This is a genomic window from Streptomyces spinoverrucosus, assembly GCF_006539505.1.
Lineage (GTDB): Bacteria > Actinomycetota > Actinomycetes > Streptomycetales > Streptomycetaceae > Streptomyces > Streptomyces spinoverrucosus.
In genome coordinates, this window is record NZ_BJND01000074.1 from 1 (window position 1) to 43,889 (window position 43,889).

Here is a 43,889-nt window from a genome sequence, read left to right on the forward strand (position 1 = left end):
AGCGCCGCGAGGCCCGTGCGGAGGAGGAGAAGGAGCGGCCCCGCGAGGAGGAGCGCCGCGAGGCCCGTGCGGAGGAGGAGAAGGAGCGGCCCCGTGAGGAGGAGGCCGAGGACGAGTACGACGAGTACGAGGACGAGCAGCCGGAGGACCGGTACGACGAGAGGGAGGAGGACGAAGCCGAAGCCACATCACCGTCCGCGTCCAAATCCCCGTCCGCATCCAAATCCGCGTCCGAGGACGAAGACGAGTACGACGACGAGGACGAATACGACGACTACGGCGAGGAGGACGAAGAGCCCGAGGACCGCGACGAAGAGGAACCCACGGCCGAGAGCCGTCGGCGCCGCAGGTAGCCGACGGCGCCGAGCCGCTCCCAGGAACGAGGTCGAGGACGCCGTGACCGAGCCCCTATCCGCCGGCCCCTCCCCGGCGCGGACGCTTCAGCCGTACGGCCAGGGAACCAGTGCGAACCTCGCCGACATACTTGAGCGCGTGCTCGACAAGGGCATCGTCATCGTCGGCGACATCAAGATCGACCTGCTGGACATCGAACTGCTCACCATCCGGCTCCGCCTGCTGGTCGCCTCGGTGGACAAGGCCAAGGAGATCGGCATCGACTGGTGGGAGCGCGACCCGGCCCTGTCCTCCCGCGCCGACGGCACCCGCGAGCTGGAGGAACAGAACGCCCGGCTGCGCGAAGAGGTCAGGAAACTGCGCAAGCAGATCGAGCGCGAGCCCGGCGCGGAGCCGAGGCGCAGGAAGCACAGGACCGCCGAGGACGACGACCACGGCCGGAGTTGAGACGCCATGGACGACCAGCTCAGCTATGTGTACGGCGTGGTGCGCACCGTCGCCGCCCTGGAGCAGGACGTACTTACCGGCGTCCGCGGGGTCGCGGACGCGCCCGTCACGCTGGTGCACCACGGCGACATGGCGGCGGCCGTCAGCCCGGTCCCCCGCTCGGACTTCTCCGAGGCGGCCCTCAAGGCGCACCTGGAGGACCTGGACTGGCTGGAGACCGTGGCCCGGGCCCACCACCACGTCGTCGAGACATTGGGCGCGCACACCACGGTGCTTCCCCTGCGACTGGCGACGGTGTACCTCGACGACACCCGGGTCCGCGACATGCTCGGCGAACGCGAGAAGACCCTCACCGCGCTGCTGGACCGGCTCGCCGACCATGTCGAGTGGGGCGTGAAGGTCTACGCCGACACGTCCGCCCCGCCCGATCGGCCGCCCCCGCCCGACACCGCGGACGAACCCGACCCCGGCCGCGCCTACCTGCGGCAACGCCGGAGTCAGCGGCACGCGCGCGAGGACGCCTGGTCGTCCGCCGCAGAGGCGGTCCGCCGTATCGAGGGACAGGTCGGAGACCTCGCCGTGGCACGCGCCCGGCACCGGCCGCAGCAGGGCCGGCTGGCCGGCGGTGCCGGGGAGAACATCGCGAACGACGCCTATCTCGTCCCGCTCCGCCACGCCGAGGAGTTCCGCGCACGGGTCCTGCGGGCCGCCGAGGGACTGACGGGCGTACGAGTCGAGGTCACCGGCCCCTGGGTGCCGTACTCCTTCGCCCAGGCACCGGAGACCCAGGCACCAGAGCCCCACGCACCGGAGCCCCAGGCCGCCCCGGAGGGAGCGCGTCAACCGTGACCGCGTACGAGGACCCCCCGCTCGCCCAGCGCCAAGTGGCCCTGATCGACCTGCTCGACCGGCTGCTGAGCGGCGGCGCGGTGCTCACCGGCGACATCGTCCTGTCGATCGCGGACATCGACCTGGTCAGGATCTCGCTGCGCGCGGTGATCGTCGCCGTTCATGAACAGCAATGGGAGCTGACCCTTGACGAACCCCGCTGACCGCCCGCGCTCCGACCGCCTGGAGGAGGTGGCCGACGCCGCCGCACGTGCGTTCGCCCTCCTCCCCGCCCGGCCGGACGAGATGCCGCCGCCCCTGGGCGACGAGGACGGCCGCTCGACGGTCGCCCGCCGCCTGCGTACCAACCCGGAGACGGTGGAGCGCGACCTGGTCAAGCTCGTGCTGACGATCGTCGAACTGCTCCGCCAGCTCATGGAACGCCAGGCCCTGCACCGCGTCGACCAGGGCAACCTCACCGAGGAGCAGGAGGAGCGGCTGGGCCTGACGCTGATGATCCTCCATGACCGGATGACGGAACTGTGCCGCCGCTACGACCTCACCATGGAGGACCTCAACCTCGACCTGGGCCCCCTCGGCCCCCTACTGCCACCGCCCTGACATCAGCGACCGCCGCCCGCCCCGTTCACCACGCTCAGCGGCAGCAGCTTCTTGCCCGTCGGGCCGACCTGGATGTGGGTATCCATCTGCGGCCATAACAAGACAGCTCAACATCTAGCCCGTACGCTCCGCGGCCATGAAGACGTACGACATCGAGAGCGAGTGGACCGCCTCGGACCTGGCTCTCCTGGAGGACCTGAAGCGGGCGGAGGCTCTGCTCCCCGAGGACGCTCCGCGCGCACTCCTCTCCGTCCGCCTGTCCGTACTTACGGAAGACACGACATCGCCGGTACGGCAGGAACTCGACCTGCGTCTCCTGGCCAGAGAGAAGGGGTACCGCGTCGTCGGCGTCGCGTCCGATCTCAACGTGTCGGCGACGAAGGTTCCGCCGTGGAAGCGGAAGGAGCTCGGCGAGTGGCTCAACAACCGGGCCCCCGAGTTCGATGCTCTGCTCTTCTGGAAGCTCGACCGCTTCATCCGTCGCATGACGGACCTGTCCACGATGATCGAGTGGTGCGAGCGGTACGGGAAGAACCTCGTGTCGAAGAACGACGCGATCGACCTCAGCACGACCGTGGGCCGGATCATGGTCACGCTCATCGGCGGCATCGCGGAGATCGAGGCGGCGAACACGTCGACCCGCGTGACGTCGTTGTGGGACTACGCACGCACTCAGGACTCATGGCTCGTCGGCAAGCCGACCTACGGCTACGTCACGACGAAGGTGGACGGCAAGCCGGCGCTCACCATCGAGCCGAGCGCCCACAAGGCACTGCACTGGGCCCGGCGCATGGCACTCCGGGGCGTCTCCGCCCGGCGTATGGCCCTCTGTCTCGTCCGCTCCGGGCTCATGTCGTCGGGACTCACCACGTCGACTCTCCTTCGCCGCCTTCGTAACCCCGCGCTCATGGGCTACCGGGTCGAGGAGAACAAGCAGGGCGGCAAGCGACGGAGCAGGCTCGTCCTCGGCAACGACGGGAAGCCGATACGGGTCGGCCCCCCGATCTTCACCGAGGAGGAGTTCGAGACCCTGCAAGCGGCACTCGATCGCCGGGGCAAGAACCAGCCCACCCGGCAGGCGGGCGGAGCGACGCAGTTCCTCGGCGTACTGATCTGCGTCGACTGCTCGACCAACATGACCGTGCAGAAGAACATGAGCAACGGCCGGAGCTACACCTACCTGCGCTGCGGCAAGTGCAAGGGCGGCGGACTCGGCGCACCCAACCCGCAGGACGTGTACGACATCCTCGTGGGCGACGTGCTGCGCGTCCTCGGCAACTTTCCCGTCCAGGTCCGGGAGTACGCGAAGGGAGCCGAGGCGCGCGCCGAAGTGAAGCGGCTCGAAGATGCCATCTCCTATTACATGGCGGAACTCGAACCAGAGGGCCGCTTCTCGAAGACGCGCTTCACTCGCGAGCGAGCGGAGAAGACGCTCGACCAGCTCACGGAAGAGTTGAACGCCATCGATCCCGAGACCACGCAAGACCGTTGGGTCCTCGTGCACAACGGCAAGACTTTCCGGGAGATGTGGGAAGCGGGCGGCATGGAGGCCATGGCTGAGGACCTGCGCCGCGTGGGCGTCACATGCGAGGTGACCCGTACGAAGGTGCAGGGAGTGCGAGCCCCGTCCGTACACCTGCGACTCAAGATCCCGCGCGACGTACGCGAACGCCTGGTGATCAAGGGCGACGACTTCGCCGCAAGGCTCTAACGAGGGACCAGGAACAGACATCTCCGGGCGGCTCAGCCAGCCAGGCCCGGAGGTGTTCGGGCTTGACGGCCGGCCCGGGCTCCGGATAGGAAGACTCTCCCGCTCCTTCTGGGAGCGGACACCGTAGCTCCCGCCGTTCAGCGGCGGTAGAGCTGGCCACTCCGTGAGGGGCCGCGATCCCGAGGGGCTCGCAGGGACGTCGAGGACATCCCGAAGCGCAGGACGGTACTGCGCGACTTCCACCCAACGCCGAGGCGCGGCTCCGTGCTGCCCTCGGCCACCGCCAGGAGTCGCCAGCCCTTGAACATCACGATCGAAGTCGTCTGGACCTGTGAGGTCTGCGCGTCGCCTCTTGTCGACAACGAAGCGCACGAGTGCAGCCGCTCCCCGCAGGGAGGGGGTAGCCGGTGACGATCAGCTTCGGCCACAACCGTCCGTGGGGTGGTGTCTCCCAGCACGAGTACCGGCGCATGGCGCAGCACCCCGGGCACCCTCTCGCCTACCGCGTCCACTTCGCCGCCATCGGTTGGGCAGACCGGCAAGGACACGCGGCCTTCGGGCCCGGCCGGCTGGCCACCCTGCTGGGCAAGAACGGCAAGCCACTGTCCGACCAGAGCACCCGCAACGCGGTGGCCCGCGCCAAGGAACTGACCTTGTGTCGCCCCGTTCCGGGGCCGCCTGCCTCGTCCTTCCTCCCCACCTGTTCCAGAAGGGCAAGGGTGCACCGGTCCCCTGCCGACTCCATCAGGACCGGTGAGCACACGCGGTACGTGTAGTCAGAGCACGTCTGGCGTATACCGGCACGGCACCCGACCTGCGGAAACGTTCGCGTGCTCTCTAATCTATTTGGCTCCAGTGCAGCGCGGCACCTGTCGGGGCCAACTGAGGAAGGCCACGAGGACCAACGGCAAGGAAAGCAGGGGGCGCGGCAGCGCCCCACAGGAGCAGGGCAACGGCGAAGAGAGAAGCGGCAGGGGCGGCCTACCGGCCGCCACGGTCTCAGCGCTCAACAACAGTGCGGCCCCGGAAGGGGCCGACAGGAGCAGGCCAGCAAGACCCGTGGGGCGCTACCGCACCCCACTGTCTCAGCCGTAAGGCCCTGTTCCTTGCAGGCTTCCGCCGTCGTGCGCGAGTCAGAGCAAGGCTGTGACCAGGTCATACGCCCCGCCGGGGCAGTCGGCGGGCAGGACAGACGGACCCTGAAACCGTGGCGGAATCTTGGCTGCTAAGACATGGCGGTCCGCCTCATTGTGCTCAGGGGGTCATCCCCCACCCCTTCGCCATCGACGTGCTCAGCCGTCTCGGTCAGCGGTCCTCGCCGTTGCCGTGGAGGACGGTTTCGGCGATCTCACGGACGCGGTCGAGACTGATGCCTGTGCGCTGCTCGACCGCAAGGGGATGATCGGTGGGTTCGAGCTCGATGAAAGGGCGCTGGCCGACCGGGCGGGTGTGAGCGTTCGTCTTCAGGTTGGTGGTGCCGGGCGAGTAGATCGGCAGCTCGGTAGTCAGCCAGCCGAAGTACGGCTTCTCGTCTTCGCGGCCGGGCGTGTTCCACATGTCGGCGGCCCGGGAGAAGTTGTCTCGACTGAGGGAAACCCAGACTCCCCACGAGAACACCTCGTCACTGCCGATGACGGGTATCTCGATCAAGCCCTTGATGAAGTAGTGCTGGGCCTTGATGACGCACTGGTCCGAGGAGAGCAGACTGTCGGGTCGGCCTTCGAAGCTTGCGTCCCAGACGTCTGGGGCCGTGGCGCTGTAGCCCATCGGAAGTTCCGCGTGGTACTCGCCGCAGCATGAACAGGTGTAACCGAGATCGTTGGGCATGCGCGGGAGCGTAGCTTCGCTGCGAAGCGTAACGACGAGACAGGTCTCAAAAACCAAGGTTTGTGAGACGACTGGCAGCGCGCCCCTCACGGGGCGCAACCCTGTTCAAAACCCGTCTCGAAACGCCCGCCTCGGACTTGATTTTTTGAGACGAGTTCTGAGACAGTCCGCGCCATGGCGACGAACACGATCACTGGCCAGCTCATCGGTTACGCACGCGTCTCCACCGACGACCAGGAAGCGCAGTTGCAGCGCGACGCGCTGAGGGCCGCAGGGTGTGCCCGCATCTTCGAGGACAAGGCCAGTGGGAAGAACACCGACCGGCCGGAACTGACGGCCGTACTGGACTACGCCCGACCGGGCGACGTCCTGTGCGTGTGGAAGCTTGACCGGCTTGGCCGGTCGCTCATCGACCTCGTGTCCATCGTCGACGGCCTGCGCGAGCGCGGCATAGGTTTCCGCGTGCTCGACGGTGCGCTCTCCTCTGTCGACACCACGTCGGCCGACGGACGCCTGTTCTTCCAGATCATCGCCGCCATGGCGGAGTTCGAGCGGTCGCTCATCAAGGACCGCACGCGGGCCGGACTGGAAGCGGCCAAGGCGCAGGGCCGTACCGGCGGCCGGCCGTCTGTGGTGGACGAGGACGTACTGACCGTGGCCCGCGCCAGGAAGGCCAAGGGCGAGAGCGTCAGCGCCATCGCCAAGGCCCTCGGCGTCTCCCGAGCCACGCTGTACCGGCACCTGGGAGAGAGCGCCTGAGACAGGCGCACAGCCGTTCAGACAGGCCCCCGGCTCTACGCCGGGAGCCGTTGTCGTGCGTGGACGTACAACACTGTCCGACGGCTGCAACGATGCTGGCCCCTGCGCGACACCCATGGGGGCAGTCGACGGGGGCCAGCACAGGGGCGCATGTCGCTCACGCCGTGCCCCTTCCAGCACACCTCTGGTCTGTGTTGCTTGCCGTCCCTCAGTGCGCCGGGGGTCTGTCTTGTTCGGCCCGCACCACCATGGCAAACGACGTACAGATCCGCCGGAAGCCGCGGTGGTTGCTCAGGCCGGTGTGACTCATGCACTCGACGTCGACCGCCGCACTGTCCGTCGACGGCTCCGCCTTACACTTGCAGTGCAGGCACTCCGCCTCAAAGGTCACGTCCGTGTCCGGATGCTGCGTGATCCGATGAGCCACGAACCGAAGGGTGGCACGCGCCATCAGCGTCCCCCGTGCTTGCTCCGCAGGTGGGCACGGAGGGCCACGTTCGCATCCAAAGCCTTCGAGTAGTCGCCCACAGAGGTGGCGTTCGCTCTGCCGACCGCGAAGCCGAGGCACTCACGACAACCCGCCACGGGATCCGGAGGTGGAGACGGAAGAGACAGGTGTACCGGTCCCGACATGGTGGTCTGCTCGCTGCTCATCTCGTACGCCTCCCGTGCGTTCTCCGATGGCACGGCATCCTTGCCCACTGACCGGGAGCGATTCGAGGTTCAGTCGCGTACTGGACTAAAGATCAGGAACGGAACGCCGTCGCCCACTCGGCCAGCCGTTCCCGCGCGGCTTCGCCGAAGAGGGCGCGCTCGTCGTAACCGGCGAATTCATCGAGGTACATCCGGACGTCTCTCGGGTCGCGGAACACCATCACACCGGCTGTCGTCTCCACCGTGGCCAACCGCTCGTCGTACACGGTGAACGTGTTCAGCGGACACCCCGGCAGGCGCGTCTCGATCGGGAGCACGCCAAGGCGCACGTTCGGCAGGTGGGTCAGCGAAGCCAGCCGGTCGAGCTGGACAGCCATGGCATCCGGGGAGACGAACGGAGAGCGCGCCGCCTGCTCGGTGACGATGAAGGTGAACTTCTTCCGGCGGTCGTACAGGACCTCCTGCCGCTCCAGCTTCCTTGCCACGGCCCTGCTGTGGTCTCCGGGGATGTGAGCGAGGCTGGCCCTGATGTACTCCGGGGTGGAGAGCAAGGCCGTGAGCATCGAGAGCAGGAAGAAGCGGAACTCCGTCGAAGACGCTTCGAGTCCGGCCAGCTCAAGCTGTTTCTTGTCCAGGCCCTTCCGCCGCATCGACCGTGCGCCCTGCCACTCCGTAGCGGCGATGCGGGCCAGCGCGGACACCTCGGCGGCCAGGGCCGGCGGGGCGTCCAAGGCCCTGAGGATGCGCTCTATGTCCACCAGGGACGGGCGGACCTTCCCGCTCTCGATCCGGCTCACCTTCGACTGCGACATGTTGCAGCGCGCGGCAAGCCGGTCCCCGGAGAGACCGGCCTGCTTCCGCAGCTTGCGCAGTGTCACGGCGAGTTCCTGGGAGGACTGGCCGAGCTGCTCGGGCTCGAACGTCACTCGGTCACGTACTCCAGGAACGGGACCGATTCCGCGACGGCGATGCGCTGGTATTCGAGGAACGGGGCGGGGTCGCCCTCGTACAGCTCCCGCTCGATCTGCGTACCGTCGGCCTCGTACTTCATGAGGACGACCGTCGAGCGGTCGAACATCCAGAAGTCCTGGACGTCGGGGAGCGGGTTCGGCCGGTCGGTGATGTCGAGGATGCGGATGTCTTCCCCCGCCGGGGCCTGGTGCTGGTAGTACCGCTCGAACTCGAACCGCAGGTAGTCCGTGAGGGGCCGGGTGACGATGTGGACGCGGCCCACGTTGCGGGTGCGGACCATGGCCGTCCACGCGTCCTCATACGGTCCGGGGAAGCGGGCCCCCGCCTTGAAGGCGGCGAACTCTTCCGCTTCCTGCGGTACGAGGTACTGCGGCAGGGTCTCCAGCCGCCAGGCTTCGGTCTGGAACGTCTTGAACCTGTCCGCCCAGGCTTCACCATCCAAGAGCACGGACGGCCTCCCTCAGGACTTCCTCGGGGATCTCCACGAGCCCTTCCCCGGCAGACGGGGTGAAGGCGGTGGACACGTCACCCTGGACAACGAACGAGCCGGAGGCGGTGCGGTAGACGTTCGGGCAGTCACCCTGTCCACAGTTGCCTCCGTTGGTGTTGCCGGTGAGCCGTGTGAGTTCTTCGCGCGCCATGCTGAACCCCCCTCTTGCGAGCCCTCTGCGGGCCGGTCGCCACGACCGTACGAGCGAGGCCGATGTGCCGTCTATGCGGAAACGCGACTATGCGCGTTGTCGCATAAACCGGGCCTCTGGAACGCCGAGAGGCGCCCGGACAGGATCGTCCGAACGCCTCTCTACGCCCTACACCCACTCGACCGCCGAGACGATGCCCGAGTCCTGCCGAGGGGCGGGAAGCGGCGTGCGCCGCTCAGGGCGGGGAGCCTGCTCGCGCTCCTTCGCGCCGAGCCCTCGCAGGGCTTCGATGCGGTCCGCCTCGGGTACGTCGGCAAGCGCTTCAGCCATCCGCTGGATGGCATCGCCGCTGGTCACGGCTACTTCTTGACCGTGAGCGGGAGCAGCTTCTTGCCGGTGGGGCCAATTTGTATAGCCGTATCCATCTGAGGACACACACCGCAGTCGAAGCACGGCGTCCAGCGGCAGTCCTCGACCTCGGTCTCGTCGAGGGCGTCCTGCCAGTCCTCCCAGAGCCAGTCCTTGTCGAGCCCGGAGTCGAGGTGGTCCCAAGGCAGGACCTCCTCGTAGGTCCGCTCGCGGGTGGTGTACCAGTCGACGTCGACGCCGAACTGGGCCAGCTCCTTCTCCGCGCAGCTCATCCAGCGGTCGTAGGAGAAGTGCTCGCGCCAGCCGTCGAAGCGGCCGCCGTCCTCGTACACCGCGCGGATGACCGCGCCGATCCGGCGGTCACCGCGGGAGAGCAGGCCCTCGACGATGCCGGGCTTGCCGTCGTGGTAGCGGAAGCCGATGGAGCGGCCGTACTTCTTGTCGCCGCGGATCTTGTCCCGGAGCTTGGCGAGGCGCGCGTCCGTCTCCTCGGCGGAGAGCTGCGGGGCCCACTGGAACGGAGTGTGGGGCTTCGGGACGAAGCCGCCGATCGACACCGTGCAGCGGATGTCGTTGGAGCCGGAGACCTCGCGGCCCTTCTGGATGACACGCGTCGCCATGTCGGCGATCTGGAGCACGTCGTCGTCGGTCTCGGTCGGCAGACCGCACATGAAGTACAGCTTCACCTGCCGCCAGCCGTTGCCGTACGCCGTCGCGACCGTCCGGATCAGGTCCTCTTCCGACACCATCTTGTTGATGACCTTGCGGATGCGCTCCGAGCCGCCCTCGGGGGCGAAGGTCAGGCCGGAGCGGCGGCCGTTGCGCGTCAGCTCGTTCGCCAGGTCGATGTTGAAGGCGTCGACGCGGGTGGAGGGGAGGGAGAGGCCGATCTTGTCGTCCTCGTAGCGGTCCGCCAGGCCCTTGGCGATGTCGCCGATCTCGCTGTGGTCGGCGCTCGACAGCGACAGCAGGCCGACCTCCTCGAAGCCCGTCGCCTTCAGGCCCTTCTCGACCATGTCGCCGATGCCGGTGATCGACCGCTCGCGCACCGGGCGGGTGATCATGCCCGCCTGGCAGAAGCGGCAGCCGCGTGTGCAGCCGCGGAAGATCTCGACCGACATGCGCTCGTGGACCGTCTCGGCCAGGGGGACCAGCGGCTGCTTGGGGTAAGGCCACTCGTCCAGGTCCATGACCGTGTGCTTCGACACCCGCCACGGCACACCCGACTTGTTGGGTACGACACGGCCGATCCGGCCGTCCGGCAGGTACTCCACGTCGTAGAAGCCGGGGACGTACACCCCGCCGGTCTTGGCCAGGCGGAACAGCAGCTCCTCGCGGCCGCCCGGGCGGCCCTCGGCCTTCCAGGCGCGGATGATGTCGGTGATCTCAAGGACGGCCTGCTCGCCGTCGCCGATCACCGCGCAGTCGATGAAGTCGGCGATCGGCTCGGGGTTGAAGGCCGCGTGGCCGCCGGCCAGGACGATCGGGTCGTCGACGGTGCGGTCCTTGGCCTGAAGCGGGATGTCCGACAGGTCCAGCGCGGTCAGCAGGTTCGTGTAGCCCAGCTCCGTGGAGAAGCTGACGCCGAGCACGTCGAACGCCTTCACCGGGCGGTGGCTGTCCACGGTGAACTGCGGGACGCCGTGCTCCCGCATCAGCGCCTCCAGGTCCGGCCACACGCTGTAGGTCCGCTCGGCGAGGACGCCCGCGCGCTCGTTGAGGACCTCGTAGAGGATCATGACGCCCTGGTTGGGCAGCCCCACCTCGTAGGCGTCCGGGTACATGAGCGCCCAGCGGACATCACAGGCGTCCCAGTCCTTGACGGTGGAGTTGAGTTCTCCACCGACGTACTGGATCGGCTTCTGCACATGCGGGAGCAGGGCTTCGAGATGCGGAAACACCGACTCAGCAGACTCGACAGACATCGCGGGACTTTCGTGAGCTGACAGGGGTGACCATCAAGCGTAACGCGGCCGGGACCCCTGTCCGTACGCTCAGCTCCCGGCCGAGATCTTCATCGCTTGCCACACTCCCGGCAACGCCGCCTCCACCGCGGCCGCCCGCTGCTCCTCCCTGCCGTACAGCAGGCCGTAGGTGAATGCGTTCTCCCCGGCAGCATGCGCCTGCTCGGCCAGTTCCTGCAGCGCCTCCCGGCTCATCACGCTGTCCTGGTGCTCTCCGAGCAGGGTCTGGAGGTCCTTCAGCGACGCCACCAGCTGCGACGCCGGCTTGCCGAGCGCGGGGGTCGCGGCCTCCGCCGCGTACCGTGCCCGCTTGGCCTTCTTGCGCGCCTCGTGGATCGCCACGTCACGGTCGCGCCCGGGCGGGGTGTCGAGGGCGTGCTCGACCAGCCCGGCCAGCACGCCGTAGGCCTCGTCGACGGCCATGGAGAGCGACTTCGCCGGTTTCCCGGCCGCCGCCCGGCGCAGCGGCGGGTCGGCGAGCAGGGCGTCGAGCGAGGTCAGCAGCGCGAGATAGCGCTCACCGTCGAGTACGCCGATGATCTGCCGTCGTGAGTCGCCGCCCCGCGCCTTCGACCAGGTGCGCAGCCGGTCGTGGACCGGCCCGGTGACCAGGCCGGGCGGCAGTTCCTCGACGACGGCGCTGATCCGCTCGGCCAGCACCTCCTGGTCACGGCCCGCGCCCAGCTCGCCCGCCAGCCACTTCAGCTCGGCGCCGATCGGGTCGGTGACGGCCCGGTCGAGGATCTTGCGGTACGTCTTGAAGGTGCCGCGCATCCGACGGGTGGCGACCCGCATACGGTGCACGGAGTCCTCCACGTCCCGGCGCACGGCCGGATCGAGCTCGACGATCGCGTCCCGCTGGGCCCGCACATACGCCAGCACATGGTCACCGGCGGTGACCGGCTCGGCCCGGTCCGCCTTCCGGGGCTGCTGCCTCTTCCCGCGGGTCTCGGCCAGCGCCCGGGCCAGCTTCGAGGGCGACTCGGCGGGCCGTACCCCGGCCTTGCGCAGCCGCTTGTCGACCTTGTCGAGGAACGCCGGATCGCCGCCGTCGGCGAGTTCCACCTCGATCTCGGTCCACTCGGCCTTCGGCCCCCCGCCGCTGAGCCGCTCGGCCCGCACGGCGTCCACGCTGACCTCGGCGAGCAGGTGCCCGTCGACGTCCACCAGATGGCGGATGTCGCGCGTCGACCGCAGCCGCACCACGGGCGCCAGCTCCTCGTCGCGCACCCGGGAGCGGACGAGCGCGCCCAGGTCGGACGGCAGCTTGTCGGACAGCGGGGCGCTGATCTCGTCCCGCACTCCGGTCGCCACCGGGAACTTCAGATGCCATCCGGCGTCCGTGCCGCCGGTGCGGCGGCGCAGGGTGATCGAGGAGGCTGCCAGGCGCTCGTCGACGGTGTCGTAGTAGGTGGCGTCCAGTTCGGCGACGCCCTGGTCGAGGACGGCCGCCACTCCGGCGACGCCGGTCAGGTCGGGCAGCCCGCTGTCGTCGGACTCGTACTTGCGCTCGATCTCACGCTTCGTATCCGCCATGAACCGAATCTAGTGGGAGTCGGGATGCGGCGGCAGGGTGACCAAGAGGTTAATACGCGACAAACCTCACGCCGACATGGGTCTCTGCACCCGGATCGACTGCAACAGCCCGACCGCCACCCAGACCGCGAACATCGACGACCCGCCGTAGGACACGAACGGCAGCGGCAGACCGGTGACCGGCATGATCCCCAGGGTCATCCCGATGTTCTCGAAGGACTGGAAGGCGAACCAGGCCACGATCCCGGCCGCGACGATCGTGCCGTACAGCTCGGTCGTCTCCAGCGCGATCCGGCAGGCCCGCCACAGCACCACGCCCAGCAGCAGGATGATCAGCCCGCCGCCGATGAAGCCGAGTTCCTCGCCCGCGACGGTGAACACGAAGTCCGTCTGCTGCTCCGGCACGAACTGGCCGGTGGTCTGCGAGCCCTGGAACAGGCCCGACCCGGTCAGCCCGCCCGAACCGATGGCGATGCGCGCCTGGTTGGTGTTGTAGCCGACGCCCGCCGGGTCGAGGTCCGGGTTGGCGAACGCGGCGAAGCGGTTGATCTGGTACTCGTCGAGGATGTGCAGCTGCCACACGGCGATGGCTCCTATGGCGCCCGCGCTCAGCAGCCCGAACACCCAGCGGTTCGACGCGCCGGACGCGAGCAGTACGCCCAGCACGATCACCACCATCACCATGACCGATCCGAGGTCGGGCATGAGCATCACGATCAGCATCGGGACCGTGGCCAGGCCGAGCGCCTGCATGACCGTGCGATGGTCGGGGTACTGCTTGTCGCCCGCGTCCACCCGGGCCGCCAGCAGCATCGCCATGCCGAGGATGATCGTGACCTTCACGAACTCCGACGGCTGCAGCGAGAACCCGCCGCCCACCGCGATCCACGAGTGGGCGCCGTTGACCGTGGTGCCGAGCGGGGTCAGCACCAGCAGCACCAGGAAGACCGACGCCCCGTACAGGATCGGGACCGCGCCGCGCAGGGTGCGGTGGCCGAGCCAGACCGTGCCGATCATCAGCGCGAAGCCGATGCCGGTGTTCAGCAGGTGCCGCACCAGGAAGTAGTACGGGTCGCCCTGGTTGATCTCGGTGCGGTTGCGGGTCGCCGAGTACACCAGCACCGCGCCCATCAGGGACAGCGCCAGGGCCGACAGCAGTATCGGCCAGTCGAGCCGCCGGGCCATCGAGTCACGGGCGAACAGCCGGGTCCAGCCCGCGCGTTCGGGGCCGTATCCGGAGACCTGGAAGCTGTTCGCGCCCGTCATGTGAGCATCCTTCGGCTGAGCGTCCCCCGGCGGCCCCCGCGACCCCCACGGCCCCGGCGACGCTGCCGCCGGCGCGTGTCCCGATTGCCGCCGGTCGGCGTCTGCGCGGTCGCCGCCGTCTGCACCTGCCCGCTCTCGTCCTCCGGGGCCTTCTGGCTGGCCTGCTGCTCCTTCGCCGGGTCCTTGGAGATCTTCGGCGCGGTGATCGAGCCGTCGGCCTGGATCTTCGGCAGGCTCTTCTGCGGGGTGGGCAGCAGGGCGTTCTTCTTATTGATGGTGCCGTCGTCGGAGACGCCGTACAGCGCGTCGTAGATGTTGCGCACGGCCGGACCCGAGGCCCCCGAACCCGTACCACCCTGCGAGATCGTCATCACGATCGCGTAGTCGTCGGTGTAGGTCGCGAACCACGAGGTCGTCTGCTTGCCGTAGACCTCCGCCGTACCGGTCTTGGCGTGCATCGGGATCTTGTCCTGCGGCCAGCCGACGTCCGCGAACCGCCAGGCCGCCGTACCCCGGGTGGCGACACCCTCCAGCGCCTCGTCCATCTGGGCCAGCGTCTGCTGCGTGACCGGCAGCCTGCCGTGCGACTCGGGCTTGATCTCGGTGACCTTCTTGCCGTCGGGGCTGATGATCGCCTTGCCGACCGTCGGGTCGTAGAGCGTGCCGCCGTTGGAGATGGCCGCGTAGATCGTCGCCATCTGAATCGGCGTCACCAGCGTGTCACCCTGGCCGATGGAGTAGTTGATCTCGTCACCGGCGCGCATCTTGTTGCCTTCGAGGCAGTTCTCGTAGGCGATCCGCTGGACGTAGTCCCCGTCCTTCTTGCCGGTCTTGCACCAGGCGTCCTTGTTGGCCTCCCAGTACTGCTGCTTCCACTCGCGGTCGGGGACACGGCCGGTGACCTCGTTGGGCAGGTCGATGCCGGTCTCCTTGCCGAGGCCGAACTGGTGGGCGGTCTTGTAGAAGTAGTCCTTCGGCTTGCCCTTGGGGTTGATGCCGCCGTCCTTCTTCCACTCGCTGTGCGCGAGCGCGTAGAAGACCGTGTCGCAGGAGACCTCGAGGGCGCGGCCGAGGCTGATCGGGCCGTGGTTCTGGGACTCGAAGTTCTTGAAGACCTGGCCGCCGACCGAGTAGGCGCTGGAGCAGTTGTACCGGCCGTCGAATGCGTAGCCCGCCTGGACGGCGGCCGCGGTGGAGACCACCTTGAAGATCGAGCCGGGGGCCGCCTGACCCTGTATGGCCCGGTTGAGCAGCGGGTAGTTGGACTTCTTGCCGGTGAGCTGGGCGTAGTCCTTGGCGGAGATGCCGCCGACCCAGGCGTTGGGGTCGTAGGTCGGGTTGGACGCCATGGCGACGATCCGGCCGGTCTTGGCCTCCATCACCACCACCGCGCCGGAGTCGGCCTTGTACCGCTCGTTGGTGTTGCGGTCCCACTCCTTGCGGGCGGCTTTCATCGCCTCGTTCAGCTCGAACTCGGCGACCCGCTGCACGCGCGCGTCGATGCTGGTGACGAGGTTGGAGCCGGGCTCGGCGGCGTCCGACTCGGCCTGGCCCATGACCCGGCCGAGGTTGTCCACCTCGTAGCGGGTGACGCCGGCCTTGCCGCGCAGTTCCTTGTCGTACTCGCGCTCCAGGCCGCTGCGGCCGACCATGTCGGAGCGCAGATAGGGCGAGTTGGAGTCCTGGGCCTGCTGGATCTCCTGGTCGGTGACCGGGGAAAGATAGCCCAGCACCTGGGCGGTGTTGGCCGCGCCCGGGCTCGGGTAGCGGCGGACGGCCTGGGGCTCGGCGGTGATGCCGGGGAAGTCCTCGGCGCGCTCGCGGATCTGCAGGGCCTGGCGCGGGGTGGCCTCGTCGGTGATGGGGATCGGCTGGTAGGGCGAGCCGTTCCAGCACGGCTGCGGCGTCTCGGCGTCGCACAGCCGCACCTTCTCCATGACCTCCTTGGGCGTCATGCCCAGCACACCCGCGAGCTTGGTCAGGACGCCCTTGCCGTCGTCCTTCATCTTCAGCAGGTCGGTCCGGGAGGCGGAGACCACCAGGCGTGTCTCGTTGTCGGCGAGCGCCACTCCGCGCGCGTCCAGGATCGAGCCGCGTACGGCGGGCTGGACGACCTGCTGGACATGGTTGCCGGAAGCTTCACTGGCGTAGGCGTCGCCCTCGCGGATCTGGAGGTACCACAGGCGGCCGCCGAGGGTGGCCAGGAGGGAGAGGACGAGTACCTGGATGACGACGAGCCTGGTCTGGACCCGTGGGGTCCGTCCGGTCTCGGGAATGTTGGTCACTGCGGCTGCCTCCCCCTCTCAGAGCGCGTACGAATGTGCCGGTACGAGTGATGAACGGCCGGCCGACGAGGCCGGGTTCCGCCTGAGCTCCCCCGTTCGGGTGAACTGCCCTGCGTTCACAGCCGCTTGACCCCCTTGATGCGCCCGGCCCGCGTCACCCGCGCTCTGGCCGCCTTCACCTTCAGCCCGCCGAGCCCGCCCCGCTGGCCGCCGATGCGCAGTCCGGTACCGGAGGAGAGCCAGCCGGAGGAGATGTCGGTCGCCTTGGCCGAGGAGCTGGCCTCCAGCGGGTTGTTGTCCGCGCGCCGGGCGAGCGCCATCAGGCCGGGGACGACGAACGGGGCGAGCAGCAGGTCGTACAGGGCAGCCGTGAACAGCAGGCCGGACAGGCCGACATGGCGGGCGGCGGTGTCGCCGACGAGGGCGCCGACCCCGGCGTACAGCAGGGTGCTGCCGATCGCGGCGGCGACCACCACGGCCATCGGTCCGGTGGCCGACTTCAGCTGGCCGTTCTCCGGCTTGAACAGGCCCGCGAGATAGCCGATGACGCACAGCACCAGCGCGTAGCGGCCGGCGGCGTGGTCGGCGGGCGGGGCGAGGTCGGCGAGGAGTCCGGCGCCGAAGCCGATCAGGGCGCCGCCGACATGGCCGTAGACGAGGGCGAAGGCCAGCACGGTGAGCAGCACCAGGTCGGGGACGGCACCCGGGAGGTGCAGCCGGGCCAGGACGCTCACCTGGAGCACCAGGGCGACCACGACCAGGGTGGAGGAGAGCAGGATCCGGTTGAAGCGCATGGGTACAGCTCCCCCTACTGGTCTTCCTCTTGCTGGGACTCGCCGTCGGTGGGCGCCCCGGAGTTCTCCGCGCTTTCCGCGCTTTCCGTGCTCTCCGCGTTCTCCGCGCCCGGCGTCACGGTCACCGTCACGGTGGGCGTCGGAGTCGGCTTGGGCTTGGCCGGCAGCACCGTGTCACGCGGGTCCTTCTCGGGCGTCTGGACGACCACACCGACGATGTCGAGCTTGCTGAAGCTGACGAACGGCGTGACGTACAGCGTCCGGGTCAGGTCGCCGCCGGAGGGGTCGACGCGGGAGACCACGCCGACCGGGACGCCGGGCACGAACGGCTTGTCGGCCTGCGAGCCGAAGGTGACCAGACGGTCGCCCTTCTTGATCTGGGCCTTGCCGTTGAGGAGTTCGACGCGCAGCGGGCGGTCGCCCTGGCCGGAGGCGAAGCCGAGTTCGTCGCTGCCTTCCATCCGGGTCCCGACGGTGAAGTCGGGGTCGCTGGCCAGCAGCACGGTCGCGGTGTTCGGGCCGACGGTGGTGACGCGGCCGACCAGGCCGTCGCCGTTGAGGACGGTCATGTCGCGCTGGACACCGTCGTTGGCGCCGATGTCGATGGTGATGGTCCAGGAGAAGCCCTGGGCCGCTCCTATCGCGATGACCTCGGCGCCCTTGATGCCGTACTGGCCCTCGCCGGCGATCTTCAGCATCTTGTTGAGCTGATTCAGCCGGCTGCGGTTGCGGTCGTCGCTGCCGAGCTTCGCCTTCAGCGCCGCGTTCTGCCGCTCCAACTCGGCCATCCGGTCGTGCCGCTCGCCGGAGTCACGGATCGCGGCGATCGCGTTGCCCACCGGGTCGACCGCCGACGACACACCGTTCTCGACCGGGCCGAAGACCGCGGCCGCGGCCCCGCGGGCACCGTCGACCGGTGAGTCCTCCCCGCCGCGGATGTCCACCGTGATCAACGCGAACGCGATGGCGACCAGCAGCACAAGAAGCAGCCGGCTCTCTCGTGTGTCCCTCACGTGCGGCGGCCGTGCCCTTCCTCATAGGAATCCGGGAAATCGGGTCGGCCCGAAGGAAACCGGACGGCGGAATCCCACGGGCTGTTTGTGGCAGCTTATGCCTCGATATCAACGATCCGCCGTACGAGAGGGGATGGGCTCGTACGGCGGAATCGAAGCGTTACGTCATCTGCGCGGCTGGGCGTCCAGCACCTGCTGGAGCGCCTCGAACTCCTCGACGCACTTGCCGGACCCGAGCGCCACGCTGTCCAGCGGGTCCTCGGCGATGTGGATCGGCATACCGGTCTCGCGGCGCAGCCGCTCGTCCAGACCGCGCAGCAGCGCACCGCCGCCGGTCAGAACGATTCCGCGGTCCATGATGTCGCCGGACAGCTCCGGCGGGCACTTGTCGAGCGTCGTCTTGACCGCGTCCACGATCGCGTTGACGGGCTCCTCGATCGCCTTGCGCACTTCGGCGGCCGAGATGACGACGGTCTTGGGCAGCCCGGAGACCAGGTCCCGGCCGCGGATTTCGGTGTGCTCGTCGGTGTCGAGGTCGTACGCCGAACCGATCGTGATCTTGATCTGCTCGGCCGTGCGCTCACCCAGCAGGAGCGAGTACTCCTTCTTGATGTGCTGGATGATCGCGTTGTCCAGCTCGTCGCCCGCGACGCGGATGGACTGGGCGGTGACGATGCCGCCGAGGGAGATGACCGCGACCTCCGTGGTGCCGCCGCCGATGTCCACCACCATGTTGCCCGTGGCCTCGTGGACCGGCAGGCCGGAGCCGATGGCGGCCGCCATGGGCTCCTCGATGATGTGCACCTGACGGGCGCCGGCCTGGGACGACGCCTCGATGACGGCACGGCGCTCGACGCCCGTGATGCCCGAGGGCACACAGACGACGACGCGCGGACGAGCCAGATACCGCCGCTTGTGGATCTTCAGGATGAAGTAGCGGAGCATCCGCTCGGTGATCTCGAAGTCGGCGATCACGCCGTCCTTCAGCGGACGTACGGCAACGATGTTGCCGGGCGTGCGCCCGATCATCTTCTTCGCTTCGGCACCGACCGCGAGGATGCCACCGGTGTTGGTGTTGATCGCGACGACGGACGGCTCGTTGAGTACGATCCCGCGACCCCTGACGTACACCAGCGTGTTGGCGGTCCCGAGGTCGACAGCCATGTCACGGCCGATGAACGACATTGAGTTCCCCATCAGGATTCGTCTGGCCTTCCCACGGAGCTTTTGAGGGCTTTTCAGGTCGGCGAAGGTGGGTGCTGTGACGTGAAGGCTTCCATCGTAGACGCGCCTTCCCGAACACTGCGCGAGGGTCTTCGCCATTGTCATCAGATGGCGCACCGCCTCGCTTGCAGAGACGGGCCATCGGGGGCACTCGTTCCCCCGATCGGCACGTATATGCCGGGGGACGGCCGGAAATGGTCGGCCGTCCCAGGTCAGGCGCTTGCAAAAGGTGACGAGCCCTCAGAAGGACGCGCGGTGAACTCGTTCCGCTTCTTCGGCGACGCGTCAGGCGCGGCCGGGGAAGAAGATCTTCACCTCGCGTTCGGCCGACTCCTCGGAGTCGGAGGCGTGGATCAGGTTCTCGCGCACGATCACGCCGTAGTCACCGCGGATGGAACCGGGTGCGGCGGCGATCGGGTCGGTCGGGCCGGCCAGCGCGCGCAGTCCCTCGATGACCCGCTCGCCCTCGACGATCATCGCCACGACCGGGCCGGAGGCCATGAACTCCACCAGCGGCTCGTAGAAGGGCTTGCCCTTGTGCTCGCCGTAGTGCTGCTCCAGGGTGTCCTGGTCCAGGGTGCGCAGCTCCAGCGCGGTGATCTGCCAGCCGGCCTTGCGCTCGATGCGGCTGATGATCTCGCCGGTCAGGCCGCGACGGACGGCGTCGGGCTTGAGGAGGACGAGGGTGCGCTGGGTCACGACGGGGCTCCTTCTTGGATCACGCGGGTCACGCGGTGTGCGGGGTGATGAGGCTACAGGGCCCTTCCGGGCCTTAGGGCCTGTCCGGCGGATCATGCCGGCGTCGCGGGGCCTGGCACGCCCATCTGCGGCGTTGTCGTCGGTTGCCGACGCTCCGCGTCGCCGCCCTCCTCCGCCTTGCAGCTGGACGCACCAGGCCCCGCTCAGCTGCGCTGACAAGATGCCGTTCCTTGCAGCCGGCCTGATCCGCCGGACAGGCCCTAGTCACGCAGTGTCAGCCTGCGCGGCGAATCTGGCCTTGGCCTCGTCGATCTTCCTGCCGTAGTGGACGGAAGCCCACCACAGCGCGGCGAACATCGCCCCCAGGAAGAACATCGTGGGGACGACGAAACCGGAAGCAATGAGTCCGATCTGCAGCGCCCAGCCCAGGGCCACCCCGCCCGGCCGGGTCACCAGGCCGCACAGCACCAGGCACAGGAACATCGCGATGCCGCTGACCGTCCAGACCGTCGACGTCGACAGGTCCGGGTCCTTCATCGCGACCAGTCCGGCGAAGCCGATGACGAAGAACTCGCCGATCAGGGTGGAAGCACAGAGCGTACGCATGGTGGGATTCAGCCCCTCCCCAGGAGCAGTCGGGCCTCGCCGACGGTGATGACGGATCCGGTGACGAGCACACCGCCGCCCGCGAACTCGCCCTCCTCCTCGGCCAGCGTGATCGCCGCCTCCAGCGCGTCCGGCAGCCGCGGCTCCACCTGGACCCGCTCCTCGCCGAACACCTCGACGGCGATGCCCGCCAGTTCGTCGGCGTCCATCGCGCGATGGCTGGCGTTCTGCGTGACGACGACCTCCGCGAACACCGGCTCGAAAGCCTCCAGCAGCCCGCGTACGTTCTTGTCGCCGCTGGCGCCGACGACCCCGATGAGCCTGCTGAACTGGAAGGCCTCACCGACCGCCTCGGCTGCGGCCCGGGCGCCCGCCGGGTTGTGCGCGGCGTCCAGGACGACGGTGGGCGAGCGCCGTACGACCTCCAGCCGGCCCGGCGAGGCGACGGCGGCGAACGCCTTGCGCACGGTGTCGATGTTCAGCGGCTCGGGCCGCTGCGCGCCGACGCCGAAGAACGCCTCCACGGCGGCGAGCGCGACGGCGGCGTTGTGCGCCTGGTGGGCGCCGTGCAGCGGGAGATACACCTCGGTGTACTCACCGCCGAGCCCGCGCAGCGTCAGCAACTGCCCGCCGACGGCGACCTGCCGCGCCACGACCCCGAACTCCAGCCCCTCCCGGGCCACGGTCGCGTCGACGTCCACGGCCTTCTTCAGCAGCACCTGAGCGGCGTCCACGGGCTGCTGGGCCATGATCACGGTGGCGCCGGCCTTGATGATCCCGGCCTTCTCACCGGCGATCTCGCCGGGGGTCCCGCCGAGCCGGTCGGTGTGATCGAGGTCGATGGGCGTCACGACGGCGACATCACCGTCGATGACGTTGGTGGCGTCCCAGCTCCCGCCCATGCCCACCTCGACGACGGCGACGTCGACCGGCGCGTCGGCGAAGGCGGCGTACGCCATGCCGGTCAGCACCTCGAAGAACGACAGCCGGTACTCCTGCTGAGCGTCGACCATCTCGACGTACGGCTTGATGTCCTGGTACGTCTCGATGAACCGCTCGGGCTGGATCGGCGCCCCGTCGAGGCTGATCCGCTCGGTGATGGACTGCACGTGGGGCGAGGTGTACCGCCCGGTCCGCAGGTCGAAGGCGCCCAGCAGGGCCTCGATCATGCGGGCGGTGGAGGTCTTGCCGTTCGTCCCCGTGATGTGGATCGAGGGGTACGACCGCTGCGGCTCGCCCAGTACGTCCATCAGCGCGGCGATGCGTGTGACGGACGGCTCCAGCTTGGTCTCGCCCCAGCGGGTCGCGAGCTCGGCCTCGACCTCTCGCAGCGCCTTGTCGACCTCGGGGTCCTCGGGGCGCGCAGGAGCCTCGGCCTGCGGCGGGCCGCCCTGGGTGCGCAGGGTGCGGCTGCCGGCCTCGATCACCGCGAGGTCGGGGTCGCGGTCGGTCTCGGCGGCGATGATTTCGTCGAACGACTCGCCGGGGTCGGAGGGGTCGTTGGTGTCACGCGGGGGGAGCTCACTCACGGGGCCAGTCTACGGAGGGGCGGCGCGCAGCGTGGTTTCGGGCAGTCTTGCGTGTGCGGGTTATACGTGGCTGGTCGCGCAGTTCCCCGCGCCCCTGACGGCGTGGAGGCCCCCGGCACCTACAGGGCACCGGGGGCCTCCACCGACGTACGGACGCCTACGCCTGCGGCAAACGCTCCAGCTGGGACTGGATCCGGGCGATGTCCTCCTCCGCCTTGGCCAGCCGCCCGCGGATCTTCTCGACCACCGGTTCCGGCGCCTTGGCGAGGAACGCCTCGTTGCCGAGCTTGGCCGTGGCCTGGGACTTTTCCTTCTCCGCGGCGGCGAGGTCCTTGGCGAGGCGCTTGCGCTCCGCCGCGACGTCGATCACGCCGGAGAGGTCCAGCGCGACCTCAACGCCCGCCACCGGCAGCGTCGCCGTCGCCGCGAAGTTCTCGCCCTCGGGCTGGAGGCGCAGCAGCTGGCGGATGGCGGGCTCGTGCGACGCGAGGGCCGTGCCGTCCAGGGTCAGCCGGGCGGGGACCCGCTGGCCGGGCTGGAGGCCCTGGTCGGCGCGGAAGCGGCGGACCTCGGTGATGACGGACTGGAGCGTCTCGATCTCCCGCTCGGCGTCCGCGTCACGGAAGCCGCTGTCCTTCGGCCACTCGGCGATGACGACGGACTCACCGCCGGTCAGCGTGGTCCAGAGCGTCTCCGTGACGAAGGGGACCACCGGGTGCAGCAGGCGCAGGGTGACGTCCAGGACCTCGCCCAGGACCCGCTGGCTGACCTCGGCCGCCTCGCCGCCCGCCTGGAAGGTGGTCTTTGACAGCTCGACGTACCAGTCGAACACCTCGTCCCACGCGAAGTGGAACAGCGCGTCGGACAGCTTCGCGAACTGGTAGTCCTCGTAGTACGCGTCGACCTCGGCGACCACCGAGTTCAGGCGGGAGAGGATCCAGCGGTCCGTCGAGGACATCTTCGACGGGTCCGGCAGCGGGCCGTCCACCGTCGCGCCGTTCATCAGCGCGAACCGCGTGGCGTTCCAGATCTTGTTGGCGAAGTTGCGGGAGCCCTGGACCCAGTCCTCGCCGATCGGGACGTCGACACCGGGGTTGGCGCCGCGCGCGAGGGTGAAGCGGAGGGCGTCGGAGCCGTACTTGTCCATCCAGTCCAGCGGGTTGACGACGTTCCCGAAGGACTTGGACATCTTCTTGCCGTTCTGGTCACGGACCATGCCGTGCAGCGCGATGGTGTGGAACGGCGGGGTGCCGTCCATCGCGTACAGCCCGAACATCATCATCCGGGCGACCCAGAAGAAGAGGATGTCGTAGCCGGTGACCAGGACGGAGTTCGGGTAGAACTTCGCGAGCGACTCGGTCTGCTCGGGCCAGCCGAGGGTGGAGAAGGGCCACAGGCCGGAGGAGAACCAGGTGTCGAGGACGTCGGAGTCCTGGCGCCAGCCTTCACCGCTCGGCGGCTCCTCGTCGGGGCCGACGCAGACGACCTCGCCGTCCGGGCCGTACCAGACCGGGATCCGGTGGCCCCACCACAACTGCCGTGAGATGCACCAGTCGTGGAGGTTGTCGACCCAGTCGAAGTACCGCTTCTCCATCTCCTGCGGGTGGATGGTGACCTTGCCCTCGCGGACCGCGTCACCGGCGGCCTTGGCGAGCGGGCCGACCTTGACCCACCACTGCATCGACAGGCGCGGCTCGATGGTGGTCTTGCAGCGCGAGCAGTGGCCGACGGAGTGGACGTACGGCCGCTTCTCGGCGACGATCCGGCCATCGGCGCGCAGTGCGGCGACGATGGCGGAGCGGGCCTCCAGCCGGTCCAGGCCCTGGAAGGGGCCGTGGGCGGTGATGACGGCGTGCTCGTCCATGACCGTGATGGCGGGCAGGTCGTGCCGCTGGCCGATCTCGAAGTCGTTCGGGTCGTGCGCCGGGGTGACCTTGACGGCGCCGGTGCCGAACTCGGGGTCGACGTGCTCGTCCGCGACGACCGGGATGGAACGGTCGGTCAGCGGCAGCTTGATGAGCTTGCCGACCAGGTGCCGGTACCGCTCGTCCTCGGGGTGAACGGCGACGGCGGTGTCACCGAGCATGGTCTCGGCGCGGGTGGTGGCGACGACGATGGTGTCGTCCCCGTCGCCGTACTTCATGGAGACGAGCTCACCGTCGTCGTCCTGGTACTCGACCTCGATGTCCGAGATGGCGGTCAGGCACCGGGGGCACCAGTTGATGATGCGCTCGGCGCGGTAGATCAGCTCGTCGTCGTAGAGCCGCTTGAAGATGGTCTGGACGGCCCTGGACAGCCCCTCGTCCATGGTGAAGCGCTGGCGCGACCACGCGACGCCGTCACCGAGCCGCCGCATCTGGCCGGAGATCTGCCCGCCGGACTCGGCCTTCCACTGCCAGACGCGCTCGACGAAGGCCTCGCGGCCCAGGTCGTGCCGGGACTTGCCCTCCTTCGCGAGCTCCCGCTCGACGACGTTCTGGGTGGCGATACCGGCGTGGTCCATGCCGGGCTGCCACAGCGTCTCGTAGCCCTGCATCCGCTTGCGGCGGGTGAGGACGTCGATGAGCGTGTGCTCGAAGGCATGTCCGAGGTGGAGCGAGCCCGTGACGTTCGGCGGCGGGATGACGATGGTGTACGGCGCCTTGTCGCTCTTGGCGTCCGCCTCGAAGTAACCCCGCTCTACCCAGCGCTCGTACAGCGGCCCCTCTACGTCGGCCGGCGCGTACTGGGTCGGCAGTTCGGTGTTGGGCGCTGGTGGCTGCTGCTGAGCGTTCTCGGTCACGGGCTCAGTTTAGGGGTGTCACCGGGTGGTCCCGAAACGCGATTCTTCTGTAACGGTGGTGACCCCGATGCAGTGCGTTGCCGGTGCCTGCGCCAGGATGTCGGGAACACGTAAACATCTGGAGGGGAACCCAGTAATGAGCTACAACCAGCCGGGCCCGTACGGCGGGCAGCCCCAGCAGCCCGGACCGTACGGCCAGCCGGGTCCGTACGGCCAGCAGCCGCAGGCACCCCAGCCCGGCTACGGCTACCCCCAGCAGCCCGCCCAGCCGCAGCCGGGGTACGGCTACCCGCAGCAGGCTCCGCAGGGCGTGCCGCCGCAGACGCCGCCGTACGGCCAGCAGCCCCCGTACGGCCAGCAGCCGCCCCACGGCCAGGCCCCGTACGGCGCCCCGATGCCGCCGGCTCCGGGCGGCGGCAAGAAGAAGACCGGTCTCATCATCGGCGCGGTGGCCGTCGTGGCGGCGATCGCGGTGGGCGCGTACTTCGTACTCGGCGGGAGCGGCGGCTCGGACGTCGCGGACGACGGCCCGCACAAGCTGACGACGCCGGCGACGGTGCTCACCGAGTACAAGAAGGGCAGCGGCGACAGCTCGGACGCCGCCATGTCCGAGTCGGACCTGAAGGAAGCCGAGAAGTGGGGCGTCAAGAACCCCAAGGACGTCAGCGCGAATTACGAGGCGGGGCAGGACGGCGACAATCCGCTGGCCGGGAAGCTCATCTCGTTCGGCGGCGTCTACGGCGAGATCGAGGACCCCGAGAAGGTGGTCGACGCGCTCTTCGCCTACATGAAGAAGGACGCCGAGGGCGATGACGTCACGTTCGAGGGCGAGCCGAAGGCGTACACGCCGGAGGGCCTCGACGGCGCCATCCTGAAGTGCCAGCTGGCCAAGATGACGAACTCCGAGGCCTCGTCGGGTGAACCGTCCGAGGTGAACATGACGTACTGCGTCTGGGGCGACTACAGCACCATCGGGTTCGTGCTGCCGATGGAGTACGCCGACATCGCGGCGGGCAAGGAAGGCGACCCGGAGAAGGCGGCCGAGCTGACCGCGAAGTTCCGCAAGGAGGTCCGCGTCCCCGCCTGACGGCCGCTCAGTCACGAAGGGGCCCCGGTCACTTGCCGACCGGGGCCCCTTTTGGCTGTCGTACGGGCCGTTACGCCGTCTTCTGCTCGCCCGTGCCCCGCCCACGCGCATCCCGCGGGATGAGGGTCGGGTTGACGTTGGAGTGGACGACGTCCGCGGTGATGACGACCCTCGCCACGTCCTTGCGGGACGGGACCTCGTACATCACGGACATCAGGACCTCTTCCATGATGGCGCGCAGGCCCCGCGCGCCCGTCTGGCGGAGGATGGCCTGGTCGGCGATGGCTTCCAGCGCTTCGCGTTCGAAGTCCAGTTCCACGCCGTCGAGTTCGAAGAGGCGCTGGTACTGCTTGACGAGCGCGTTGCGCGGCTCCACCAGGATCTGGAGCAGGGCCTCGCGGTCCAGGTTGTGGACCGAGGTGATCACGGGGAGCCGGCCGATGAACTCCGGGATCATGCCGAACTTGACCAGGTCCTCCGGCATGACGTCCTCGAACTGGTCCTTGGCCTCCAGCTCACGCTTGGAGCGGATCGTCGCGCCGAAGCCGATGCCCTTCGCGCCCGCCCGGGACTCGATGATCTTCTCCAGCCCGGCGAAGGCGCCGCCCACGATGAACAGCACGTTCGTCGTGTCGATCTGGATGAACTCCTGGTGCGGGTGCTTACGGCCGCCCTGCGGCGGTACCGAGGCCGTGGTGCCTTCGAGGATCTTGAGCAGGGCCTGCTGGACGCCCTCGCCGCTCACGTCCCGTGTGATGGACGGGTTTTCACTCTTCCGCGCGACCTTGTCGATCTCGTCGATGTAGATGATCCCGGTCTCGGCCTTCTTGACGTCGTAGTCGGCCGCCTGGATCAGCTTCAGCAGGATGTTCTCGACGTCCTCGCCGACGTAGCCCGCCTCCGTCAGCGCCGTCGCGTCGGCGATGGCGAACGGGACGTTCAGCATGCGCGCCAGGGTCTGCGCCAGGAGGGTCTTTCCGGAGCCCGTGGGGCCCAGCAGCAGGATGTTGGACTTCGCCAACTCGATGGCGTCGTCGCGACCTTGGGCGCCGCCGTTCTCCCCGGCCTGGACGCGTTTGTAGTGGTTGTAGACGGCGACGGAGAGGGCCTTCTTCGCCGCCTCCTGGCCGACCACGTACCCCTCGAGGAACTCGTAGATCTCGCGCGGCTTGGGCAGCTCCTCCCAGCGCACCTCGCTGGTCTCCGCGAGCTCTTCCTCGATGATCTCGTTGCAGAGATCGATGCACTCGTCGCAGATGTACACACCGGGGCCTGCGATGAGCTTCTTGACCTGCTTCTGGCTCTTGCCGCAGAACGAGCACTTGAGCAGATCGCCGCCGTCACCGATGCGTGCCACGGTGTGCTTCCCCTTCGCCTGGGAGACGACTGGACACCTGTGTCCAGCGGCTCCTGGTGCTGCCTTATGTCCGACGGTACCTTGCCGAGCCCCCCGTTCGGGCCCCCCTTGGCACGGTTCACTTTGACGTGCACCTTGCGACGCACGGCGTCACACCGTGCCAAGGAGCGGCGTACATTACCCGATCCGCGTCAGCGGACCGACGTGTTGTTCATCTTGCGCGTCGAGATGATCTGGTCGATCAGGCCGTACTCCAGCGCGTCCTCGGCGGTGAGGATCTTGTCGCGCTCGATGTCCTCGCGGATCTTCTCGATCGACTGGGTGGAGTGCTTGGCCAGCATCTCCTCCAGCTGCGAGCGCATCCGCAGGATCTCGTTCGCGGCGATCTCCAGGTCGGAGACCTGGCCGCGGCCGGTCTCGCTGTACGGCTGGTGGATCAGGATGCGCGCGTTCGGCAGCGCCATGCGCTTGCCGGGCGAGCCGGCGGCCAGCAGCACGGCCGCGGCGGAGGCCGCCTGGCCCATGCAGACCGTCTGGATGTCGGGCTTGACGAACTGCATCGTGTCGTAGATCGCCGTCAGCGCGGTGAAGGAGCCGCCGGGGCTGTTGATGTAGACCGAGATGTCCCGGTCCGGGTCCATCGACTCCAGGCACAGCAGCTGCGCCATGACGTCGTTGGCGGAGGCGTCGTCGATCTGGACGCCCAGGAAGATCACGCGCTCCTCGAAGAGCTTCGCGTACGGGTCGTACTCGCGGATGCCCTGGGAGGTGCGCTCGACGAAGCGCGGGATGACGTAGCGGGACTCGGCCTGCGGGCCGGTGTACTCGGCGCGCGTACGGTCGTAGAGGCCGCTGCCGGGGAAGTCGTTCACGGTGTCTCCTGAAAGGGGCTGGGGCGGTGGCTGGGGGCTGGAGCGGGGCGTACGGGCCCGCAGGGGGCCGGTACGGCCGTCAGGCTCCCGTGCCGCCGCCGCCCGGCATGCCGGCGGCCGTGGCGATCACGTCGTCGATGAGGCCGTAGTCCTTGGCCTCCGTGGCGTCGAACCAGCGGTCGCGGTCCGAGTCGCGGGTGATCTGCTCGACCGACTGGCCGGTGTGCAGGGCCGTGAGCTCGGCCATGCGCTTCTTGGTGTGCAACAGCCGCTCGGCGTGGATCTTGATGTCCGAGGCCGAGCCGGCCAGGCCGGCGGACGGCTGGTGGATCAGGATCTCGGCGTTCGGCAGGGCGAAGCGCTTGCCGGGGGTGCCCGCGCTCAGCAGGAACTGGCCCATGGACGCCGCCAGGCCCATGGCGATCGTCACCACGTCGTTCTTGATGTACTGCATGGTGTCGTAGATCGCCATGCCGGCCGTGATCGAGCCGCCGGGGCTGTTGATGTACAGGTAAATGTCTTTTTCCGGGTCCGCGGCAAGGAGCAGCAGCTGCGCGGTGATCCGGTTTGCGATGTCGTCGTCGACCGGCTGGCCGAGGAAGATGATCCGCTCGTTGAGCAGCCGGCTGTAGACCTGGTCACCGAGGCCACCACCGATGGAAGGCTCGCCGGCGGCGGAGGGCATCAGATTCGTCACGTATCCACCTGCTCGTCTTGCGACGGCGCCGGGCCGTCTTACGTTCTGCCGTATTCATGGACCCTAACGCGCGGGTCCCTTCGGGGAATCCCGGAGGCGGGAGTGTTCGCCGGGGGCGTAGCGCGGTGGCGGGTGTTCGGTTCGTGGGCAGCTGCGGGTTTGCGGTGCCGGGACGGCAAAAGGGCCCCGGGCGCGATCGTCCCGGGGCCCTTTCTTACGGCTGTTTACGCCTGGTCGTCCTTCTTGTCACCCTCGGTGACCTCGGCGGACTGCTCGGCGTCGGCCTCGGCCTCGGTCTCGTCCTCGTCGTCCAGGTCGACGATCTCGCCGTTGGTGTCCTTGACCGTGGCGGCCTCGACGACGACCGCGAGGGCCTTGCCGCGGGCGACCTCGCCGACCAGGAGCGGGACCTGGCCCTGCTCGACGACGGCCTGGGCGAACTGGTCGGGGGACATGCCGGAGGACGCGGCGCGGCGCATCAGGTGCTCGGTCAGCTCGTCCTGGTTGACGTTGAGCTTCTCCTGCTTGACCAGCTCGTCGAGGACGAACTGGGTCTTGATGCCCTTGATCGCCGCCTCGCGGGTCTCGGTCTCGAACTCCTCGGCGGTCTTGCCCTGGATCTCCAGGTACTTGTCGAGGGTCAGGCCCATCTGGCCGAGCTGGTGGTGCTCCAGGTTGTGCTTGCGGGTGTTGATCTCGTCCTCGAGGAGCTTCTCGGGGACGGGCACCTCGACAAGCTCCAGCAGCTTCTCCAGGACGCGCTCCTGGGCCTGCGTGGCCTGGTCGAACTGCTTCATGTTCGCCAGGCGCTTGCGGCTGTCGGCCTTCAGCTCGTCCAGCGTGTCGAACTCGGAGGCGAGCTGCGCGAAGTCGTCGTCCAGCTCGGGCAGTTCGCGCGCGGCGACCTGGGTGACCTTGACGGTGACCTCGGCCTCACGGCCGGCCGCGGAGCCGCCCTTGAGCTCGGAGGTGAAGGTGGCCTCCTCGCCGGCCGACAGACCCTTCACGGCGTCGTCGATGCCGTCCAGCAGCTCACCGGAGCCGATGGTGTACGAGACGCCGTTCGCGATGCCGTCCTCCAGGACCTCGCCGTCGACCTTGGCCTCCAGGTCGATCGTGACGACGTCGCCGTCCTCGGCGGCGCGCTCGACCGGCGTGGTGGAGGCGAAGCGCTCGCGCAGCTGCTCGACCGACTTCTCGATGTCCTCGTCGGTGACCTCGACGGCGTCGACCTCGACCTCGATGCCGGAGTAGTCCGGGATCTCGATGGCCGGGCGGATGTCGACCTCGGCGGTGAAGTTCAGCGTCTCGCCGTCCTTCAGCTCGGTGATGTCGACCTCGGGCTGGCCCAGGACGCTGAGCTCGGCCTCGTTGACCGCCTCCGTGTAGAACTTCGGAAGCGCGTCGTTGACGGCCTCCTCCAGCACGGCACCACGGCCGAACCGCTGGTCGATGACCCGGGCGGGGATCTTGCCCTTGCGGAAGCCCTTCACCGTGACCTGCTGGTTGATCTTCTTGTACGCCGCGTCGAGGCTGTCCTTGAGCTCCTCGAAGGGCACCTCGACAGTGAGCCGAACCCGGGTCGGGTTCAGGTTCTCCACGGCGCTCTTCACGGTTCGGTCTCCTTGTGGCTGACTTCTCGGGTTCTGCCGGGGCCCGACGGGTCCGGCGGATGTGGCCGCCCGGAGGACTTCAGTGATGAGACACACGGGCGTGCAGCTTGCATAGTAACGGCAGCAGCTACACGGCCCAAAAGGCGATCACGCGTGGTGATCGGGTGAGTGGTCGGGGTGGCGGGATTTGAACCCACGGCCTTCCGCTCCCAAAGCGGACGCGCTACCAAGCTGCGCCACACCCCGTCTGGTGCGACACGTAGGGTACATGCCCGCAGGCTGCGCGGCTGCCGCATTTCCCGAGGCCGGTGCGATCTCGTGCGCTGACGGCGTCCGGGCGGATCGGGGTGTGCGGTGAGGGGGGCCGACCCGGTACGATGCGTGCAGTGCCGCGGGCGACTGGTCTGCGGCGCGTTCTGTGCGGGCGTAGCTCAATGGTAGAGCCCCAGTCTTCCAAACTGGCTACGCGGGTTCGATTCCCGTCGCCCGCTCTGTCGGCTCAGGGCCCGGCAGGAGGTTCGTCCTCCTGGTCGGGCCCTGAGGCGTTCCCGGACCGTGCCGGGGCCGGCAGAGGCTGTCAGAAGCTGATCGAGTTGATCGTGTCCGCTATCGAGTCGAGAAAGCGGTTGATCGACGGGGCCATGCCGGTCGAGGCGAGGAAGAAGCCGAAGAGGATCGCCACGATGGCGGGACCCGCCTTGATCGAGCCCCCTCGCATCATCACCACCAGGATGATCGCCAACAGCAGCACCACTGACAGTGAAATGGCCACAACTGATCACACCCTCGGTCGGTCCGCTCTCCCGGCCGGGGGATACGAGACCGCGCACCCCCGCCAGAACCATCGTGCCACCAACAGGCCCGCCGTATGCGGCGCGTGACGTAACGCCGACCACACCCGCGCCGCACCCCGGCGTGTTCGGCCACGCCCCGCACGCCCACCGCGCGCGCCCCGCAAGACAATTGACGACCGGTCGTCGCGGGAATGCAACCCAATCGTTGCCGCATCCACACAACGACCCACGCAACTTGCCTGCGGTTATTTACAATTGCCCGTTTTGGCGGGGCCGGTGATGGTGCTCGTGCTCAGGACGTGCTCGTGCTCAGGACGTCAGGAAGCGCCCTTCAGGTGTCGCATGAGGCGTTCGAAGTCCTGCCAGCCCGACAGGTCCGACGGGTCGCCGGGCAGCGGGTAGTACAGCGCCGGGCGGGTGCGCGGGCCGAGTTCGCGCGGAGGCTCGGACAGTGGGGTGCGCCGGGCCCGGTCGCCGGGCATCGTGCGGACCTCCTCGGCGCCCAGGACGAAGGCGTACGGCACGCCCGGGCCCTCGAAGCGGGGCGGTACGGACAGGTCGCGGCGCGCCCGGCGGATCTGCACCAGCATGGACTGCAGGTCGTGCTTGGTGGCGAGGACCTCCGCAGCGGCGGGCACGGCGTCGGACGGCAGCTCCTCCCCCGGGCCGTAGCCGAACGCCATGGTGACGTCCTCCTCCACGCCGCCCTTGGTCCGGGTGATGCGCACCGTCGCGAGCCCGGGGCGCTCGGGCGTGCCGACGACCACCAGCCAGGTCGGCTCGGGCGACCGCTCGTGGGCCACGTCGGTCAGCTGCCGCAGCGACCAGGGGAGGTTGGCGGGCTCCTCAGTGCCCCAGCCGGACGGCGGCTCCCCGGTGATCTCCCGCCATACGGCCTCCACGGCGCCGCCGAGCACCAGGCGGTCGTCGGCCGGGTGGACGGTGCGGAAGGAGATCGCGAGCTGGCGTTCGCCGGTGTCGGCGATGCCCTCGCCGAAGGTGCGGGCGACCGGCGTGCGCGGGTCCTCGGGGGTCGCCTCCGGGGACTCCACGGTCACGAAGAGGCCGTTGTCCCAGCGCAGCACGGCCCCGGACAGGCCGTCGTAATAGCCGTCCCGCTCGTCCTGCACCACCCAGCGCGAGGGCCAGCCCGGCAGGGCGTTGCGGACGGCCGGGGACATGCGGGTGCCCGCGGGGGTGACGATCTGCAGGCCGCGTTCGGCCTGCGCGGCGGCGCGGAAGGCGTCCGCGAGCCACGCGGTCATCGCCACGACCGGGCGGTCCTGGATGACGACGGCGACCTTGTCGGTGAGGACGTCGACGGCGGGCTGGGCAGCGGCCGGTGCCGGAACGGCGCTGACGCCGTCCGCCTTGACCACGGCCATCGAGCGCGCGGCCTCGCGCGGCCAGGCGGTGCCGCCGACGAGCGTGGCCAGCCGGGCCGCGAACGTCCCGGCGAGTTCCTCGGCCTCCTTGACGCCGGTCGTGGCGCGGGCCTCCGTCCACCAGTACGGCGTCTCCGGCTCGCGCGCCCCGAGCAGCCGCTGGGCCTCGCCCCGGACCTGCACGAGCAGGGGCGCCTCGATGGAGACGAGGGGGCGGCCCTGTTCGTCGCACAGCCGCACCACGGCTCCGTCGCCCTCGGCGCCCACCAGCTTGTCGGGGCCGCCGGAGAGCAGGCCCGCGAGCACGCTCAGCGGGTCGGGCATCTTCTTCGTGAGGGCGATGACGTCCTTGGTCATGGGTTCACCTGGTCCCCGCGCGTAGCCGGTCTGTGGTTATGCATTACTTGGTCCCCGCGTACACGGTCTGGATCAGCCGGGTGGCCTCGCCCCGGCGCAGCAGGGTGCCCCGGCCCGGCGGCTGCTGGCTCGCGTACACACCCGGGAAGAGCTGGCCCTCGCTGCGGTCGCCGGCCATCACCAGCGCCGAGGCGCCGGACTCGCGCAGGCCCTGCAGCAGCGGCTCGTACAGGCCGCGCGAGGCGCCCGCGACGCGGCGGGTGAGGATGAAGTGCAGGCCGATGTCGACGGCGGAGGGGATGTACGGCACGAAGGGCGCCAGCGGCTGCTGTCCCGCGGTGGTCAGGACGTCGTAGTCGTCGACGAGGATCACGATCCGCGGGCCGGAGAAGCTGCCGGGCTCCAGGTCCTCGCTGTCGGCGCCCTCGTCGGGCAGCCGCTTCTCCAGCTCGGAGGCGATACCGGCGGCGAGGCCCGCGCACAGCTTGGCGTTGTAGGCGTAGCCGCCCCGGTACTCCTCGGGGATGGCACCGCGCAGGCCGCGGCGCGGGTCGAAGACGCCGAAGACGAGTTCGTCGTCGCCGTAGCGCTCGATCAGGCCCTGGGTGATCACCTTGAGCAGGTTGGTCTTGCCGCACTCGCTGTCGCCCATGATCAGCAGGTGCTGGTCGTGCTGGAACAGGTCGAGCAGGACGGGCGCGAGCTGCGTCTGGTCCAGGCCGATGGGGACGCGGCGCGGCTCGGCGGCCGGGGTCGGCAGCTGCTGCGGTTCGAGGACGTGCGGCAGGACCCGCACGGGCTGGGCGACATCGCCGGTCCAGGTGGCGCGGACCGTACGGGCGGTGCGCTCCAGGACCGCGCCGAGGTCCGCGGTGTCCGCCAGGCCGTCGGTGCGGGGCAGGGCGACCTGGGCGAACAGCTTGCCGTCGGTGAGGACGCGGCCCTTCTCCTCGGGGGACAGGGTCTGGGCGAGCTTGCGTTCGATGCTGGACTCGCTGGGGTCGTTCAGGCGCAGCTCGACGCGGGTGCCGAACTGGGACTGGGTGGCGATGCGCACGTCGTTCCAGCGGAGCATGCCGGCGACGACGTGGATGCCGTAGCCGCTGCCGCGCTTGAGGATGTCGGCGACCGCGTCGTCCAGTTCCTCGAAGTCGTCGCGCAGCGCGCCGAAGCCGTCGATGAGCAGCACGATCTCCGTGGAGGCCAGCTCGGTGACGCGGCCCGCGGCGTGCAGGGTGCGCAGCTGTTCGAGGGAGTCGATGGAGTGGATGCGGAAGAGTTCCTCGCGCTGATCGAGCATGGCGCGCACCGAGTCGATGGTGCGCGCGGCCCGCTCCCGGTCGGCGCGGCCGGCGACGCCGCCGACGTGCGGCAGCCCGGACAGCGCCTGGAGGCCACCGCCGACGAGGTCGAGGCCGTAGATGCCGACCTCCTGCGGGGTGTGCGTCAGCGCCAGGGACAGGGCGAGGGTGCGCAGCAGGGTCGTCTTGCCGGACTGGGGGCCGCCGATGACGGCCGCGTGGCCGCCGGCCAGCGTCAGGTCCAGGTACCACTGGCCCTGCCACTGCTTGGTCGGGTCGTCGAGGACGCCCAGCGGCACCCGCAGCGGGCCGCTCCGCTTGGCCAGCTGCATGCCGCGCGGGCCGACCTCCACGGGCCCCGCGACCTTGTCGAGGGGGACGGCTGCGGGCAGCGGGGGCAGCCAGATCTGCCGTACCGGCCGGGCGCCGGCGCCTTCGAGCTGCTCGATCATCACGCCGAGTTCGGTGGGCCCGGTCTCCCGGCGCCGCATCTGCGGCTGCTCCTCGGGCGCCGCGCCGGACTCCTCGCCGAGCGAGTTGTACGCCTCGTACGCCAGGGCGAGCGGACCGGTGTCCTCGGTCTCGCGCTGTACGGGGCCGCTGTAGGCGCCGGAGACGTAGCTCGCCTTGAACCGCTCGTAGTGGCTGGTGTCGACCTTGAGGTAGCCGAAGCCGGGCAGCGGCGGCAGGTGGAAGGCGTCGGTGGTGTCCAGGACGGTGCGGGACTCGTCGGCGGAGAAGGTGCGCAGGCCCAGCCGGTACGACAGGTAGGTGTCCAGGCCCTTGAGCTTGCCGCCCTCGATGCGCTGGCTGGACAGCAGCAGGTGGACGCCGATGGACCGGCCGATGCGGCCGATGGACAGGAACAGGTCGATGAAGTCGGGCTTGGCGGTGAGGAGTTCACCGAACTCGTCGATCACCACGAACAGGTGCGGCAGCGGCTCCAGGTCGGGTCGCTTCTCGGCGCGCAGCGCGGCGTAGTGGCCGATGTCGGCGACGTTCCCGGCGTCCTTCAGCACCTGCTGGCGGCGCTTGACCTCGCCGGCCAGCGAGGAGTGGACGCGCTCGACCAGGCCCGCCTGGTTCTCCAGGTTGGTGATGACACCGGCGACGTGCGGCAGGTCGGCGAACGGCGCGAAGGTGGCGCCGCCCTTGTAGTCGACGAGGACGAGGGCGAGGTCCTCCGGCGGGTGGGTGGCGACCAGGGCGAGGACGAGGGTGCGCAGCAGCTCGGACTTGCCGGAGCCGGTGGCGCCGACGCACAGGCCGTGCGGGCCCATGCCCAGCTCGGAGGACTCCTTCAGGTCGAGCAGCACGGCCTCGCGGGAGTCGCTGATGCCGATCGGCACCCGCAGGAACGCCCGCTCGCCGCGCGGCGCCCACAGCCGGTCCAGGTCGAGACGGGCCACGTCGTCTATGCCGAGCAGCTCGGCGAAGTCGACCGGGCCGGTCAGCGGGGCGTCGGCGCCCATGGAGTCGGCGGACAGCCTGAGCGGGGCCAACATCCGGGCGAGGCCCTCGGCGAAGGCGGGGCCGACCTCGTCGACGGTGCCGTGGGCGCCGATCGGCTCGCTCTCGCGCAGGTCCTCGATGACGACGCGTTCGCCGTCGACGGTGATGCGGACGCCGACATGGCCCGGTTCCTGCACCCGCTCGTCGAGCAGGTGCAGCACGCTGACGCCCATGTCGCGCAGGCCGACCGCGTCGTCCGGGCGGGGCAGGTCCACGGCGTCGTCGCCGTGCGCGTCGGCGACGACGATCAGCCGGGAGGACATCGCGAGGGCGTCCCGGCCGGACAGACCGCGCCGCACCTCGGCCGCGTAGGAGGCGCGGCGGCGCAGCTCGGGGCCTATCTGGCGGGCCAGTTGGGGCACGGAGGGGGCGATACGGCGGGCGGCCACGGGCCCGTCGAACTGCTCGCCGTCGAGCAGGTGGGGCAGCCACTTGGCCCACTCCCAGTCGGCGATCCGGTCGCCGGGCGCGGCCAGCGCCATCGCCACGTCGTCCGGGGCGTGGGTGGCGGCGGCCTGCACCAGCAGGGCGCGGGCGACGCGGAGGGTGTCCTCGCGGCGGCCGATGACGCTGATGTTGCCGACCCGGTCCAGCGGGACGGTGAGCGGCAGTTCGGTGCCGGTGCCGAAGCGGGCGACCAGCGCGGAGGCCTCGTTCAGCATGAACTGGTCGGGCGGGGTGAGCACGGAGGAGCCCTGGTCGCCGACCTTCAGGTCGCGTACCCGCATCTCGCCTGTGCCGACGCGGACCCGCAGGAAGTCGCCGTCCACACGGCGCCGCTCCCACAGCCGGGCGGGGTCGCGCACGATGTCGTACAGCGCGTCCGGCGGCGGGTTGAGCACCTGGGCCCGCTCCCCGCGCTCGCGTTCCTCCTTCGACAGCTCCTCCCGCAGGTCCTCCAGGTAGGCGAGATAGGCCTCGCGCTGGGTGCGGCGGGTGCGCTGGGCCTTGCCGCGCTGGGAGAACACCAGGATCAGCGAGCCGACGATGGTGACGACGAGGATGATCGCGCCCAGCGCCGCGAACTGGCTGTTGCGCACGACCGTCATCATCACGACGGACGACATCACACCGGCGACGGGCAGCAACGAGGTCGCGATCGAACCCGACTTGCCGTCGGGCAGGTTGGGCGGGGCCTCGATGGTGCGCGGCTCGGGAGCGGCCGGCGGACGGGTGGTCCGGGCCGGGCGGTGGATCAGTCGGGTGCTCATCGTCCTTGCCTCTGTGGGTTCCCTTCGGGGGAGCTCAACGGCGCTGCTGGGACAGCTGGAAGACCTCCGCGGCCAGGCCGGTGGCGGCCTGCCGGGTGGCCCGCGCGAGCAGGTCGGTGCGGATGGTGCCGCCGGCCGCGAGATGCCGGTCGTACGGCAGGACCCGCACGCTCGCCCCGGTCGCCTTCAGCGGCTCGGCGGCCTTGTCCAGGTCGACGCCGGTGTGCGGCACCGTCTCGGTGAGCACGACGACCGTCGAGGTCGTGATGTCCCGGGGCAGTCCGCGCATCCACTGCAGCACCGCGTGCGTGCTGGCGACGCCCTCCAGCGTGGCGGGCACAGTCAGCACCCGGGCCTGGGCGGCCGACAGCGCGGTACGGGCCACCTCGGCGGGCAGCGTCTCGCAGTCGACGACGGTCACCCCGAAGTAGCGGCGCAGCGACACCATCACGCGCTCGTAGGCCCGGGTGTCGAGCATGGCCCCGACCTGGCCCTGGCTGCCGGGGAGCAGCCAGGCGTTGTCGGGCAGTTGGACCAGATACCCGGTGACGTCGAGCAGCGACATCTGCGGCTCGACGACGTCGGCGAGGTCGCCGGTGGTCCAGCGCAGGTTCTCCGCGCCGAGCCGCAGCGGCAGCGAGCCGAGCGCCGGGTCGGCCTCGACGGCCAGCACCGGGTCCTGCCGGTAGTGGGCGTAGGTGGTGCTCAGCAGGGCGGCGACCGTCGTCTTGCCGGAGCCGCCGCGGATGGACGTCACCGCGATCTGCCGGCCGGTGGTGACGGCCTGCTGGAGCACCTCGGCGGTGGCAGTGGTCTCGGCGACCTCGCGGGCGGCCGAGGAGGAGACGGTACGGCGTACGGCGCGCAGGGCGCGGGTGCCGAAGGGCTCGCCGCGGCGGGGCTTGAGCCCGGTGTCCGCGATCCGCTTGTCGACGGCGGGGCGGGAGTCGGGGGTGGCGCGGGAGGTCGGGGCGCGGCGGGCGGGGGCGGGCTGGGGGGTGGGGGCCGCCTGCTGGTGGGGCTGGGCCTGGTGGGGGTACGGCTGGGCGTGCTGCTGCCCAGGGTCGACGTACCCCTGCTGCGGGTAGCCGTAAGGGGCCTGCTGCTGTGGGACGTTGGGGGCGGGCTGCTGGGCCTGCGGGTAGCCGTATCCGGCGCCGGGGCCGGGCTGGTGGGCCTGCGGGTAGCCGTACGCCGGGTTGGCGCCCTGCGGCGGCACGTGCTGCTGCCCCGGCTGCCCCGCCGCCTGCTGTTCCTGGTGTGGATGCGCCTGTTCCGGCTGCGCGCCGGACTGTTCTCCGTCCTTGGCGCGCGCCTGTGCCGCACGCTGTCCGGCCGCGCCGGCCCTCAGGTCGCGCAGCACATCGCCCTGCCAGTTGTCCCCGCTCGGCATGTCGCCCTTCTCTCCCGACACGCTCCCGCCTCGTCGTCCCGCCAGGAGCGACGCGCGTCGGCGTCTGGTAGTTCGAAACCTCAGAACTTGTTGAGCAGTTGCCCGTAGATGCCGAACACCCCGACGGCGAGCGGGAAGAGCCCGATCACACCGAGGGACTCGATCAGGTCGGCCAGTCGCCGCAGCCGCACCCGGACGTGTTCCGGCGGCTCGATCGCGAGGACCAGCAGCGGCAGCAGCGCCGCGGCCGCCAGCAGGACGAGCGCACCGACACCCCCGGCGTGGTCCAGCCACAGCACCGCGAGCCGTACGACGAGCAGGGCCGCCGCGCCGAACAGCGCCACGACCTCCGCGACCAGCGGGAAGGCCCGCGCACGGGACAGCAGGACGACCGCGGTGAGCGAGGCCAGCACCACCGACCACCAGGCCGGATCCTCCCCCGTGGTCAGCAGCCAGCCGCCGGCGGCGGCCGAGACGGCGGTGACCACGGTGGCGAGGGCGAGGCCGCGGTGGGTGGCGGCGAGCGCGTTGCCGACCTCGTGCCGGCTCACCGAGGTGCCCGAGGAGCGCCGGTCGTCGAGCCCGGTGAGGCCCGAGGCCATCAGCGCGAACCGGGGCAGCAGCCCGAGCAGCACCACGGAGAACACCGCCATCACGGCGCCGAGCCGCTCCGGGTCGTCCTGTACGGCGGCCACGGCCTCCCACACGACGGTGATGACGGCCGCCGCACCGGCCCCGATGAGTCCGCCGCGGCCCAGTGGCGAGAAGAAGGCGAGCAGTACGAGGGTGACGACCAGCGCGGCGACGACACCGGCCAGCCGGGCGGTGCCGGACCAGTCGTAGGCGTCGGCCGTGGTCCACGCGGCGAGCACGCCGAGTCCGCCGGAGGCGAGCAGCAGTGCGGTGGCGAGCCCCAGGTTCCCACCGCCGGTCTTCGCCACCACGGCACCGGCGATCAGGAAGACGACGGTCGCGACCAGCAGCGCGGTCGCCACTGACTCCAGCGCGAACTCCCGCCGGGCCAGCACGGCCGCGGCGACGGCGAAGGCGAAGGTGGCGACGCCGGCGCTGATCCGGCGCGCGGCCGGACGCCAGCGCCAGGCGCGCAGGTCGAGGTCGTCGGCGACCTGGTCGGTGACGTCGTGCACGACCGGCGCGGGCGGTGCGGCGTGGGCGCGCACCAGGCGCAGTACGGCGCCGTCGGGCACCTCGGCCGAGGACAGCGTGGCCTCGTGCGGGAGCACCGAGCCGTCGGTGCTGATGAGTTGCCGTGTGGTCGGCCGGGTGGCGGCCCGGTCGTCGAGCAACTGCAGTATGTCGGGGAGCAGTTGGCCGATCGGCGTGTCCGAGGGCAGAACGATGTCGGCGCGTCGTCGCTCACCGACCAGGGTGACCCGGCTCAGTTGAGTCCGGGACGTCGTTGATGTGCTCACCACTCACCGGAACCTATCATCGCGTCGTTTCGGCCATTGGCGCCGTTCACTGCTTCTCCCCACCGTCGGCGGACTTGCTCGGCGACGGGTTGTACAGCTGCTCCTGCTGCTGGCGCTGCTTCTCCTGCTCGGCCCGCTGCTTGGCGAGGGTGGCCTGGACGAAGGACCAGCCGATGCAGCCGGCACACAGTACGGCGGCGATCGCGATGCCCGCGAACATCTTGCCGAGCCGCTCGTCGGCCGTACGCCGGGCCCGCTGAGCGCCGAACAGCACGGCGTCGCGCATCCGGCGCCGGCGTACCGCCACCGACTCCAGCAGTTGGCTGTCGTAGTCCCGTGCCATTCAGTCGTCGTCCCGTGCCGTAGAGGTCGTCAGTCGTTGTCGATCGTCGGTCTGCGCAGGTCATCAGTCGTCGGGGGTGAGGCCGAGGAGGCCGCGCATGGTGGCGTACTTCTGGGTCAGCCGCCGGGCCGTGAGCTCGTCGAGTACGGCGAGGCGGTCCGGGTCTGCGTTGTGCGCGAGGTCGGCGGTCTTCACGAGCCGGGCCCCAGGCGTGGCCAGGATCCGGCGCGCGTAGGCCTCCGGCTCCTCCCCCGCCCGCTTGGTCACGGCCCGTACGACGTCCTTGGTGCGCTGCGGCAGCGCGGCCTCCGCCAGCCACTCCTCGCTGAGCACACCGTCCTCGACGGCGTCGTGCAACCAGGCGGCGGCGATGAGCTCCGCTCCCCCGCCCCGGGCACGCACCCCCTCGGCGACGGCCGACAGATGCTCGGCGTACGGCCGCCCGGCCTTGTCCGTCTGCCCGGCGTGCGCGGCGCGGGCGACGGCCTCCACCTCGGCGAGACTCATCTCCTGCGGCATGCGGATCCCCCTGACTTCGCTTCCGCAACATAAGACATGGACGCGCCATGCGTACAGCCGGGGTGCGGCAGCCCCTCGCGGCTTTTCACACCGCTCCCGACAGTCCCGTCACGATCATGAAGAGCACCCACAGCGCGGGGACGAGGGCGACATAGGCGCGCGGCCGCCGGTGCACGGGCACGCCGGGGTCGTACCGGGGCCCGAGCGTCCCCGGCCCCGGCGCCGGGAGCCGCTTCACCCGGCGCACGGCGAGGAGGTTGCGGACCAGCGTCAACGGCGCGAAGACGAAGAGGGAGAGGGGGCTCCACCAGCCCTGGCAGAGGGTGTGGGTGGTGTAGGCCCGGTACACGGCCAGCCCACAGGTGAAGCACATGGGCCCGTCCGTCTTCTTGAACCCCATGAGGATCACGAGGCCGCGGTGGGCACGGAAGGTGACGTCGGCGGCGGGGGAACCTCCGCAGAACCTGCACATGTTGCCGGGGGCGGCGGAGGGCTGCTCGGCGTACCAGGCGCGGAGGGAGGCGACGATGGCGTCGAGGAGGCCGTCCTTGACGGCGTCGGCGATCATCCCGTCGCAGACGCGCTCCCCGCGCACGGTCGTGGTGGCGGCGCGGATGGCGTCGGCCGGTGACAGCCGCCCGTCGGGCGGTAGGTCCGGCATCGGATTGCCCATCCACCGGTACTCGCCGCTGACGGCACCCACGCCCTCCAGGGCGGAAACGACGCGCCGCAACCCCTCGCTGTAAAGCGGGTACGCCACGTGCTGGACCCCGTCCGCCCGCTTCTGCCCTCCGCCCCACTTGATGTCCCGGTCCTCGTCCGTGAGCGCGTCGAAGGCGTCGCCGAGCTCGCGCCAGGCGTCCGCGTTGTCCCGGTCGAGCCCGTCGAGCAGACGCCGATCGTCGGCCGGGGTGACGACACGGGCCAGTTCCTCGATCGCGGCGACGTCGGGGGCCTCGGTGACGGGGCCGACGCCTGGTTCCCGGCTGAGCATGCTGAGCACACCGCGCGGGGCGAGGCCACGTCCGTGCAGCTCCCGCGCCCGGTCGTGCCACTCCTCCGCCGTCCTGTAGGCGCTGCTGCTGCCCGCCGGCCGGTGAAACCAGCCGACGGCGGCGGCATCGGCCCAGATGTATCCGGCGAGTTCGCCGTCGGGGGCGGTGAGGGGGACGTAGTGCACGGGGTTGGGGTTGGACATGCTGCTCAGTGGTTCATCCCCCGGCGGCCAGTTCCTTGAGGGCGGCAAGGGTCGGGGCGTCGGTGAGGGAGCCCGCAACGGCATGGCTCAGCTCATTGTCGTTCGCGCCGCGCGCCAACTCCGCGAGCAGGGCCGTCGGGGCGAGCTCCCGCTCCTTGCCACCGCGCAGGGCCCGCAGCCACCTCGCACCGGCGTTGACGGCGTTGGCCGAAAGCCCCGGCGGCACCACCCAGCCGGCCGCGTCGTCCTTGTCGTTCGCCCACACGTATCCGATGACCGTGCCGTCCCGATCGGCGACGCGCAGGTACGCGACCGGCCCGTCGGTGTTACGGCTGTACGTCACCGGACCTGCCACCTGCTTCATCTGCAGGTCTTCCGCGAAGCGCGAGTTGAGTGGTTGTTCGCTGCTCATGATGTCCACATTCCTGTACCTCTGCCCGATCCGCAACGACGGCCCTAGGACCTCGGCAGGACCTCACCGTATGCGTGCCACTTGCCCGCCGAGTCCATGAAGACGCGCGTCACCTTGTACTGCGTACCGCGAGCGAGCAGCAGCTCCCGTTCCCCCTTGTTCGCGGAGATGTAGTCGATCCAGAGAGCGGGCGTGCCCTTCGGCACCCGCCAGTGCATGATCACCGGCTTGTGCTCGAAGGCCGGGTCCTTGCCGAGCGACGTGGAAGTGTATCCGTCGTCCCCGAAGGTCCTGCCCTGCATGTCGAGCGGCGAGTCCAGGTCGAGGTGGTCGATCGCGGTGCCACGCACGATCATGATGTCCTCGGGCACGGGACGGGTGTCCATGACCCGGTCCATGTTGGTGACGATGTCCGTGATCGGGGGCCGCACATCGCCGGCGCGCAGCTGGCCGTTGATCTGCGTGTAGTAGAAGTCGCTGTACTTGTTGAGCGCGTCCTTCGCGGCGGGGTCGAGCTGGTCGATGTAGTCGTTCCAGTACGCGTCGCCGTATTCCTGTCCCGCACGGTTGCTGGAACTGGGATAGGGGTTCGTACCCCGCTCCAGCTCCGCCGTCGCCACCGCGTGCCGCTCCGCGTCGGTGGCCAGGTTTTCGAACTCGTCCGCCGACATGAGCGGCTTGTACTCGAACGGCTCCCCGGCCCCCGGGTGCCCCGGCACATCCGCGCCCTGATGCCCCGGGGCGACCGGAGCGTCGGTGCCGTGGTGGGCGGCGGCATCCACGGCGGCGTTCCCGACGCCCGCGTGGTCACCCACGTCCACGTGGTCACCGGTGTGCGCCGCGTCGTCCGTGTGCCCGGCGCCGTGTGAGGCGTCGTCGGCGTGACCGGCACCAGGCAGGTCGTGACCCGTGCCGTGCGGGGCGTCCGGGGTGTGGCCGCCGGTGCCCGGAACGTCGGGGCCGCCGGTGTGCGGCGTGGTCGGGACGTCGTGGGCCGGGTTGGTCCCCGTGGTCTGGTGGTACCACGGCGTTGTGCCGCCGGTGTGGCCACCGCCGGTGTGCGGCGTGGTCGTCGGCGTCTGGTCGTACGACGACGGCGACGGCGCGTGATCGTACGCGGACGGCGACGGCGTGTGGCCGTACGGCGTCGAGGTCGGCGTCGCGTCGAAGGACCCGCCCGGGACGTGACCACCGGTGTGCGCCGGGGGTGAGTTGTAGTGCCCGGCGCCGCCGACGTTGTCGGCCGTGTGTGCCATGCCGTCGCCCGCATGCACGCCCGCGTGCACCGGCTGCTGGCCGCCCTGGATCGTCCAGTGGGCCGGAAGCGTCGGACTGGTCGGAGCGCCGGTCTCGTGCGGAACCGGCGTCGTGTCGATGGCGCCGTTGGGCGTGATGAGGTTGCCGTTCGGGTCCATCAGGCGGCCGTCTGGCAGCTGGACGGAGCCGTTCGGGAGGGTGGGGATGTCGATGTTGCCGACGCCCTTGAGGCTGGCGGCGATGTCGCCGATCTTCGACAGACCCGCA

General features: G+C 69.8%; 40 protein-coding genes and 2 tRNA genes. 10 read left to right on the forward strand and 32 right to left on the reverse strand.

Annotated features, from left to right (window positions below):
* From SSP24_RS43185 to SSP24_RS44500, 7 genes are all read left to right on the forward strand, one after another.
* Nucleotides 1–353, forward strand: a 353-nt coding sequence (locus SSP24_RS43185; RefSeq protein ID WP_176605074.1) for a hypothetical protein, incomplete at its 5' end; no start/stop codon positions are given.
* 43 nt (nucleotides 354–396) lie between these two features.
* A complete protein-coding gene (locus tag SSP24_RS35760) occupies nucleotides 397–801 on the forward strand; it encodes a gas vesicle protein (RefSeq protein ID WP_141314280.1) in 405 nt (134 codons plus the stop codon).
* A gap of 6 nt (nucleotides 802–807) precedes the next feature.
* Complete coding sequence (locus SSP24_RS35765; RefSeq protein WP_141314281.1) at nucleotides 808–1,650, forward strand: GvpL/GvpF family gas vesicle protein; 843 nt, start codon at nucleotides 808–810, stop codon at nucleotides 1,648–1,650.
* Nucleotides 1,647–1,853 (forward strand): gas vesicle protein, encoded by a 207-nt coding sequence (locus SSP24_RS35770; RefSeq protein WP_141314283.1) that lies wholly within the window; start codon nucleotides 1,647–1,649, stop codon nucleotides 1,851–1,853. The genes SSP24_RS35765 and SSP24_RS35770 overlap by 4 nt, the downstream gene beginning before the upstream one ends.
* Entirely contained in the window at nucleotides 1,837–2,250 is a 414-nt protein-coding gene (locus tag SSP24_RS35775) for a gas vesicle protein K (protein WP_229865417.1), read from the forward strand. The genes SSP24_RS35770 and SSP24_RS35775 overlap by 17 nt, the downstream gene beginning before the upstream one ends.
* A 136-nt stretch (nucleotides 2,251–2,386) precedes the next feature.
* Nucleotides 2,387–3,961 (forward strand): recombinase family protein, encoded by a 1,575-nt coding sequence (locus SSP24_RS35780; protein WP_141314285.1) that lies wholly within the window; start codon nucleotides 2,387–2,389, stop codon nucleotides 3,959–3,961.
* A 407-nt stretch (nucleotides 3,962–4,368) separates the two neighbouring features.
* Nucleotides 4,369–4,737: a hypothetical protein gene (locus tag SSP24_RS44500; protein ID WP_229865416.1), complete on the forward strand. Its 369-nt coding sequence runs from the start codon at nucleotides 4,369–4,371 to the stop codon at nucleotides 4,735–4,737.
* A gap of 529 nt (nucleotides 4,738–5,266) precedes the next feature.
* Here SSP24_RS44500 and SSP24_RS35790 read toward each other — a convergent pair.
* Nucleotides 5,267–5,728, reverse strand: a complete 462-nt coding sequence (locus tag SSP24_RS35790) for a DUF2199 domain-containing protein (protein WP_229865465.1) — start codon at nucleotides 5,726–5,728, stop codon at nucleotides 5,267–5,269.
* A 234-nt stretch (nucleotides 5,729–5,962) separates the two neighbouring features.
* On the opposite strand from SSP24_RS35790, the gene SSP24_RS35795 reads away from it, so the two are divergent.
* On the forward strand, nucleotides 5,963–6,547 hold the full coding sequence (locus SSP24_RS35795; RefSeq protein ID WP_141314289.1) for a recombinase family protein: 585 nt from the start codon (nucleotides 5,963–5,965) through the stop codon (nucleotides 6,545–6,547).
* Between the two features lie 208 nt (nucleotides 6,548–6,755).
* On the opposite strand, the gene SSP24_RS45595 is transcribed toward SSP24_RS35795, so the two are convergent.
* The 16 genes from SSP24_RS45595 to SSP24_RS35880 form a co-directional block, all read right to left on the reverse strand.
* A complete protein-coding gene (locus SSP24_RS45595) occupies nucleotides 6,756–6,998 on the reverse strand; it encodes a DUF7848 domain-containing protein (RefSeq protein ID WP_141314291.1) in 243 nt (80 codons plus the stop codon).
* A 295-nt stretch (nucleotides 6,999–7,293) separates the two neighbouring features.
* Nucleotides 7,294–8,127: a helix-turn-helix domain-containing protein gene (locus tag SSP24_RS35810; protein WP_141314293.1), complete on the reverse strand. Its 834-nt coding sequence runs from the start codon at nucleotides 8,125–8,127 to the stop codon at nucleotides 7,294–7,296.
* A complete protein-coding gene (locus tag SSP24_RS35815) occupies nucleotides 8,124–8,621 on the reverse strand; it encodes a DUF6879 family protein (RefSeq protein WP_141314295.1) in 498 nt (165 codons plus the stop codon). The genes SSP24_RS35810 and SSP24_RS35815 overlap by 4 nt, the downstream gene beginning before the upstream one ends.
* Nucleotides 8,605–8,814, reverse strand: a complete 210-nt coding sequence (locus tag SSP24_RS35820; RefSeq protein ID WP_141314297.1) for a hypothetical protein — start codon at nucleotides 8,812–8,814, stop codon at nucleotides 8,605–8,607. The genes SSP24_RS35815 and SSP24_RS35820 overlap by 17 nt, the downstream gene beginning before the upstream one ends.
* Before the next feature lie 168 nt (nucleotides 8,815–8,982).
* Nucleotides 8,983–9,144: a hypothetical protein gene (locus SSP24_RS43190; protein ID WP_167529799.1), complete on the reverse strand. Its 162-nt coding sequence runs from the start codon at nucleotides 9,142–9,144 to the stop codon at nucleotides 8,983–8,985.
* 29 nt (nucleotides 9,145–9,173) lie between these two features.
* Nucleotides 9,174–11,108: a TIGR03960 family B12-binding radical SAM protein gene (locus SSP24_RS35825; RefSeq protein WP_141314299.1), complete on the reverse strand. Its 1,935-nt coding sequence runs from the start codon at nucleotides 11,106–11,108 to the stop codon at nucleotides 9,174–9,176.
* A gap of 69 nt (nucleotides 11,109–11,177) precedes the next feature.
* Nucleotides 11,178–12,683: a CYTH and CHAD domain-containing protein gene (locus tag SSP24_RS35830; protein WP_141314301.1), complete on the reverse strand. Its 1,506-nt coding sequence runs from the start codon at nucleotides 12,681–12,683 to the stop codon at nucleotides 11,178–11,180.
* A 66-nt stretch (nucleotides 12,684–12,749) separates the two neighbouring features.
* Nucleotides 12,750–13,949 carry a rod shape-determining protein RodA gene (gene rodA / locus SSP24_RS35835; protein ID WP_141314303.1) on the reverse strand — a complete coding sequence of 400 codons (1,200 nt, stop codon included), beginning with the start codon at nucleotides 13,947–13,949 and terminating at the stop codon, nucleotides 12,750–12,752.
* Entirely contained in the window at nucleotides 13,946–16,234 is a 2,289-nt protein-coding gene (gene mrdA, locus SSP24_RS35840; RefSeq protein ID WP_141314305.1) for a penicillin-binding protein 2, read from the reverse strand. The genes rodA and mrdA overlap by 4 nt, the downstream gene beginning before the upstream one ends.
* A 116-nt stretch (nucleotides 16,235–16,350) precedes the next feature.
* Complete coding sequence (gene mreD, locus SSP24_RS35845) at nucleotides 16,351–17,028, reverse strand: rod shape-determining protein MreD (RefSeq protein ID WP_141314307.1); 678 nt, start codon at nucleotides 17,026–17,028, stop codon at nucleotides 16,351–16,353.
* A 14-nt stretch (nucleotides 17,029–17,042) separates the two neighbouring features.
* Nucleotides 17,043–18,041 (reverse strand): rod shape-determining protein MreC, encoded by a 999-nt coding sequence (gene mreC / locus SSP24_RS35850; protein ID WP_141314309.1) that lies wholly within the window; start codon nucleotides 18,039–18,041, stop codon nucleotides 17,043–17,045.
* Nucleotides 18,042–18,206: 165 nt separating this feature from the next.
* The gene (locus tag SSP24_RS35855; protein WP_006133575.1) at nucleotides 18,207–19,226 is read right to left on the reverse strand and encodes a rod shape-determining protein; all 1,020 of its coding nucleotides are present in this window, start codon (nucleotides 19,224–19,226) and stop codon (nucleotides 18,207–18,209) included.
* Nucleotides 19,227–19,550: 324 nt separating this feature from the next.
* Nucleotides 19,551–19,964 (reverse strand): nucleoside-diphosphate kinase, encoded by a 414-nt coding sequence (ndk, locus tag SSP24_RS35860; RefSeq protein WP_141314311.1) that lies wholly within the window; start codon nucleotides 19,962–19,964, stop codon nucleotides 19,551–19,553.
* 264 nt (nucleotides 19,965–20,228) lie between these two features.
* Entirely contained in the window at nucleotides 20,229–20,570 is a 342-nt protein-coding gene (locus tag SSP24_RS35870; RefSeq protein WP_141314313.1) for a DUF4233 domain-containing protein, read from the reverse strand.
* 8 nt (nucleotides 20,571–20,578) lie between these two features.
* Nucleotides 20,579–22,099, reverse strand: a complete 1,521-nt coding sequence (gene folC, locus SSP24_RS35875; RefSeq protein ID WP_141314315.1) for a bifunctional tetrahydrofolate synthase/dihydrofolate synthase — start codon at nucleotides 22,097–22,099, stop codon at nucleotides 20,579–20,581.
* Between the two features lie 157 nt (nucleotides 22,100–22,256).
* Nucleotides 22,257–24,881 (reverse strand): valine--tRNA ligase, encoded by a 2,625-nt coding sequence (locus tag SSP24_RS35880; RefSeq protein ID WP_141314317.1) that lies wholly within the window; start codon nucleotides 24,879–24,881, stop codon nucleotides 22,257–22,259.
* Nucleotides 24,882–25,017: 136 nt separating this feature from the next.
* Here SSP24_RS35880 and SSP24_RS35885 point away from each other — a divergent pair, with 136 nt between their 5' ends.
* On the forward strand, nucleotides 25,018–25,968 hold the full coding sequence (locus SSP24_RS35885) for a hypothetical protein (protein WP_141314319.1): 951 nt from the start codon (nucleotides 25,018–25,020) through the stop codon (nucleotides 25,966–25,968).
* A gap of 70 nt (nucleotides 25,969–26,038) precedes the next feature.
* Here the strand turns inward: SSP24_RS35885 and clpX are convergent, their stop codons facing one another.
* The 5 genes from clpX to SSP24_RS35910 form a co-directional block, all read right to left on the reverse strand.
* Nucleotides 26,039–27,325 (reverse strand): ATP-dependent Clp protease ATP-binding subunit ClpX, encoded by a 1,287-nt coding sequence (gene clpX / locus SSP24_RS35890; protein WP_141314321.1) that lies wholly within the window; start codon nucleotides 27,323–27,325, stop codon nucleotides 26,039–26,041.
* A 191-nt stretch (nucleotides 27,326–27,516) separates the two neighbouring features.
* On the reverse strand, nucleotides 27,517–28,197 hold the full coding sequence (locus SSP24_RS35895; RefSeq protein WP_141314323.1) for an ATP-dependent Clp protease proteolytic subunit: 681 nt from the start codon (nucleotides 28,195–28,197) through the stop codon (nucleotides 27,517–27,519).
* A gap of 79 nt (nucleotides 28,198–28,276) precedes the next feature.
* The gene (locus tag SSP24_RS35900; protein WP_141314345.1) at nucleotides 28,277–28,882 is read right to left on the reverse strand and encodes an ATP-dependent Clp protease proteolytic subunit; all 606 of its coding nucleotides are present in this window, start codon (nucleotides 28,880–28,882) and stop codon (nucleotides 28,277–28,279) included.
* Between the two features lie 236 nt (nucleotides 28,883–29,118).
* Nucleotides 29,119–30,507, reverse strand: coding sequence for a trigger factor (gene tig, locus SSP24_RS35905; protein ID WP_141314325.1), 1,389 nt, complete (start codon nucleotides 30,505–30,507; stop codon nucleotides 29,119–29,121).
* Nucleotides 30,508–30,676: 169 nt separating this feature from the next.
* Nucleotides 30,677–30,753 (reverse strand) — tRNA-Pro (locus SSP24_RS35910).
* A gap of 174 nt (nucleotides 30,754–30,927) precedes the next feature.
* Here SSP24_RS35910 and SSP24_RS35915 point away from each other — a divergent pair.
* Nucleotides 30,928–30,998: transfer RNA gene (locus tag SSP24_RS35915), tRNA-Gly, on the forward strand.
* An 86-nt stretch (nucleotides 30,999–31,084) separates the two neighbouring features.
* Here the strand turns inward: SSP24_RS35915 and SSP24_RS35920 are convergent.
* From SSP24_RS35920 to SSP24_RS35970, 10 genes are all read right to left on the reverse strand, one after another.
* The gene (locus tag SSP24_RS35920) at nucleotides 31,085–31,279 is read right to left on the reverse strand and encodes a hypothetical protein (protein WP_141314327.1); all 195 of its coding nucleotides are present in this window, start codon (nucleotides 31,277–31,279) and stop codon (nucleotides 31,085–31,087) included.
* A gap of 339 nt (nucleotides 31,280–31,618) precedes the next feature.
* Nucleotides 31,619–33,043: a DUF6177 family protein gene (locus tag SSP24_RS35925; protein WP_141314329.1), complete on the reverse strand. Its 1,425-nt coding sequence runs from the start codon at nucleotides 33,041–33,043 to the stop codon at nucleotides 31,619–31,621.
* 43 nt (nucleotides 33,044–33,086) lie between these two features.
* Nucleotides 33,087–37,067: a type VII secretion protein EccCa gene (gene eccCa / locus SSP24_RS35930; RefSeq protein WP_141314331.1), complete on the reverse strand. Its 3,981-nt coding sequence runs from the start codon at nucleotides 37,065–37,067 to the stop codon at nucleotides 33,087–33,089.
* 34 nt (nucleotides 37,068–37,101) lie between these two features.
* Complete coding sequence (locus SSP24_RS35935; RefSeq protein WP_373306724.1) at nucleotides 37,102–38,481, reverse strand: MinD/ParA family ATP-binding protein; 1,380 nt, start codon at nucleotides 38,479–38,481, stop codon at nucleotides 37,102–37,104.
* Between the two features lie 59 nt (nucleotides 38,482–38,540).
* Nucleotides 38,541–39,896, reverse strand: coding sequence for a type VII secretion integral membrane protein EccD (gene eccD / locus SSP24_RS35945; RefSeq protein WP_141314333.1), 1,356 nt, complete (start codon nucleotides 39,894–39,896; stop codon nucleotides 38,541–38,543).
* A gap of 43 nt (nucleotides 39,897–39,939) precedes the next feature.
* The gene (locus SSP24_RS35950; RefSeq protein ID WP_141314335.1) at nucleotides 39,940–40,236 is read right to left on the reverse strand and encodes a hypothetical protein; all 297 of its coding nucleotides are present in this window, start codon (nucleotides 40,234–40,236) and stop codon (nucleotides 39,940–39,942) included.
* Between the two features lie 63 nt (nucleotides 40,237–40,299).
* Nucleotides 40,300–40,755, reverse strand: coding sequence for an HD domain-containing protein (locus SSP24_RS35955; protein ID WP_141314337.1), 456 nt, complete (start codon nucleotides 40,753–40,755; stop codon nucleotides 40,300–40,302).
* A gap of 85 nt (nucleotides 40,756–40,840) precedes the next feature.
* Nucleotides 40,841–41,953: a DUF6508 domain-containing protein gene (locus SSP24_RS44505; RefSeq protein WP_229865414.1), complete on the reverse strand. Its 1,113-nt coding sequence runs from the start codon at nucleotides 41,951–41,953 to the stop codon at nucleotides 40,841–40,843.
* 13 nt (nucleotides 41,954–41,966) lie between these two features.
* Nucleotides 41,967–42,365: a hypothetical protein gene (locus SSP24_RS35965; protein WP_141314339.1), complete on the reverse strand. Its 399-nt coding sequence runs from the start codon at nucleotides 42,363–42,365 to the stop codon at nucleotides 41,967–41,969.
* A gap of 44 nt (nucleotides 42,366–42,409) precedes the next feature.
* The coding region (locus SSP24_RS35970) for an ADP-ribosyltransferase (protein ID WP_280527092.1) at nucleotides 42,410–43,889 on the reverse strand (1,480 nt) is incomplete at its 5' end.

Excerpts from the sequence above, each read along its gene's own strand:
- SSP24_RS35765 (WP_141314281.1), top strand. The coding sequence starts at position 808 with ATGGACGACCAGCTCAGCTATGTGTACGGCGTGGTGCGCACCGTCGCC.
- SSP24_RS35780 (WP_141314285.1), top strand. The coding sequence starts at position 2,387 with ATGAAGACGTACGACATCGAGAGCGAGTGGACCGCCTCGGACCTGGCT.
- SSP24_RS35790 (WP_229865465.1), bottom strand. The coding sequence starts at position 5,728 with ATGGGCTACAGCGCCACGGCCCCAGACGTCTGGGACGCAAGCTTCGAA.
- SSP24_RS35795 (WP_141314289.1), top strand. The coding sequence starts at position 5,963 with ATGGCGACGAACACGATCACTGGCCAGCTCATCGGTTACGCACGCGTC.
- SSP24_RS45595 (WP_141314291.1), bottom strand. The coding sequence starts at position 6,998 with ATGGCGCGTGCCACCCTTCGGTTCGTGGCTCATCGGATCACGCAGCAT.
- SSP24_RS35820 (WP_141314297.1), bottom strand. The coding sequence starts at position 8,814 with ATGGCGCGCGAAGAACTCACACGGCTCACCGGCAACACCAACGGAGGC.
- SSP24_RS43190 (WP_167529799.1), bottom strand. The coding sequence starts at position 9,144 with ATGGCTGAAGCGCTTGCCGACGTACCCGAGGCGGACCGCATCGAAGCC.
- SSP24_RS35825 (WP_141314299.1), bottom strand. The coding sequence starts at position 11,108 with ATGTCTGTCGAGTCTGCTGAGTCGGTGTTTCCGCATCTCGAAGCCCTG.
- SSP24_RS35830 (WP_141314301.1), bottom strand. The coding sequence starts at position 12,683 with ATGGCGGATACGAAGCGTGAGATCGAGCGCAAGTACGAGTCCGACGAC.
- rodA (WP_141314303.1), bottom strand. The coding sequence starts at position 13,949 with ATGACGGGCGCGAACAGCTTCCAGGTCTCCGGATACGGCCCCGAACGC.
- mreD (WP_141314307.1), bottom strand. The coding sequence starts at position 17,028 with ATGCGCTTCAACCGGATCCTGCTCTCCTCCACCCTGGTCGTGGTCGCC.
- SSP24_RS35855 (WP_006133575.1), bottom strand. The coding sequence starts at position 19,226 with ATGTCGTTCATCGGCCGTGACATGGCTGTCGACCTCGGGACCGCCAAC.
- SSP24_RS35870 (WP_141314313.1), bottom strand. The coding sequence starts at position 20,570 with ATGCGTACGCTCTGTGCTTCCACCCTGATCGGCGAGTTCTTCGTCATC.
- SSP24_RS35885 (WP_141314319.1), top strand. The coding sequence starts at position 25,018 with ATGAGCTACAACCAGCCGGGCCCGTACGGCGGGCAGCCCCAGCAGCCC.
- SSP24_RS35900 (WP_141314345.1), bottom strand. The coding sequence starts at position 28,882 with ATGCCCTCCGCCGCCGGCGAGCCTTCCATCGGTGGTGGCCTCGGTGAC.
- SSP24_RS35925 (WP_141314329.1), bottom strand. The coding sequence starts at position 33,043 with ATGACCAAGGACGTCATCGCCCTCACGAAGAAGATGCCCGACCCGCTG.
- eccCa (WP_141314331.1), bottom strand. The coding sequence starts at position 37,067 with ATGAGCACCCGACTGATCCACCGCCCGGCCCGGACCACCCGTCCGCCG.
- SSP24_RS35950 (WP_141314335.1), bottom strand. The coding sequence starts at position 40,236 with ATGGCACGGGACTACGACAGCCAACTGCTGGAGTCGGTGGCGGTACGC.
- SSP24_RS35955 (WP_141314337.1), bottom strand. The coding sequence starts at position 40,755 with ATGCCGCAGGAGATGAGTCTCGCCGAGGTGGAGGCCGTCGCCCGCGCC.
- SSP24_RS44505 (WP_229865414.1), bottom strand. The coding sequence starts at position 41,953 with ATGTCCAACCCCAACCCCGTGCACTACGTCCCCCTCACCGCCCCCGAC.
- SSP24_RS35965 (WP_141314339.1), bottom strand. The coding sequence starts at position 42,365 with ATGAGCAGCGAACAACCACTCAACTCGCGCTTCGCGGAAGACCTGCAG.